The 55,286-nt window shown below is 65.2% G+C and carries 64 protein-coding genes and 3 pseudogenes (1 of these 67 running past the window's edge); 55 read left to right on the top strand and 12 right to left on the bottom strand.

The genetic code is table 11. The features are described from left to right. The 26 genes from PV761_RS03345 to PV761_RS03220 form a co-directional block, all read left to right on the top strand. Window positions 1–62: the end of a hypothetical protein gene (locus tag PV761_RS03345; RefSeq protein ID WP_347894364.1), read on the top strand. It extends 181 nt beyond the left edge of the window; 62 of the gene's 243 nt are visible here — the last part of the coding sequence; its start codon lies beyond the left edge, outside the window; it ends in the stop codon at window positions 60–62. Further along, window positions 59–352, top strand: coding sequence for a DUF4031 domain-containing protein (locus PV761_RS03340; RefSeq protein ID WP_347894362.1), 294 nt, complete (start codon window positions 59–61; stop codon window positions 350–352). The genes PV761_RS03345 and PV761_RS03340 overlap by 4 nt, the downstream gene beginning before the upstream one ends. Next, on the top strand, window positions 349–564 hold the full coding sequence (locus PV761_RS03335; RefSeq protein WP_347894360.1) for a hypothetical protein: 216 nt from the start codon (window positions 349–351) through the stop codon (window positions 562–564). The genes PV761_RS03340 and PV761_RS03335 overlap by 4 nt, the downstream gene beginning before the upstream one ends. Window positions 565–716: 152 nt before the next feature. After that, window positions 717–920, top strand: a complete 204-nt coding sequence (locus PV761_RS03330) for a hypothetical protein (protein WP_347894358.1) — start codon at window positions 717–719, stop codon at window positions 918–920. Window positions 921–1,083: 163 nt separating this feature from the next. Continuing rightward, window positions 1,084–1,302 carry a hypothetical protein gene (locus tag PV761_RS03325; RefSeq protein WP_347894356.1) on the top strand — a complete coding sequence of 73 codons (219 nt, stop codon included), beginning with the start codon at window positions 1,084–1,086 and terminating at the stop codon, window positions 1,300–1,302. Window positions 1,303–1,316: 14 nt separating this feature from the next. Further along, entirely contained in the window at window positions 1,317–1,505 is a 189-nt protein-coding gene (locus PV761_RS03320) for a hypothetical protein (RefSeq protein WP_347894354.1), read from the top strand. Between the two features lie 136 nt (window positions 1,506–1,641). Then, complete coding sequence (locus tag PV761_RS03315) at window positions 1,642–1,842, top strand: hypothetical protein (protein ID WP_347894352.1); 201 nt, start codon at window positions 1,642–1,644, stop codon at window positions 1,840–1,842. A 142-nt stretch (window positions 1,843–1,984) separates the two neighbouring features. Next, window positions 1,985–2,434 (top strand): hypothetical protein, encoded by a 450-nt coding sequence (locus tag PV761_RS03310; RefSeq protein ID WP_347894350.1) that lies wholly within the window; start codon window positions 1,985–1,987, stop codon window positions 2,432–2,434. 72 nt (window positions 2,435–2,506) lie between these two features. Beyond that, on the top strand, window positions 2,507–3,406 hold the full coding sequence (locus PV761_RS03305) for a hypothetical protein (RefSeq protein ID WP_347894348.1): 900 nt from the start codon (window positions 2,507–2,509) through the stop codon (window positions 3,404–3,406). A 96-nt stretch (window positions 3,407–3,502) separates the two neighbouring features. Beyond that, the gene (locus tag PV761_RS03300; RefSeq protein ID WP_347894346.1) at window positions 3,503–3,709 is read left to right on the top strand and encodes a hypothetical protein; all 207 of its coding nucleotides are present in this window, start codon (window positions 3,503–3,505) and stop codon (window positions 3,707–3,709) included. Window positions 3,710–4,525: 816 nt separating this feature from the next. Further along, the gene (terL, locus tag PV761_RS03295) at window positions 4,526–6,058 is read left to right on the top strand and encodes a phage terminase large subunit (RefSeq protein WP_347894344.1); all 1,533 of its coding nucleotides are present in this window, start codon (window positions 4,526–4,528) and stop codon (window positions 6,056–6,058) included. Window positions 6,059–6,067: 9 nt separating this feature from the next. Further along, on the top strand, window positions 6,068–7,597 hold the full coding sequence (locus PV761_RS03290; RefSeq protein ID WP_347894342.1) for a hypothetical protein: 1,530 nt from the start codon (window positions 6,068–6,070) through the stop codon (window positions 7,595–7,597). After that, window positions 7,594–7,887 (top strand): DUF6527 family protein, encoded by a 294-nt coding sequence (locus PV761_RS03285; RefSeq protein WP_347894340.1) that lies wholly within the window; start codon window positions 7,594–7,596, stop codon window positions 7,885–7,887. The genes PV761_RS03290 and PV761_RS03285 overlap by 4 nt, the downstream gene beginning before the upstream one ends. 9 nt (window positions 7,888–7,896) lie before the next feature. After that, window positions 7,897–8,940 (top strand): phage minor head protein, encoded by a 1,044-nt coding sequence (locus tag PV761_RS03280; RefSeq protein ID WP_347894338.1) that lies wholly within the window; start codon window positions 7,897–7,899, stop codon window positions 8,938–8,940. A gap of 187 nt (window positions 8,941–9,127) precedes the next feature. Further along, a complete protein-coding gene (locus PV761_RS03275; RefSeq protein WP_347894336.1) occupies window positions 9,128–10,663 on the top strand; it encodes a hypothetical protein in 1,536 nt (511 codons plus the stop codon). A 14-nt stretch (window positions 10,664–10,677) separates the two neighbouring features. Next, window positions 10,678–11,028, top strand: a complete 351-nt coding sequence (locus tag PV761_RS03270) for a DUF2190 family protein (protein ID WP_347894334.1) — start codon at window positions 10,678–10,680, stop codon at window positions 11,026–11,028. A gap of 11 nt (window positions 11,029–11,039) precedes the next feature. Further along, on the top strand, window positions 11,040–12,107 hold the full coding sequence (locus tag PV761_RS03265) for a hypothetical protein (RefSeq protein ID WP_347894332.1): 1,068 nt from the start codon (window positions 11,040–11,042) through the stop codon (window positions 12,105–12,107). Window positions 12,108–12,193: 86 nt separating this feature from the next. Beyond that, entirely contained in the window at window positions 12,194–12,610 is a 417-nt protein-coding gene (locus tag PV761_RS03260) for a hypothetical protein (protein ID WP_347894330.1), read from the top strand. Then, complete coding sequence (locus tag PV761_RS03255) at window positions 12,607–13,068, top strand: DUF6093 family protein (protein ID WP_347894328.1); 462 nt, start codon at window positions 12,607–12,609, stop codon at window positions 13,066–13,068. Before PV761_RS03260 ends, PV761_RS03255 begins: the two co-directional genes overlap by 4 nt. A gap of 7 nt (window positions 13,069–13,075) precedes the next feature. Next, window positions 13,076–13,471: a hypothetical protein gene (locus PV761_RS03250; protein ID WP_347894326.1), complete on the top strand. Its 396-nt coding sequence runs from the start codon at window positions 13,076–13,078 to the stop codon at window positions 13,469–13,471. After that, a complete protein-coding gene (locus tag PV761_RS03245; protein WP_347894324.1) occupies window positions 13,458–13,895 on the top strand; it encodes a hypothetical protein in 438 nt (145 codons plus the stop codon). The genes PV761_RS03250 and PV761_RS03245 overlap by 14 nt, the downstream gene beginning before the upstream one ends. Window positions 13,896–13,906: 11 nt before the next feature. Further along, window positions 13,907–14,140: a hypothetical protein gene (locus PV761_RS03240; RefSeq protein WP_347894322.1), complete on the top strand. Its 234-nt coding sequence runs from the start codon at window positions 13,907–13,909 to the stop codon at window positions 14,138–14,140. 3 nt (window positions 14,141–14,143) lie between these two features. Next, a complete protein-coding gene (locus tag PV761_RS03235; RefSeq protein ID WP_347894320.1) occupies window positions 14,144–14,662 on the top strand; it encodes a hypothetical protein in 519 nt (172 codons plus the stop codon). Window positions 14,663–14,759: 97 nt separating this feature from the next. Continuing rightward, the gene (locus tag PV761_RS03230) at window positions 14,760–15,026 is read left to right on the top strand and encodes a hypothetical protein (protein ID WP_347894318.1); all 267 of its coding nucleotides are present in this window, start codon (window positions 14,760–14,762) and stop codon (window positions 15,024–15,026) included. Window positions 15,027–15,036: 10 nt separating this feature from the next. Beyond that, window positions 15,037–15,690 carry a hypothetical protein gene (locus PV761_RS03225; RefSeq protein WP_347894316.1) on the top strand — a complete coding sequence of 218 codons (654 nt, stop codon included), beginning with the start codon at window positions 15,037–15,039 and terminating at the stop codon, window positions 15,688–15,690. Between the two features lie 41 nt (window positions 15,691–15,731). Beyond that, the gene (locus PV761_RS03220) at window positions 15,732–16,001 is read left to right on the top strand and encodes a hypothetical protein (protein WP_347894314.1); all 270 of its coding nucleotides are present in this window, start codon (window positions 15,732–15,734) and stop codon (window positions 15,999–16,001) included. On the opposite strand, the gene PV761_RS03215 is transcribed toward PV761_RS03220, so the two are convergent. Then, the gene (locus tag PV761_RS03215; RefSeq protein WP_347894312.1) at window positions 15,998–16,189 is read right to left on the bottom strand and encodes a hypothetical protein; all 192 of its coding nucleotides are present in this window, start codon (window positions 16,187–16,189) and stop codon (window positions 15,998–16,000) included. The genes PV761_RS03220 and PV761_RS03215 overlap by 4 nt on opposite strands. Window positions 16,190–16,229: 40 nt before the next feature. Here PV761_RS03215 and PV761_RS03210 point away from each other — a divergent pair, with 40 nt between their 5' ends. The 12 genes from PV761_RS03210 to PV761_RS03155 are packed head-to-tail and all read left to right on the top strand — an operon-like array spanning window position 16,230 to window position 26,832. Next, a complete protein-coding gene (locus PV761_RS03210; protein ID WP_347894310.1) occupies window positions 16,230–19,286 on the top strand; it encodes a phage tail tape measure protein in 3,057 nt (1,018 codons plus the stop codon). 6 nt (window positions 19,287–19,292) lie between these two features. After that, the gene (locus PV761_RS03205; RefSeq protein WP_347894308.1) at window positions 19,293–20,132 is read left to right on the top strand and encodes a hypothetical protein; all 840 of its coding nucleotides are present in this window, start codon (window positions 19,293–19,295) and stop codon (window positions 20,130–20,132) included. Window positions 20,133–20,143: 11 nt separating this feature from the next. Further along, a complete protein-coding gene (locus PV761_RS03200) occupies window positions 20,144–21,442 on the top strand; it encodes a hypothetical protein (RefSeq protein WP_347894306.1) in 1,299 nt (432 codons plus the stop codon). A gap of 9 nt (window positions 21,443–21,451) precedes the next feature. Continuing rightward, a complete protein-coding gene (locus PV761_RS03195) occupies window positions 21,452–22,411 on the top strand; it encodes a hypothetical protein (RefSeq protein ID WP_347894304.1) in 960 nt (319 codons plus the stop codon). After that, a complete protein-coding gene (locus PV761_RS03190; RefSeq protein WP_347894302.1) occupies window positions 22,411–22,929 on the top strand; it encodes a hypothetical protein in 519 nt (172 codons plus the stop codon). The genes PV761_RS03195 and PV761_RS03190 overlap by 1 nt, the downstream gene beginning before the upstream one ends. Window positions 22,930–22,941: 12 nt before the next feature. Further along, window positions 22,942–23,214 carry a hypothetical protein gene (locus PV761_RS03185; protein WP_347894300.1) on the top strand — a complete coding sequence of 91 codons (273 nt, stop codon included), beginning with the start codon at window positions 22,942–22,944 and terminating at the stop codon, window positions 23,212–23,214. Continuing rightward, window positions 23,211–23,426 carry a hypothetical protein gene (locus PV761_RS03180; protein WP_347894298.1) on the top strand — a complete coding sequence of 72 codons (216 nt, stop codon included), beginning with the start codon at window positions 23,211–23,213 and terminating at the stop codon, window positions 23,424–23,426. The genes PV761_RS03185 and PV761_RS03180 overlap by 4 nt, the downstream gene beginning before the upstream one ends. Then, window positions 23,423–23,728: a hypothetical protein gene (locus PV761_RS03175; RefSeq protein ID WP_347894296.1), complete on the top strand. Its 306-nt coding sequence runs from the start codon at window positions 23,423–23,425 to the stop codon at window positions 23,726–23,728. The genes PV761_RS03180 and PV761_RS03175 overlap by 4 nt, the downstream gene beginning before the upstream one ends. A 1-nt stretch (window position 23,729) precedes the next feature. Next, window positions 23,730–24,671, top strand: coding sequence for a M23 family metallopeptidase (locus tag PV761_RS03170; RefSeq protein WP_347894294.1), 942 nt, complete (start codon window positions 23,730–23,732; stop codon window positions 24,669–24,671). Continuing rightward, window positions 24,671–24,940, top strand: coding sequence for a hypothetical protein (locus PV761_RS03165; protein WP_347894292.1), 270 nt, complete (start codon window positions 24,671–24,673; stop codon window positions 24,938–24,940). Before PV761_RS03170 ends, PV761_RS03165 begins: the two co-directional genes overlap by 1 nt. Before the next feature lie 24 nt (window positions 24,941–24,964). After that, window positions 24,965–25,171: a hypothetical protein gene (locus tag PV761_RS03160; RefSeq protein WP_347894290.1), complete on the top strand. Its 207-nt coding sequence runs from the start codon at window positions 24,965–24,967 to the stop codon at window positions 25,169–25,171. Continuing rightward, on the top strand, window positions 25,171–26,832 hold the full coding sequence (locus PV761_RS03155) for a hypothetical protein (RefSeq protein ID WP_347894288.1): 1,662 nt from the start codon (window positions 25,171–25,173) through the stop codon (window positions 26,830–26,832). Before PV761_RS03160 ends, PV761_RS03155 begins: the two co-directional genes overlap by 1 nt. Here PV761_RS03155 and PV761_RS03150 read toward each other — a convergent pair. After that, a complete protein-coding gene (locus PV761_RS03150) occupies window positions 26,829–27,575 on the bottom strand; it encodes an SGNH/GDSL hydrolase family protein (RefSeq protein ID WP_347894286.1) in 747 nt (248 codons plus the stop codon). The genes PV761_RS03155 and PV761_RS03150 overlap by 4 nt on opposite strands. A 196-nt stretch (window positions 27,576–27,771) precedes the next feature. Here PV761_RS03150 and PV761_RS03145 point away from each other — a divergent pair, with 196 nt between their 5' ends. Beyond that, entirely contained in the window at window positions 27,772–28,692 is a 921-nt protein-coding gene (locus tag PV761_RS03145) for a tyrosine-type recombinase/integrase (protein WP_347894284.1), read from the top strand. A 656-nt stretch (window positions 28,693–29,348) separates the two neighbouring features. Here PV761_RS03145 and PV761_RS03140 read toward each other — a convergent pair. The 3 genes and pseudogenes from PV761_RS03140 to PV761_RS03130 form a co-directional block, all read right to left on the bottom strand. After that, a pseudogene (locus tag PV761_RS03140) lies at window positions 29,349–29,788 on the bottom strand (hypothetical protein); the annotation flags it as partial. Between the two features lie 141 nt (window positions 29,789–29,929). Further along, complete coding sequence (locus PV761_RS03135) at window positions 29,930–30,547, bottom strand: DUF998 domain-containing protein (RefSeq protein WP_347894282.1); 618 nt, start codon at window positions 30,545–30,547, stop codon at window positions 29,930–29,932. A gap of 976 nt (window positions 30,548–31,523) precedes the next feature. Then, window positions 31,524–32,544, bottom strand: a pseudogene (locus PV761_RS03130) (transposase); the annotation flags it as partial. On the opposite strand from PV761_RS03130, the pseudogene PV761_RS03125 reads away from it, so the two are divergent. The 3 genes and pseudogenes from PV761_RS03125 to PV761_RS03115 all read left to right on the top strand — a co-directional run. Further along, window positions 32,542–32,646: pseudogene (locus PV761_RS03125) on the top strand (IS3 family transposase); the annotation flags it as partial. The pseudogenes PV761_RS03130 and PV761_RS03125 overlap by 3 nt on opposite strands. Window positions 32,647–33,092: 446 nt before the next feature. After that, complete coding sequence (locus tag PV761_RS03120; RefSeq protein WP_347894279.1) at window positions 33,093–33,596, top strand: transposase; 504 nt, start codon at window positions 33,093–33,095, stop codon at window positions 33,594–33,596. Between the two features lie 533 nt (window positions 33,597–34,129). Beyond that, complete coding sequence (locus tag PV761_RS03115; protein ID WP_347894277.1) at window positions 34,130–35,272, top strand: geranylgeranyl reductase family protein; 1,143 nt, start codon at window positions 34,130–34,132, stop codon at window positions 35,270–35,272. Between the two features lie 37 nt (window positions 35,273–35,309). Here the strand turns inward: PV761_RS03115 and PV761_RS03110 are convergent, their stop codons facing one another. Further along, window positions 35,310–35,816, bottom strand: a complete 507-nt coding sequence (locus PV761_RS03110; RefSeq protein ID WP_347894275.1) for a hypothetical protein — start codon at window positions 35,814–35,816, stop codon at window positions 35,310–35,312. 112 nt (window positions 35,817–35,928) lie between these two features. Here PV761_RS03110 and PV761_RS03105 point away from each other — a divergent pair, with 112 nt between their 5' ends. Both PV761_RS03105 and PV761_RS03100 read left to right on the top strand, forming a co-directional pair. After that, window positions 35,929–36,402, top strand: a complete 474-nt coding sequence (locus tag PV761_RS03105; RefSeq protein WP_347894273.1) for a hypothetical protein — start codon at window positions 35,929–35,931, stop codon at window positions 36,400–36,402. Beyond that, window positions 36,399–36,590: a hypothetical protein gene (locus tag PV761_RS03100; RefSeq protein WP_347894271.1), complete on the top strand. Its 192-nt coding sequence runs from the start codon at window positions 36,399–36,401 to the stop codon at window positions 36,588–36,590. Before PV761_RS03105 ends, PV761_RS03100 begins: the two co-directional genes overlap by 4 nt. Window positions 36,591–36,664: 74 nt before the next feature. Here the strand turns inward: PV761_RS03100 and PV761_RS03095 are convergent, their stop codons facing one another. Then, window positions 36,665–36,847, bottom strand: coding sequence for a hypothetical protein (locus tag PV761_RS03095; protein WP_028269234.1), 183 nt, complete (start codon window positions 36,845–36,847; stop codon window positions 36,665–36,667). Between the two features lie 169 nt (window positions 36,848–37,016). Between PV761_RS03095 and PV761_RS03090 the strand changes: the two genes are divergently transcribed. The 4 genes from PV761_RS03090 (at window position 37,017) to PV761_RS03075 (ending at window position 41,029) form a co-directional block, all read left to right on the top strand. Next, window positions 37,017–38,318: a class I SAM-dependent methyltransferase gene (locus PV761_RS03090; protein ID WP_347894268.1), complete on the top strand. Its 1,302-nt coding sequence runs from the start codon at window positions 37,017–37,019 to the stop codon at window positions 38,316–38,318. A gap of 43 nt (window positions 38,319–38,361) precedes the next feature. After that, window positions 38,362–39,561 carry an L-2-hydroxyglutarate oxidase gene (lhgO, locus tag PV761_RS03085; protein WP_347894266.1) on the top strand — a complete coding sequence of 400 codons (1,200 nt, stop codon included), beginning with the start codon at window positions 38,362–38,364 and terminating at the stop codon, window positions 39,559–39,561. A 142-nt stretch (window positions 39,562–39,703) separates the two neighbouring features. Further along, window positions 39,704–40,075, top strand: coding sequence for an STAS/SEC14 domain-containing protein (locus PV761_RS03080; RefSeq protein WP_347894264.1), 372 nt, complete (start codon window positions 39,704–39,706; stop codon window positions 40,073–40,075). A gap of 57 nt (window positions 40,076–40,132) precedes the next feature. Next, window positions 40,133–41,029, top strand: coding sequence for an HNH endonuclease (locus PV761_RS03075; RefSeq protein WP_347894262.1), 897 nt, complete (start codon window positions 40,133–40,135; stop codon window positions 41,027–41,029). A gap of 35 nt (window positions 41,030–41,064) precedes the next feature. On the opposite strand, the gene malQ is transcribed toward PV761_RS03075, so the two are convergent. After that, on the bottom strand, window positions 41,065–43,218 hold the full coding sequence (gene malQ / locus PV761_RS03070) for a 4-alpha-glucanotransferase (protein WP_347894260.1): 2,154 nt from the start codon (window positions 43,216–43,218) through the stop codon (window positions 41,065–41,067). Between the two features lie 78 nt (window positions 43,219–43,296). Next, entirely contained in the window at window positions 43,297–43,815 is a 519-nt protein-coding gene (locus tag PV761_RS03065; protein ID WP_347894258.1) for a hemerythrin domain-containing protein, read from the bottom strand. Between the two features lie 175 nt (window positions 43,816–43,990). Between PV761_RS03065 and PV761_RS03060 the strand changes: the two genes are divergently transcribed. From PV761_RS03060 to PV761_RS03040, 5 genes are read left to right on the top strand one after another with little or no spacing between them, the layout of a single operon-like run. Further along, window positions 43,991–44,356 (top strand): TraR/DksA family transcriptional regulator, encoded by a 366-nt coding sequence (locus PV761_RS03060; protein WP_347894256.1) that lies wholly within the window; start codon window positions 43,991–43,993, stop codon window positions 44,354–44,356. Continuing rightward, the gene (locus tag PV761_RS03055; RefSeq protein ID WP_028269241.1) at window positions 44,353–45,102 is read left to right on the top strand and encodes a M50 family metallopeptidase; all 750 of its coding nucleotides are present in this window, start codon (window positions 44,353–44,355) and stop codon (window positions 45,100–45,102) included. Before PV761_RS03060 ends, PV761_RS03055 begins: the two co-directional genes overlap by 4 nt. Before the next feature lie 9 nt (window positions 45,103–45,111). Further along, a complete protein-coding gene (locus tag PV761_RS03050) occupies window positions 45,112–46,194 on the top strand; it encodes a glutathione S-transferase family protein (protein ID WP_347894254.1) in 1,083 nt (360 codons plus the stop codon). Window positions 46,195–46,230: 36 nt separating this feature from the next. Beyond that, entirely contained in the window at window positions 46,231–47,370 is a 1,140-nt protein-coding gene (locus PV761_RS03045; RefSeq protein ID WP_347894252.1) for a serine hydrolase domain-containing protein, read from the top strand. Window positions 47,371–47,417: 47 nt separating this feature from the next. Further along, the gene (locus PV761_RS03040; protein ID WP_347894250.1) at window positions 47,418–48,539 is read left to right on the top strand and encodes an FUSC family protein; all 1,122 of its coding nucleotides are present in this window, start codon (window positions 47,418–47,420) and stop codon (window positions 48,537–48,539) included. 1 nt (window position 48,540) lies between these two features. Here PV761_RS03040 and PV761_RS03035 read toward each other — a convergent pair whose 3' ends face one another. Genes PV761_RS03035 through PV761_RS03025 form a run of 3 tightly spaced genes read right to left on the bottom strand, consistent with a single transcriptional unit; the run spans window position 48,541 to window position 52,170 of the window. Next, window positions 48,541–49,452: a MaoC/PaaZ C-terminal domain-containing protein gene (locus tag PV761_RS03035; RefSeq protein WP_347894248.1), complete on the bottom strand. Its 912-nt coding sequence runs from the start codon at window positions 49,450–49,452 to the stop codon at window positions 48,541–48,543. Then, on the bottom strand, window positions 49,449–50,789 hold the full coding sequence (locus PV761_RS03030; RefSeq protein WP_347894246.1) for a 3-oxoacyl-ACP reductase: 1,341 nt from the start codon (window positions 50,787–50,789) through the stop codon (window positions 49,449–49,451). The genes PV761_RS03035 and PV761_RS03030 overlap by 4 nt, the downstream gene beginning before the upstream one ends. 10 nt (window positions 50,790–50,799) lie before the next feature. Then, on the bottom strand, window positions 50,800–52,170 hold the full coding sequence (locus PV761_RS03025; RefSeq protein ID WP_347894244.1) for an acetyl-CoA C-acetyltransferase: 1,371 nt from the start codon (window positions 52,168–52,170) through the stop codon (window positions 50,800–50,802). Between the two features lie 120 nt (window positions 52,171–52,290). Here PV761_RS03025 and PV761_RS03020 point away from each other — a divergent pair, with 120 nt between their 5' ends. Together PV761_RS03020 and PV761_RS03015 are read left to right on the top strand one after the other, a co-directional pair. Beyond that, window positions 52,291–53,001: a TetR/AcrR family transcriptional regulator gene (locus PV761_RS03020; RefSeq protein WP_347894696.1), complete on the top strand. Its 711-nt coding sequence runs from the start codon at window positions 52,291–52,293 to the stop codon at window positions 52,999–53,001. Further along, window positions 52,998–55,112: an acyl-CoA dehydrogenase gene (locus PV761_RS03015; RefSeq protein WP_347894242.1), complete on the top strand. Its 2,115-nt coding sequence runs from the start codon at window positions 52,998–53,000 to the stop codon at window positions 55,110–55,112. The genes PV761_RS03020 and PV761_RS03015 overlap by 4 nt, the downstream gene beginning before the upstream one ends. The last annotated feature ends 174 nt before the right edge of the window (window positions 55,113–55,286 follow it).

Raw genomic sequence — 55,286 nt, 5'->3', positions numbered from 1 at the left:
TGACCGAACTCGAAGCCGGCCTCGCCCGCATGGAAGCAGCAGCCGGGCAGGTGACGGCATGAGCGTTTACGTGGACGACGCGTTCATTCCCGCCAAGGTCCGCTCAGGGCGCCTCACACACGACTCGCGCTGGTGCCACATGACCGCCGACAGCACTGAGGAGCTTGTTGCCCTCGCAGTGCAGATCGGATTGCAGGCCAAGTACATCCAGTACCCGGGCACGTGGAAGGAACACTTCGACGTCACGGAGCCGAAGCGTCGTCAAGCCGTAGCCCTCGGCGCTATCGAAGTTGGGTGGAAGGAACGTGTCATGGAAATGGGCAAGCGACGGATGAAGGAGCTGGGAGCGTGAGCCCGGCCGCGAAGCTCCTGGCCGAGGCCGCCCAGTTGGAGCAGGAAACCGTCCTCGTGCAGGGCGTCACAGCCCAGCAGCAACTCCGCGGACTCATGTTCGACCCGATGGAGCCACTCCCCGACCTCCACATCACCGCTCCCCCGGCCTCGTGGGAGCCAGCCGCCCGGCATTACCGGGACCTGTCACCGGAAGAGAGGGCCAGAGCGTGAGCCCGATCCGCGCCAGTGAGAAGCTGCGCTACCCAGAGGACTGGCGGGCCATCAGCCACAACATCCGGTTCGTCCGGGCAGAGGGCCAGTGTGAATGCTTGGGCGAGTGCGGAAGGGGCACACATACCGGCCGCTGCCCGAACCGTCACGGGATGCCTGCCTACGGGACCGGCTCCAACGTCGTCCTGACCACCGCCCACCTTGACCACACCCCGGAGAACTGCGAGGACGAAAACCTCAAGGCCATGTGCCAAGGTTGCCACCTTCACTACGACCGGGACCACCACGCCGAGACACGCGCAGCCACGAAGGCCGCCGCCGTGGTCCTCGCCGGGCAGACGGAGATCGACCTATGAGCCGGTCTTTACGTCAGGACAACCGTGAGGCGCAGGCCAGGGAACGCGAACGGCAGGCACAAGCACAGGAAGGGCACACCCCGCAGTCGTGCCCGACCCGCCTCATGGACGGCCGCAACGAAATCCGCTGCTGGCTCACCGCCGGACACGACGGAGACTGCAAATGAGCGGACGCGACCCCAAGCGGATCCCGGAAGTCTTGGCAGCCCTCGGAGAGCTCTGGATGGAATGCCCGGACCTGCGCCTCGGTCAAATCATGGGCAACGCCGCGATCACCTTCTACACCGAAGATGATCGGTCGCTCACGGAGATCCGTCAGTGGCGCGACTACTACCGCGAACGGCGTTCCATCGTCCAAGGCATCAGTAAACCCACCACCTAGGCAAAGGAGCCTCCATGGCTGTAGACGACAAGGGCCGGAACCACCCCGACGTCGGGACCGGTGCCCCGTCGTTCTGGACCCGCCGCACCAACCAGTACCCGGGATGCTGCTGCCCGCCATGGAGGTACAACCCCCGCCACCCGAAACCCACCAACCCGGACTGCCCGCAACACGGCACCGAAGAACAGGACCAAGCAGCATGAAGCCGCACGCCATGTGCCGGTGCGAACCGGACGGTAAGACCACCATCAGCTACGAGCAACGTCTCCTGCCGGACCGACGGGACGACAACAAACGCCCCTGGCACAAACACACACTCCCCCGTAGGAAAGGCAAACGATGAGCATCAGGATCCAGACCAACATCCCAGCGGGCGACATGGAAGTCACCATCCCCACGCACCTCACAATCAGCGAAAGCGGGACGAGGCAACTCCGGGACGCACTCATCGAGGGATCGAACCGGATACTCAGGGCCTACGGGCAAGAGGAGCTGCATCTCATGGACCCGGCACAAGTGGCGGAACCTCATGGAGGGTAGGCGGCAGTGCCAGGCGACGTCGAAGCAGTCGGGTGAGCGTTGCCGGCGCGCTCCGATCAAGGGTGGGATGGTGTGCAAGATCCATGGTGGCGGGTCGTCGAAGGTGCAGGCTGCTGCTGATCGGCGGTTGGCTGAGGAGGAGATGGCCCGCTCTGTGGTGACGTTGGGTCTGCCGGTGGACATCGACCCCGCCAAAGCCCTCCTCGATGAGATCGCATGGAGTCACGCCCACGTCCAGTGGTTGCGGGGCAAGGTGCAGGAGCTCAAGGCCGGCGAACTCGTCTGGGGTGTGACGCAGACGGATCAGGGTGTGGGGCCGCAGGGCATGGTGGACATGACGACGGAGAAGTCCGCCCCGAACGTCTGGTACCAGATGTATTTGACGGAGCGGGAACACCTCGTGAAAGTCTCGGCCGCTGCTCTCAGGGCGGGTATTGAGGAGCGGCGGATCAAGATCGCTGAGGACCAGGGGAATCTGGTGGCCGCGGTCCTGCAAAGGATCCTGGCTGCGTTGAACTTGTCGCCGGAGCAGTGGGCGGAAGTCCCAACGATTGTGCCCCGGGAGTTGAGGGCGCTCGCCGCGCTCGATTAGGGTCTGCTATTATGCCCCAAAGTAGGGGAAAGTGTGGGAATGTCTGTTAAAATGGGAGGTAACACTCGCCCGATGATCGGACCCACCGTGCACCCGTGTATCTCTTGCCATAACCCCATCAACGCGAACAACGTGGTGATCTGTTACGACTGCATCACCGCCCTGCAGGACGACCTGCTCCGGGTCGATCTGGTGGTGGAGGAACTGCGGGTGACGGTGGAGCGCCAGGACGTCGGCGGCGAACAGTGCGGGACCTCCGGAACCAAGCTGTACGCGCCGGCCCCGATCAACCTGTCCGCGTTGGATTGTGAGATGCGGTTGCACAAGGCGTTGATGGGCTGGTGCCTGCGGCTTGTCACGGAGCACACGGAGGTGTGGCATGCCGAGTGCAAGACCATCCACGCAGCCCACACTGACCGCACCACAGACCCGGTGTACCCGGCCCGGCCCGTCCTCCCCGGCCGCACCATCCACCACCTCACCAACTACCTGTACGCGCAGCTCGGGGAACTCCGGTCACGGGTCTGGGCCGCCGACATCAAACGCCACCTTGTGAAGCACCTCGCCCACTGTGTGGCCGCGTGCGAGCGGATGGAACCGAAGATCTTCGCCGGCGTCTGCCCCGAAGACGTGGGTGGTATCGAGTGCGGGACGTACGTGTACGAACCCCAAGGCGCCGTCGAGGCCCGGTGCAAAACCTGCGGGAACACCTGGGACATTGTGGAATGGACCGGGAGGGCGCTCCTGTCCAAGGAGTACGTGATCGGCTACCCGCCCGCCCTCTCCCGCATGCTCTCCTCCGGCGGGGCGCACGTGACCGAGCAGGACATCCGCAACTGGGCGGCCCGCGGCCAGCTCGACCGCGCCAACCCAACGGAAGACGACAAGGGCAACGAGCTCCGCCCGATGTACCGCCTCGGCGACGTCCTCGACGCATGGCAGGCCCACACCAGCCGGAAGCAGGCAGCATGAGCAACGTGATCCCCGATGCGGGCGAGGTCTACCTGACCGTCCTCAACATCATTCTGGTAATCCTCGTGGCGATACTGATTTGGAAAGCAGGAAAGAATGTCAAGTGAAGTGATCCCCGAGGCTGCGGTTGAGGCGGCGGCCAAAGCGTTTCGCGAGACGCACGATATGGGCGACGCGCTAATGAACGCCCTCGAAGCCGCCGCCCCGCACATGTTGGCCGATGCTTGGGATGAGGGTGAGCGCGCCGCGTTTGATTCGATAGACGGCGCTAATCGCACCAACCCCTACAGGCCCACCCCATGACCCGCCACCCGCGGCATGTAGCGGCTAGGATGGAGTCTAGGGATATGAGGGTCGTACGTTTTCTCCCCGCCATATTCCAGACGGGCTCCCTTGTTTTCGACGACGGTGGGAGCCTGTCGCATTTACAGATGTTGCGGAAGTGATTGACGGCTACCCGTGTGAATGCTAATCTTCGTATGGGTCGAAATTGCATCCGAAAGCCACCAGCCACGTGCGGGTGGCTTTTTCGTGCCCGCCTTCCACAGACTCCCGCACGGCCGGCATCCCCCCATGGCTGCCCGTGCGGGCCACCACCAACCACGAGGGTCCGCTACGCCCGGATGGTCAGATAGGCAACACAACCGAAAGGGGCCCCTATCTCCCGCGCAGGGTCACGCGCACCGCCGCTCACTGTGAAGTGCCGGCCCCCACACTTCCCCGGCAACGGGAAAGCAAGCGCGGCAGCTGGTGACTACCGCAACGCTGGACCCCGGCATGGATCCGATGCCGGGGCCTGGCACCAAGGAAGTCCCGCTAGATCGAAAGCGATGGCGGGCAAAACTGAATAGCCGTGCTGCCTACTCTCAGAGGCGGGCACGGAGGGCTGGACCGCACTGGCGGCGCAGGGATCGCGACCCAACCAGCCCACTGACGGCAAAAGCCACTGACCAACCATTGCGGAATGCAGTTGAGCCGGTAGCCGTCCCCTTGTAACCCAGCGACCGACACGTAGGAACTGGGCGAAACGCGGTCAAGCTAATAACGCCGGTATACACGTAGGCCGGAACGGGTGCCCTATCCGAGAAGGGGATGCAACCGCAGACTTAGGGAGCGACCATGGCCGCCTGGTGGGAACACGCTGCGCAGAAGTTCGAGAAACCAGCGCACGCATGGGAGTCCCCCGGCGACCTCGCCCAAGCCGTCGACCCCTCCACCATCCAAACCCCCGCCCTCGACCTCATCGACCAGGCACTCATGGACGTGGAGAACGGCACCTGCGACCGGCTCATCATCTCGATGCCCCCGCAGGAGGGGAAGTCCACACGGGTGACGAAGATCGGGCCGCTCTGGTTCCTCACCCGCAACCCGGAACGCCGCATCGCCGTCGTGTCGTACTCCGCCGGCCTCGCCCTCACCTTCGGCCGCGACATCCGCAAGTTCATCACCGACAACCAAGGCCAAGAAGGCACCCTCGATCTCGGCCTCCGGATCAGTGCCGACAACGGGGCCGCGTCCGAGTGGACCCTCGACGGCCACAAAGGCGGCGTCAAAGCCGTCGGCCTCACCGGCGGCCTGACCGGTAAGCCCGCGGACATCCTCTTCATCGATGACCCGGTATCGAACCGGGAACAGGCCGAATCCCCCACCTTCCGGGAACGCGCCAAGAACTTCTGGCGCTCCGTCGGCTCCACCCGCCTCGCCCCCGGAGCCCCCGTCATCCTCATCCTCACCCGCTGGCACGTCGACGACATGGCCGGGTTCCTCCTCTCCCAACCGGACAAGGACCGCTGGCGGGTCATCAACATCCCCGCCCAGGCGAACCACAACCCCGACGAAGGGGAGGCGGATCCGCTCGGCCGTGAACCCGGTGAGTGGATGCGCTCCGCCCGGACCAACGAGAAAACCGGCGAACCCCGCACCCCCGCCGAATGGGAACAGATCCGCGTCCAAGCCGGACCCCGCGACTTCTCCGCCCTCTACCAAGGATCACCGAACCCGGAGACGGGCAACGTGTTCCCGAAGGAATGGGCACGCTACACCGAACCGATGTGGCTCGATCAGGGCAACGGCGTCATGCACGTGCCCGGCATCGGCCGCGACGACCACGAGCTGGTGCAGTCCTGGGACCTCACGTTCAAGGACAAACCCACGTCCGACTTCGTGGTCGGGCAAGTCTGGCTCAGAGTCGGGGTGGACGCGTACCTGCTGGACATGGTCCGGAGGCGCATGAACTTCAACGCCTCCGAGGAAGCCATCGTGGCGATGTCCGCGAAGTGGCCCCAAGCCGTGACGAAGTTCATCGAAGACAAAGCCAACGGGCCAGCCGTGATCAACTCGCTTCAAAAGCGCCTCTTCGGGCTCATCCCGATCGAGCCAGAGGGCAGCAAGTTTGCGCGGGCGTCAGCGATCTCCCCACTGGCCCACTCACGCAACATCATCCTGCCCACCGCCGAGCTGCTGCCCAACGTCGAAGAGCTAGTCGAAGAGGCCAAGGCCTTCCCGAACGGCGCACACGACGACACCATCGACTCCATGTCGCAGGGCATCAACCGCATCCTGCTGATGCCACTGCTCAACCAGGGCAACGTCATCGAACCCGACGTCTACGACGACTACAACGCGCAGGGCTGGTCAATCAGCCCGGTCTAGGAGGACAGTATGGGCTGGTTCGGCCAACTGCTCGGCCTACAGGAGGCAGCCGTCGCTGCCGAGGGGAAGATCGCCGAAGGCACTGTGGCAACCCTCCAGTACCGGCTCGAGGAGTCCCTCGCCCAGCTGGAACTCGCCCGGGACAACGCCGGCTGGATGGCGCTCAGCCACCAGTACCAGGAGGAGTTCACCCGCGAAGGCCTCAAGAAGGCCGCCGAGATGGGCCGCCTGTTCGGGATCGCTAACCCCATCATCAAGCGCGGCCGGACAGTCCGCCACGCCTACGTGTGGGGCCAAGGCGTGACCATCGCCGCGACCGACCAGGACGTCAACGACGTCGTGCAGGCCTACATCGATGACGAGGGGAACCGGGAAGCGTTCTTCGGCGCCCAGGCACGGCAGCAGTACGAGGGCGCCCTGTTCGATGAGGGCAACTTCTTCCTCGTGCACTTCACTAACCCCCTCACTGGACGGGTGAAGGTCCGGACCATCCCGTTCGACGAGGTCCAGGACGTCATCACTGCCCCCGGCGACAAGGCCACACCGTGGTTCTACCTGCGCCAGTGGGTGGAGCGGGGAGCCGACGGCAAAGACGTCACGATGGAGGCTTACTACCCTGCGCTGAAATACCAGCCGCGCATGCGTACCCTCCGCATCGACAAGGTTCCCGTCATTTGGGATGCCCCTGTCCGCCACGTGAAGGTCAACGCTGGTTCGAACTGGAAGTTCGGCATCGGCGACTCCTACGCGGCCATCCCGTGGGCGCTGTCCCACAAGGGGTTCCTTGAGGACTGGGCGCTGCTGATGAAGGCGCTGGCGAAGATCGCTTACGTGTCGTCCTCGAAGAATGCTGGTGCGTCCCAAGCGAAGCGTGCAGCGCTTCATGGCATGGGCGGCGTCCCGGCCGGTTCCACTGTGTCCATGTCGGATGATCAGAAGATCGAGGCGATGCCGAAGTCGGGCGCCACGCTGGATTCTGAGTCGTCCCGGCCGCTGGCTACCATGGCGGCGACCGCGATGGACATCCCGGTCACCATCGCTTTGGCTGATCCGGGCCAGACCGGTGCGCGGGCCACGGCGGAAACGCTGGACTTCCCCACTCGGCTCACGTTCCAGGCGCGGCAGCAGCTCCACGCTGAGGTCATCCAGGACTCAGTCGGGTACGCCATCGAACAGGCCGTCATCGCACCGCAGGGCCCGCTCCGCAGGCTCGGCACAGCTGTCCGCGACGACGACCGCCTCAAGGTCGAATTCAACGACCCCGCCGCCTCAACCGTGGAAGTGACATTCCCGGGTCTGGACGAGGTCGATGTGAAGGTCCTTATGGACGCGATCATCGCCGCCGAGGGCATGCCTGACACTCCGAAGCTGCCCCTCATCCGGCTCGCTTTGCAGGTCCTCAAAATCCCCGACGTCGACGAGTGGATCGACAAAATCACCGACGACGACGGCAACCTCCTCGACACGGAAACCACGGCCGGGGATCTTGCGGCCAACGCATTCCGCAATGGGCAGGACCCGGCTGAGGCGCTCAAGTGACGAAGTTCTGGTGCCCTGGATGTGAAGACATCCACATCGTCTCCGACGCGTGGCAGGTGACTGGTGCCGGTGCATCACTGACCATATCGCCGTCCGTCCTCGTCTACGAGCGGAGGAAGCTCATCAACGAGGATCTCGAGTGGGACGCGCTCTTCGCTCCGGAGAACGTCACCATGGCCCCGCGCTGCCATTCGTTCGTCAAAGACGGTCACATCGAGTTCCTCAGCGACTGCACCCACGACAAAGCAGGTCAGACAGTTCCGCTCCCGGATCTGCCTGACGGGTTCTAGGAGGTTCGGATGGCGGTCACGGCTGAGACTCTCCGCATCGTTGACCGCATCCGCCGCGACCTCACCGTCATGACCGACGCCCAAACCCTCGCCCTCACCCGGGCATGGGTTGAAGCGTGGGACGTGCTGCAGCCCGACTTTCAGGCAGCCCTGGGCGAGTTGATGGCCGGGGCGGTTGACGGGAAGATCAGCCGTTACGTGGTGGCCAAGAACATCCGGCTGCGGGACGCGCTCAAGACCGCCCGGACCATGCTCGACGAGCTTGCGCGCACGACTGATGGCGTGATCGTGAACGACGTCGGCCAGGCTGTCCTTGACGCGCTCGACGGGCACGCTGCCCTAATCGGGTCGCAGCTGCCGCCGAACACGGCCGGCGCGGGCGTCAGCTTCACCCGGATGTCCCCGGACGCACTGGCCGCCATCGTCGAGCGCACCACCGATCAGATCCACTCCAGCACGAGGCCCATCCCGGCAGACGTCGAGCGCATCATGAAGCGGGAACTGATCCGCGGGATCGCAGTCGGCGACAACCCCCGAGCCACCGCACGGCGGATCATGAAGCAGACCCAAAGCCGGTTCAACGGCGGCCTCACCCGGGCACTCACCATCGCCCGCACCGAAACCCTCGACGCGCACAGGGCAGCGACGCAGGCGTCGGAGAAAGCCAACAAGGCGATCCTCGAGGAGTGGGAGTGGCATGCGGCGCTGAACGCCCGCACGTGCCCGTCCTGCTGGTCGAAGCACGGCACCCGCCACCCGCTCGACGAGTCCGGCCCGGATGATCACCAGAACGGCCGTTGCGCCCGCGTCACGATCACCAAGTCATGGAAGGACCTCGGGTTCGACATCGAGGAACCACCATCCCTGACGAAGGACGCCGAGACGGTGTTCAACGAACTGACGCCGGCCACTCAGCGGGACATCATGGGGGCCCAACGACTCGAGCTGCTGCAGTCCGGGAAGATCTCGTGGGCTGACCTCTCCACGAAGCGGGAGACGGTCGGCTGGCGCGACTCCTACGGCGTGACACCGGTCAAGGACTTGGCCGCTTAGGTCCCATCCGACAGGGACGGCTCGTACTGCACGGTCCCGCACCACTTACACCGGGCCTCCAGCGACGCCCCGGTGGCACGCAGATGAATCACCGACGCTTTCCACTCATGCCCAGGGCACTCCCCAGGCACGCCCGCACTCTCGTTCCGGTCATCAAGGCCCACACACCCATTCTAGGAGGCTGTCAATGCCGCAGATCATCAATGAGGTCTCCGCTGTTGGGGCTCTCACCGGCTCCCGGCAGGAGATCACCATCATCACCCCAGGATGGGGGACGAGTGGCTACTACTCCCCCGCCGTGCTGGAGAAGGCCGCGAAAGACCGGGCGTTCCCGGCCAAGACCCAACTCCACATCGACCACGACGGGGAGATGGCCCGGTTCGAGCAGCCCGCAGGGTCCGTCCTGCGCCTCGCCGCCGGCCTGACCGAGGACGCCAGGTGGGAGCCCGACTGGATCGACCCGGATAACCCCGGCGAAGAACCGGGCCGGCTGGTCGCGGAAGCAGATGTCATGCCCAACTGGCGTGACTTCCTCGCCGCCGCAAAGGAATACATAGGGACTTCCATTGCCGCGTCCGCCACCTTCACCAAGGGCGAGGTGGGTGGACGCAAAGGCAACATCATCGAGGCCATCCACCCCCACCCCCTGAACCGTGTGGACTACGTGACCAAAGCAGGCCGGGGCGGCCGCATCTCGGCAGTCCTGGAATCGGCCCTGACCCGGCGCCTCACCGAAGCCACAGCGAACGAAACCCGCGAGCTCATCCGGGAGGCCCTCAGGGCAGCATACGGCTACGACGGAACGTGGGTGTGGCTACGCGACCACGACGACACCACCGCCTGGTTCGAAGTCGAGGACGCCGACTCTCTACACATCTACGAGCAGACCTACCAACTGACCAACGACGCCGTCACCCTCACCGGGGAACGCGTCGAAGTCCGGGCCACCACCCAGTACATCCCTGTCACCCAGGCCAGTGAGGCGGCAACCGGGAACGTGTTTGAGTCCATCGACCTTCCCCAGGTCGGGGACCGTGTGGTGATCGACCCGGACCGGCTGCACGACCCGGCCCACAACACGGGCACCATCGCGGAGATCGGCACCACCGCGTACGGGCTCGTCATGGACGGGATGCCGGAGATGGGGGTGCACCGCTGGTACACGGCGGACGAGTTCGACTACGTAGACGACCCCGCCATGGGCGTGGGCTCTGAGGCGAAGAAGCGGCGCAAAAAGAAGAAACCGGGGATGCCTGGCATGCCCGGGATGAAACGTGAAGCCGCCAATGATTCCCCGCCGGACCCGGCTGGGGTTACCGAGAATGAAAAGGAGCCTCTGATGGGCACCATTCAGATTGAGGAAGCGGACCACCGCAACCTCATCGAAAAGTCCGGCCGGGCCACCGCGCTGGAAGCCGAAAACGCTGACCTGAAAGCCAGGCTGGCGGAGTCGGTCAAGAAGGACAACGACGCGGCGGCCGCAGCCGTCGTCGCCGAAGCGTTCCAGGGCATCACCGCCCCCGCCACCGTGAAGCTGCTCGCCGGCACCTACACGCTCACTACGGAAGGCGCCGTGGACACGGCCGCCCTCCAGGCCAAGGCCGAGGAAGCCGCCGCCGAAATCGCCGCGTCGTTCGGCGCCGGCACCGTCCGAGGCGTTGGCCACACCGACGCCACCGAATCCAAGACCATCACTGACGACGACGTCGTCAACGCACTCTAAAGGAGGCCGCGACCATGGCAAAGAACCAGCGCTACACCCACGGCAAGCACATCGCCCTAACCGCCCCCGCCGGCGGCGCAGTCTCCGGCAACCCCTACAAGATCGGCCAGTACGTCGGCGTAGCCCAGACCAGCGCGGCAGCCGGTGAGAAGTTCACCCTCTGGCTGGATGGCTCATACGACCTGACTGTAACGGGCGCACTGACCGAGGCCCAGCAGGTCTACATCACGGGTGCCAACGCCCTGACGGCCACCGCCACGGGGAACTACCCGTTCGGTGTTGCCAACGCTGCCAAGGCCTCCGGCTCCGGCGTTGTCGAGGTCGCACCCCACGGCAAGATCACCAACACCGCCGTCCTGGCATAAGGAGAATGACAATGGACCTTTTCGAAAACAAGGGGTGGCGGAAAGCCCCGACCCGCGATGAGCGGGTCTTTGAGGCCGCCAAGTTCTTCGGCCAGGGCCGCACCGGCGGTCCCGTGGCTCAGGCGGAGGTCGCGGAAGCGTTCTCCACTTCGGACTTCCCGGTCCTGCTGGGCGCCGCCTTCTCCAAGAAGGCAGTCGCCGCGCAGAAGGCAGCCGTGGACGAGTTCGAGCCCGTGCTCACGAACGCCACGGCCCCGGACTTCGAGCGTCACAAGCTCGTTGACCTGTGGGGCGGCGACGAATTCGAGCGCGTCCGTGAGGGCGAAGAGTACAAGGGTGGCACTCTCAACGAGACCGGCCTCGACCACGGCACCGGCAAGTACGGCAAGTCCTATGGGCTGACGTTCGAACTGCGCCTCCGCCGCCTGTTCTCCGACCTCGCGAACTTCCCGACCCTGCTGGGCTCCGGTGCGACCAAGGCCAAGAACAGCGCTGTCGCGCAGCTCCTGGTCGAGGCCGGCGCGTGGGACACCGCGTTCTTCGGCACTGTGGCGAACGTGCCGCTGACCTCGGAGAACCTCGACGCCGCACTCAAGGACCTCGCCACCCGCGAGGACCACCGCGGCGATCTGGTCGACACATCCCAGCTCGTCCTGCTCGTCGGTCCCGGCCTGCAGTCCGAGGCGAACCGCATCCTGAACGCGGCCAAGGTCGTCATCAAGGTGACCTCCGGTTCGAAGGTCACCGAGACCGAGATGGACAACCCGTTCAAGGGTCTCGTCACGCTGCTGGTCTCCCGCCGCCTCGGCAAGGAACTGGGCGCGAACCAGGGCAAGGCATGGGCGCTGGTCCAGGGCAAGGGCTCCACCCTCCCCTCGATCATCAACACCGGCCTCGAAGGTCACGACGGGAACGTCGACATCCGCGTCAAGCGCGATCAGGGCGAGAACGTCGGCGGCGGCCAGATCGCGGTGGATGAGGGTTCGTTCAACGACGACACCATCTGGTACCGCGGCCGGAACTTCTTCGGCATCGACAAGGGCTTCACCACGGGCGTGTACGCGTCCAACGGCGGCTAACCATCGCCTGATGGTGCCGGGGTGACAAATAGGGCAAGTCAACCCCACCCCGGCACCACCCCCCAACTTCATACAGGAGGCGCACCGTGTCTGACTACGACGGCGGAACACCGGATTCCGATTTCAGCACCACGGACGGGGCCATCGACTACACCCTCCCTTTGGGCAAGGTCCGCCTCCTCATCTTGGACACAGCTGACGCCCCGGCGGACAGGCTGTTCTCCGAGGACCAGCTCGATGCATTCCTCGACCTGAACGACGGCAACGTCCGCCGCACCGCCGCCCAGGCGCTGCTCGTCATCGCACTGTCAGAGGCGCTGCTCTCCAAGAAGATCCGCACACAAGACCTGTCCACGGACGGCCCGACTGTCGCCGCGGAACTGCGGGCACAGGCCAAGGCCCTCACGGACAAGGCCGATGCCGATGACGCCGCTGCCGGATCCTACTTCGAGGTCGTCCCCTTCTGTGACCCGTTCACTGAAGGTGTGGAGTACCGGCTGTGAGCCCGCTCTTCCAGCATCGGCCACGTCCCACTCTCGGCGCCACCATGGCAGTCATCCCCGCGGGCTGGGCCGAGCACCACCGGCCAGTGGCCAACGGCACCATGACGGGGACCATCGCATGGTTCCACCGCGGCGAGCCTGAACCGTGGCCGCTCCCCGACGGCTGGACCGGGCCCACACCGTTCCACACTTCCCCGTGCCGTGTGCAGGAGCTCAACGCTTCCGGACGCGCCACAGTGGCCGAGCAGCCGGTCACGCACCGCGAATACCTCGTGACGATCCCCATCGACGGAGCACCCGAGATCCGCGCCGGCGAGCACGACGGCGACTACGGCAAAGTCATCGCGTCCTCTGACCCGCTGCTGATCGGCCGGATCCTCAACGTCACCGACGTCCACCACGGCACCGAGATGTGGGAACGCGACCTCATCTGCACGGACACGCTCACCCAGAACTGAGGCGCCCATGACCGGCATGGAGATCGATGGTTCCCAGATCTACTCCCTCGCCCGGTCCTTCACCCAGGGCTCCGTGAGTATCGGCAAAGAGGCGCAGATCGTGGTCCGGAAAACGGCCATCGACATCGAGTCGGACGCCAAGAAGATCGCCTTCGAGAAGGACGTCCACGACACCGGCGACCTGATCGACTCCATCGGCCACTCCGACCTCCGCACCGTTGGCCAGTCCGGATCTCTGGAAGCCCAGATCGAACCGACCGTGGACTACGCCTACTACAACGAGGTCGGCACCAGCACCCTGCCGCCGCGCCCGTTCATGGGCCCCGCGTTGGACCGCCATGCAGACCCCTTCGAGCAAGCACTCGCCATCTTGGCTGAGAGGAGCGCAAATGGTGGCGCCTAGCCCTTCGATCCTGTTCGCCCTGGCGAAGGCCCGCATCGAACAGATCGCCGGATTGTTGCCCGGGAACGTGTTCGACACCCAAGTCCCCACCACGCTACCCAAGGACGCCTCCGGCAACATCCGCCCGTACGTGGTGATGTTCGGAGGCGTCGGCGCCGATCTCCTGCAGGAACGCGACGCGACCGGCCTGGCCGACGTCGACCTCCTCGACTTACCGTTCCAGACCACGTGCGTCGGACCCACCCCAGGCCACGCACGGGACGTCGCCTTTTCGGTGAAACAAGCCCTCACGAACATGCCCATCGGGGCAGGGTTCGTGAAGCCAGACCCGCAAGGGTTCCGGGTGGATAACCCGCTCCCAGACAACCAGGTCACCCCGGCCCGGTTTTATATGCCACTGATGTGGCGACTCACCACCAACTAAGGAGGCCCATCGTGGCAACCCGTAATCAGGTGACTGAACCCGCCACGCCTTCAGAGGCGCCGGCCGCGGTCACCGAACCCGCCATCCCCGAAAAAGTCGAGGGCCGCAAGCATGACCCCCGCAAACTCGTCTACGTCTACGACACGGAGACCGGCGACAAACTCGACCGACCGGTCCCGGAAACGTGGCTTGACGGCCGGTTCCCGCACCTCTCCCTCACCCCGTCCAAGAAAGCAGGCAAGTAAGCCATGGGCCAGAAAATGCTCACAGACGCCAACCGGCGCCTGGTCTTCATCCCCACTCTCGCGAACTACCACGCCCCGGTGCTGGCTTCCCTGACCGGTGTCGGTGTTGTGGAACTGTCCTGCAACGTGACGGCCGCCAACTACGCGCTCGGTTCCACTGGTGACGACGCGATCAACGACCCCGCAGCGTGCGCGTCCTCGAACTCCACGGTCCCCGGCCGCACGAACTACGAGGCGTCCTTCGACATGTTCCGTTGGAAGGACGAAGTCGATGACAAAGCGTGGACCACGTTCACCGCCAAGGGCATCCACGGCTACCTCGTGGAGCGCATCGGCCAGATCGCCGACGGCGAAAAAGCCCACGAAGTTGCGTTCGCCACCGGCGACGAGGTCCGCGTGTTCGAGGTCCTGACGGGCACCCCGCAGGTCCTGTCCCCGTCCGGCGCCGGCTACGAGAAGTTCAAGGTGAACTTCTCGGTGCAGGACAACGTCGACGAACGCGCCGTCGTCGTCGCGGCCTAACAAAGCTGCCGGCCGGGAGGTTTTCCAAGGTTCCTCCCGGCTGGCGTTCCACCCCTAAACCTTGCCCACATTCACTGAAAAACCTTGGAGGTTTTCCATGTTCCGCACCGTTCCACTGCATGAGTTCGATGTCCCTGACGCCCGAGTAACAGAGTGGCTCAAAGCGAATGACGTTAATCCCGAGGACGTTCTCGCGTCCAGCCTGGCCCTGATTGTTGGGGAAGAGTTCATCGGGTTCGTCGGGTTCCACCGTGATTCCGCCGGGAAGAAAGTTCTCGAGGGATCAGACGAATCAGTAATGGTAACCATCAAGGTGCCCATTGTCGTTTCCATGAAATCCGCCCCCGAAAACCACGGACTCTAGGAGCCACGCAATGACCACCGAAGAATTCAACCTCGACAACTGGCTCGACGGCATCCAGCGCACGGAACGCTCTGTCACCCTGTACGCCCGCCCCGACCTGCTCGCTGACATCGACGAACTCGAAGCGCAGCAGCGTCAGGCCGCCACCATCCCGGAAGAGGACCGTGCCGCCGGCGAGTCCACCGGCGGGAAACTGCAGGAGAAGATCGACTCCCTCTACATCGCACTGGACGCGTCCAAGCTGGTGTTCCGGGTGTCGTTCCTCGACGACGAAGAGCAGAACGCCATCGAGTCCCAGGTCAAGACCGATCTGAAGGCGGAGGCTGACAAGGCTGCCGCCGATGCCCGCCGCGAGGCCCGTGATAAGTGCAAGCGGCTGGAGATCACCACGGCGAACGATATCAACACGATCGCCCGGCAGATGGCCAACGCTGCAGCGGACAAGGTAATCGAGCGTGAGGTGTCTGTCCGGACCATCGCCGCCGCTGTCGTGTCCCCGAAGCTGTCCGTGGAGCAGGTCCGCAAGCTCTATACCAAGGTAGGGGACGCGCAGATCTCGCTCCTGTCAATGGCCTACTCCCGTGCCTCGAACGAAGCACCCCAGGTGACTGTCCCAAAATCGTTGAAGCCCTCGCAGACCGACGAAACGGGCACATCCTCCTAGAGGCACGCACCGCCCGGGACTGGAAAGTCCCGCAGACTGTCATGCGCGGGCGCCCGGACGACGGCAAGTGGAGCTACGCGGACCGGGTTATGGCCCTAGCCCTCACCGCATACGAGGACGGGCTATGCCCCGGCTGCGGGCTCCACCACTCAGTGGCCCGCGGGGACCACAACGTCGGCCGGCACGAGGCAGACGACCAGATCATCTGCGAAGGCTGCGCCCCGTTGGAGGCGAAGCAGGCTGAGAAGAACCGGGCCACGTTCCCGGGCCAGAAGATCACCCTGCGGGAAGTCGACGGCTGGGAGGACTAGGCGCGGCGTTTCTGCAGGTAGCCGACGACCGCAACCAGCAGCCCAATAACGATCATGCCGAATGACAGGCCCGCGTTGCCCGCGCCGCCGGAAACTACGGCGAACAGGAACACCACCACACCCAGGATCGCGAGCATCGCACCGATGCCGATAAGGGTGTCGCCGGGCTGCTTCGTCTGTTTACTCATCCCTGCATCAAACCACAACTGAATCAAGATGGAGGGCACCGTGGCTGAACGCTCCGTCGTTGTCAAGATCCGGGCTGAGATTGGCGAGTTCCGGAAGCAGATGCAGGAGGCCTCAAAGGTCACTGCTGAGGTCGGAAAGACCGCGACAGAGACAGCTTCTAAGTCCACGGGCGCACTCGGCCAGATGGTCCAGTCCGCGCAACGGCACGAGGAAGCGTGGTCGAAGTCCGGCGGGGCCCTCCTCGGATTCGGTGCAGCAGTCTCGGTCGGTGTCGGGCTGGCCATCAAGTCCTATATGGACTTCGACAAAGCCATGTCCGAGGTCAAGGCCGCAACGCACGCCTCGGCCGGGGACATGGAACAGCTTCGGGCTGCCGCGATCCGTGCCGGCGCCGATACCTCCTACTCGGCACGGGAAGCCGCTGACGCCATCACCGAGTTGGCTAAAGCTGGCGTCAATACTAAGGACATCCTGTCCGGCGGCCTAGACGGCGCCCTCTCCCTGGCCGCAGCTGGCTCCCTCGAGGTCGCTGACGCGGCCGAACTGGCGGCCACAGCCATGGTCCAGTTCAAGCTCAGCGGCGACAAGATCCCGCACCTCGCGGACCTCCTCGCCGCCGGCGCAGGTAAGGCCCAGGGCTCCGTTGAGGACCTCGGGAATGCCCTCAAGCAGGGCGGTCTGATCGCCGCCTCGACGGGTCTCTCGATCGAGGAAACCACAGGCGGCCTCGCCGCTTTCGCCTCGGCTGGCCTCCTCGGTTCCGACGCGGGCACCAGCTTCAAGACCATGCTTATGGCCCTGACGCCGAACTCGGTGGCCGCTGCGTCCGAAATGGAACGCCTCGGCATCTCCGCGTACGACCAGCAGGGCAAGTTCATCGGCCTGTCCAAGTTCGCAGGTGTCCTCCAGACGTCCATGAAGGGCCTCACCGACGAACAGCGCAACGCGTCGATGAAGATCATCTTCGGGTCTGACGCCGTCCGCGCCGCGAACGTCCTCTACGAGCAGGGCGCCAAGGGCATCTCCGACTGGACCGCCAAGGTCAATGACTCGGGCTACGCAGCAGCAACCGCGGCAATCAAGCAGGACAACCTGGCCGGCGACATTGAGAAGCTCGGCGGCTCGCTGGACTCCGTTTTCCTCAAGTCTGGATCCGGGGCAAACGAGGTCCTCCGGTCCTTGGCGCAGAGCGCTGAGGCCCTGATCGACATGATGGGCGGCATCCCGGGTCCGCTGCTGCAAACCAGCCTCGGTCTGGCAGCTGTGACTGGTGGCGCTGCCCTCGTTGGCGGGGCTTTCCTGACCACCTTCCCGAAGCTGCTCGAAGCAAAGCGTTCCTTTGACGAGCTGAGGATCAGCAATGACAAGCTGCATGGCGGTCTCTCCAAGACCGCCAAGGTCGCAGGTGCGCTGGCGGGGTCCCTAGTGGCCCTGCAGGTTGCTGGTGCTGTGTCCAAGTCGTGGGCTGGCGAGTCGAAGACCGTGGAGGACTACGCCCAGGCGTTCCTCACACTGAGTACCAGCACCAAGGACCTCGACGACGTCGTGAAGAACACGGGCGGTCTCGGCGACCAGATCAACGGTGTCGGCGATGCCCTTGTCCGGGTGAACGAATTCGACTGGTACGACAACCTGAACAACTGGGCCGGCGACATGGTCGGCGGGACGTCACGGACCCAGCAGTTCCGGGACAGCGTCAAGGGGCTCGACAACACCCTCGTCTCACTGGTCCAGAACGGCGGGTCGGAGAAGGCGGGCAAGTCCTTCAAGATCCTCGCTGAGGAAGCCAACAAGTCGGCCCTAGCGCAGGGCAAGACCGCCCTGACTGTTGGGGATGTTCTCAAGCTCATGCCCCAGTACACGGAAGCCCTCAAAGCGCAGGGAACCGCCCTGGGTATCAAGCTCCGCGACGACGAACTCCACGACCTTGCGCTCGGCAAGATCCCGGCACGCATGGTTGCTGTCACGGCCACAACTGAGGGCGCGACAAAGGCCGCCGAGTACCAAGCCAAGGTCTCCGAGGAAGTCGCCAAGAAGCTCGACGAGATGGGCATCGCAGCGGACGGCACCGTGCTGTCCTTGTCCAAGCTCCTCGACGTGATGTTCGCTACCGGCCTCGCCACGATGTCGGCCCGCGACGCCGAGGCCAAGTACCAGGAAACGCTGGACGGTCTGGACAAGAAGATCAAGGAAGTGATGGCCACCCAAACCGCCGGTAACGCTGTGTGGGATGAGGCCAAGGGTTCCTTCGATGTGACCAGCGAAGCCGGCCGGGCAGCGAACGGCGTGTTTGGTGATCTGCAGCAGTCGGCAATCGGCACGATGACGGCCATGGCTAACGCGGGGGCCGCCCAGCCGGAGCTGCAGGCCAAACTAGGCGACACGTACAAGTCGCTGTACGACACGGCGCGGGCGTTCGGCGCTTCGGAAACGAAGGCTGACGACCTCGCCCGGTCTGCCCTTGGCATCCCCAAGGACGTCAACATCCAGACGGCCATCCAGAACTACGCCGACACCCTGGCGAAGGCGAACGAGATCAAGAACGCCATCGACCGGATCCCGACGTACAAGCAGAGCAGCATCCATGTCCAGTACACGGAATCCGGCACTGCTGTCAGGGACCGGGCGGGCGACGCCGGCATGTCCAACATGGTGCAGGCCCACCGCGAGGGCGGCCTGATCCAGTTCGCCAACGGCGGGCACGTTCGCGGGTTCGCCACGGCCGGTTACGTCCGCGGCCCCGGGACAGGGACCTCGGATGAGATCAACGCCCGGCTCTCCAACGGCGAGTACGTCATCCGCGCCTCGAAGGTAGCCCAGTACGGTGTCAAGACTTTTGACGCCTACAACAACGGGTACGCGGCCCCGTCCAAGTCCTTGGCCGGCGGGTACGGGCGGACTCAGTCGTTCACCGGGTTCACCCCGGAGAACGGCGCTGCCGCGGCGGCGAACGCGGGCCCGATGGAAATGTTCGGAACGCTGTCCCTCAACGCTGACGCGACGAAGGCAACGTTCCGCGGCATGGCCCGGCAAGAGGCCACTGACGTCGTCGCAAACGCTGACGGCAAATCACGATACACGCGGACAGGGAGGTAAGAGCTGATGGTTGCTGTACTAGCGGAGGCCATACTCGACGCCCCCTGCCCGCGTGTCGGGCTCACCATCACCGAACTGGGCATCGGCGAATCGGTGTACACGGTGTGGCGGTCCGCTGACGGTGAGCGTAACGCCGTCAGCGGATACCGACGCATCACCGGCAACGACGCGACGTTCATCACGGATTACCACGCCCCGGTCGGCCGGCCGGTCACCTACGAAATAGAGGTGCTGTCCGGCCCGGCCGGAGCGTCCCGCACCCAGTCGAACACCGTCACCTTGGACACCGGCGGCGAGGGGTACCTCATGGACCCGCTCGTCCCACAGACCTGTGTCCCGGTCGTCGGGAAGCGGGACAAGAACGACGACCTGTACCTCCGCGGTTCAGCTCTTGCCGCGCTCGAGTACAACGCCGAGATCTCCATTTTCAAGGTCATGGGTTCAGACAAGCCCATGGCCCTGTTCGGGCAGCGCATGGCCGAGATGAACCTCGACACCTCCATCGGAACCCGCTCAGCGGAGCAGAACACCCGGCTGAAAAAGCTGCTGAAATCCACGGGCCAACTGCTCTTCCGGCCCTCTCCGGAGTGGGGACAGCTGGACCTGCCCGGGGCGATGTTCATCGGCAACGCTCAAGCCACCCAGGTTCCCGTGAACGTCCTGATGGGCGGGGAGATCACGTGGTGGGACATGAAGTCCGACGTCGTGCAACAGCCCACGATCAAGGTCCTCACCGCCACGTTCACCTACGGCGACGTCGCGTTGCTGATGTCCACCTACCAGCAGAAGCAGGACCTCATGGCGGGCAAAACCTACCTCGAGGACCTGAAAAACCCCATCGGCTAGGAGGCCCCCGCATGCGTCCCATCGATGAGGAATCACGGATCGCGCTGGACGGTTCCCGCCCGGCCGACACACTCATCGTGTGGGCGTGGCGTGACGGGTCACTCGTGGTCCCGGAACCGCTGCAGGTCATTGACGCCGGTTGGGACGAAGACGCCGGGGACTCGGTGAAGATCGGGCAGAACATCTCCCTGACCGTCGCAGACCCGGACGGGTCCCTCGGCGCCTGGCGGCTCGACGACCCGCTCGGCGTGGCCGGCACACTCCTGCAGGTCATCTACAAGATCGGCGGGGCACGGGCCCTGAACGCCGCATGGTTCCGGATCACGGACAACACCCCGGACGAACTGGTCGACTGGCGGGTCATCAACGAATACGGCTACGAGGAACCCGACGGGGACCTCGAACCGCACACCCGCCGCGTCCCGGTCATCACCTCCGTGGTGAAGATCGACGCCGTGGACCTGACCATCGGCCCGGACCGGGACAAGCTGGAGAACCCGGAATCACCCGGGGCCGGGGCGACGATCATCTCCGAGTTCAAACGCCTCACCCACGACTACTTCCCCACAGTGGTGGACCCGGGCGTGACCGACCGGACCGTGTCCCGGCAGCTGGTGTTCGACCGGGAACGCCTCGAAGCCGGACAGGACCTCCTCGGCAGGATCTCCGCCCGGTACCGGATGGGCGGGGACGGGGAATGCCGGGTCTACCCGCTCGGCGGCGACAGCGTGTGGCGGGTCGAGCCCGGCTACGGGCTGGTGTCCGTGAAGCGCCGGCAGTCCCTTGACGGGCTGTACAACCGCTGGGTGGTTGAGGGCAAGGAATCCGAGAACGGTCAGCCGGTCCGGGCGGCCGTCTCCATCGAAACGGGCCCGCTCAGGTTCGGCGGCCCGCACGGGCGGGCGCAGTCCTTCTACTCCTCGGAAATGATCGAAACCTACTCCCAGGCTGTGGCGTATGCGACCCGGCTGCGGGATGAGTTCCTGTCATCCCTCGCCGTGGTCCTGACCGTGGAGACTGTCCCCCGCCCGGACCTGCAGGCCGGTGACCGGATCGAAGTCGGCGCCCCCGTGGTGGCCGGCTACGTCGCCTACCTCCCGGGCGAGATCACATCCATCCGGAGGAGCTTCACCACCGTCCCGGGCTCAACGGTCCTGACGGTGAGCTGCTCCTACGCCGACGTCGTCAACGCTCTCAACCGCACCGACTGGGCCCAGCACCTGACCGGCAACAAACCCGCCCTCACCTGGGACCGCATGCCCTCCACGTGGGGCTCCGCACCAGCCATCACTTGGGACAACCTGCCATAGGAGGCCGCCGTGGATGACGGATTCAAACACACAGTCGCCGCCATCCCCGCCGGATCCACCCGCCGCACCTGGGGTACCGCCTACTACGACGGCGCCAAGTGGTGGGCGAACATGAACGGCAGCCTCCTCGACGCCCGGTGGATGGACCCGATTCAGCCGATCCAGAACGGCAAGATCGTTGTGGACATCACCAAGGACGAACGCGGCCAAGCCACCGCCCTTGTTATGGGCGGGTACACGGACCAGCCGCGGCCCTCCACCGGGGTGATCCTCGCGTTCGGGATCCTTGAGATTGTCATCTCCGGGGAAGACACCCGCACCTACACCACGAAGCGGTACCTCGGCCCGATCGAGGACTACGCCCTCGGAGACAACGTCTACATCACATGGGACGCCGCCACCCCCACGATCCTGGGCAAGGTCAACGAAATCACCGTCACCCCGCCCACACCCCCGCCCCCACCGCCCGCGGAAGTCGCATCCGGTGAGGTCACGCTGATCGCCACGGCCTCCGACACGTACGGCGTCGGCGGGTGGGGCCGCTGGGCCACCTCCCAAGGCGGCGGCGAAGACGTCTACACCGGCACCATCGGCGGATACACCGTCACCGGCTCATGGTTCTACGGTGTCCCCAAGCCGGAGCTGCAGGGCAAACCGATCACCCGGTTCCGCTTCCGGCTCCCCGGCAGGCTCCCCGCAGTCGGCGCGTACAACTCGCCCGTCACCATCTACCTCTACGCCCACAACTCCGGCGCCCGGCCCGGCGGCGACGTCACCCGCGTCACCGCAGCACACCCCGTCACCATCCCGGCCGGATGGTCCGGCGGCGACATCGACCTCCCTCTGGACTTCGCCGCCGCGGTGGTGGCCGGCGGCGGGCTCTCCATCGCGGGCGGCGCCTACGCCGGGTTCAAGTCCCGGCTCAAAGACGGCGAATCCGGTAAATCCATCCTGAACTGGAGCATCTAATGCAGACCCTTTACAACGGTGTCGAAGTCTTCACCAACAGCGACGACTACAACCTCGCCGATGACGTAGCCCACGCCCTCGAAACCGCGAACCTGATCATCAGGGTTCCGTCCCTGGCCGTCCGGGATGCCCTCCCCAGCCCATACGCCGGGATGACCGTCGCACGCGAAGACCTCCCCGGCTGCCCGCTGGAAACCTACGACGGTTCCGCATGGCCAGTCAGCGACCTCGCATGGACCAACCTCGCCACGGTGCAGGGCTTCACAGCCAACATCACCAGCGGCTGGGCGGGCATCAAATACGCGGTCAAGAACGGCTGGGTCATCATCAACGGGTCGGTCTCCCGCGGTACCGCCTGGGGCGCCGACCAGACAATCGCCGTCATCCCGTCCGCACTCAAGCCAGCCTACAAAGTGCAGGGCTCCAACGGCCTGCAGGTCGAACCAACCGTCGGGAACATCACCCTCGGCGCAGGTGCGACAGCTGCATCCTTCTCAGCGACCTGGCCGCTCTTCTGATGGGCGGCGCGAATGATTGACGGGATCGGTCCGCTGCTGGGCCTCACAGACATCGGCGCTGGCGGCGCCCTCGTGGTCGTGTTCTTCATGGTCATGACCGGGAAGCTCGCCACCCCCGCGCACCAGAGGGCCCTGCAGGACCGCATCCGCTACCTCGAAGAGGTCGTCAAAGACCAGCGCGACGCAGTGAAGGGTGCCGTGCAAAACGCCCGCACCGTCGAACATGTCGGCGCCGTCGTGGAACACACGATGGGCGCCATCAGCCAGAAGGCCGGTGCCGAATGAACTGGTTCAAGAAACGCAGGCAGGCTCGACTACCCGGGCCGGTGGCGGACGAAATTCTGGCCGCACACCGGGAAGCGATCGCCGGGAAACGGGAAGCCGCCGAACGCTCCCACCACTTCAAAGAACTCGCGAACAACATGATCATCCGCCACAAACGCAACGGCTTCGGCGAGAAGCTCGAAGCCGTCTACGAAGGGAGGGGCCTGCTGTGATATCCCCGCTACTGTTCCAAGTCCTGCTGCTGCTCCTTGGCTTCACCGCTGCCGCGGTGCTGGCCGCCTACTCCCTGTTCGCCCCGTGGTGGACCTCCCGCGCCGGCCGCGCCGTGTTCGCCCTGTACTGGACGGTGGGCCTGCTCATCGCCCACTTCGCGGCAGAAGAGATCTGGGGCCAGGGCGCCCCGTGGCGCGAACTCGTTCTCATGATCCTGATGGAACTCGTGCTGCTGTGGAACGGCTACGTCATCGTTTCCAAGCAGGTCCTCGCCCGACGCAACCACGAGGAGGGGCACTGACATGAGGCCCGTAGGTTACGAGCACGCCACCACGCAGGCGTTCGGCTCCATGAAGACAGCCGGAGTCATCGGCAACATCAACGCACCCCAGAGCACAGTCGAATACTGGGTCGGCCGCTACGGCAACTACCAGGCGTTCGGCCACGCCGGCGAAGACATCGGCTGCCCCGTCGGCACACCGGTCCGTGCCATGGCTGATGGCGTGGTGCTGTGGGCCGACTGGGGCACCAACCTACCCGGCGACGATTCCGAGTGGGGATACCGGCAACGCTGGTACCTGTACAAGGGATTCCCCGGCATCGTCACTGTCATTCAGCACCCGGGCTGGATCGGCATCTACGCGCACCTCTCCAACAACGACGCAGCACCGCGGGGCGCCGTCGTGAAGTCCGGGCAGGTCATCGCACTGTCCGGAAACACGGGCGGAGTGGACCCGCACCTGCACCGCGAAGCCCTGGTGGACCTGAACTACACCACGGGCGGAGAAAAGATATATGGCCGGGTGGACCCCACCCGGTACGACGGCATCGCCGCACAAGGATCAATAGAACAGGACGACTTCCTCATGGCACTCTCCGACGAAGACCAGAAGCTGATCAAGGAAGCGGCGGCCCGGCTGCTGTACGTGTTCAGCGAGCCCCGCGACAAGGCGCTCACCACGGCCCACCTCCCCGCCATCGCGGACGCCGTGCTGGACGATTCCACCGACCTGCCCGGCGGCGGCAGCACCACACCCCGCACCAAGGTCAAGTACCAGAAGCAGGAGTTCAACGTCCTCGGCGCCAAGATCGACGCGCTGGCAGGGGTCGTCGCGACACTCGCCTCCAACCAGGGCGGCGTGACCGTCTCGCAGGAAGACATCCTCGGGCAGCTCGACAAGTCCGTCAAGGAAACCCTGGGCCGCTTCACCCCGGCATTCATTGAGCAGGAGGAGGCCAAGTAATGGGAGACCATTCAGCGGAGAGGACCAGCCAGACCCGCTACCCGTGGCGGACGACGGCCCGCACGGCGCTGGCCTTCATTGGCGGTGGCGCTGCTGCAGCTCCCGGCCTCTACAGCGCGGTGACGAACCAGTCCCCAGAGACGGCCACCGGCGCCGGCCTCACCGCCTTGCTGGTCTCCGCGGCCATCACCCGGCTCATGGCCCACCCGTTCGTGAACGAGTGGCTGACCCGGGCCGGCCTCGGCGCCGAACCGAAGAACACCCCGTAGCCCGCACTTTCTTAGGAGGCCCGTGTGGCTGTTGAAACCACGGCCCTCGGGTTCAAGAAACCTGACGGCAACGAACTCGTCAAGGGCGGCGACAACATCATCGCCCACAACGCCCAGAAATCGCAGGAGCTCATCGAGGACCTGCAAAGCCGCTTCCCGTCGCACTTCGACGGTGGCACACCAGACTCCGTGTACGCCGCGGAACAAACTATTGATGGAGGTACGGTCTGATGGCCAACAGGATCCAGCTCCGCCGCGGCACCGCCGCGCACTGGGCATCCAGCAACCCGGTCCTCGGTGACGGCGAACCCGGCATCGAGACGGACACGGGCAAGCAGAAGTTCGGCAACGGCGTCGCCGCATGGTCCGCCCTGCCCTACGCCTCGAAGGGCGACCAGGGCATCCCCGGGGTGGCGGATGACACCTCCGTGAAGGACCTCATCACCACCCCGGGCAGCCAGACGGCAACGGCACTTTCTGCCACTTATGCCCCTGCCTCCGGGTCGGCAAGCTACGCCGCGAAGACGGACGTGATCCCCCGCTGGCAGGCCACCACTGCGTACACCGCAGGGCAGGCTGTCGTATCACCGGCCGGCGACATCGTGACCGCCGTGGCCGCATTCACCTCGGGCACCTCCTATGACGCCACCAAGTGGAACTTCTCAGCAAGCTACACCACGCCGACGAACGCTGTCCTGGCGGCGGCTGACGCGGCGGTGCAGCGGCTGGTCTACAAGACGCAGGCAACGGGCGCGGTCACATGGTCCGACGCAAACGGGTGGAAAATCTTCGCGATGTCCGCTGACGGCAAGCAGCTCATCGGCATCAAGGACAACACCTCCCCGACGTGCGACCTCGGGTACAGCACAGACGATGGCGCGACGTGGACCGTAGCTGAGACGATGGCCCTCACTATCCGTGGCGTCCTGATCCTTGCCAACGGCGAAGTTATGGTCACCACCCAGAACGGCGGCAGCAGGCACTACACGTGGGTGTCCACCGGCTGGGCAGCCAACCCCGTCACCGCGACGTGGGCGAACACCCGCACGTCCAGCTTCACGACCCTGTCCTCTTATGCAGCGCAGGAGTACCAGGGCCTCGCGAGGGACAGCGCCGGTCACGTCTGGACGGCCGACTACGGCAAGAAGACAAACGCCGGCGGCACCCCTGACCCGCAGACCGCGGCCGTCCGGATCATGCGCTCCAACGACCACGGCGCCACGTGGACAGAAGCGTTCAACCTCGCAACCTGGCTCGGCACAGTCCGCGGCAAGACGGACCTGACAACTGTCGGCTACCACCTTCACGGCGTCGCATGGGACCCGTACTGGTCCCGGCTCTGGGCAACCTACGGCGACTACGTCAACAGCACCACAGGCGAAGCGGGCATCATCTACTCCGACGACTTCGGCGCCACATGGTCAATTGCGTGGACTACTGTCGGAGCCGAGAACCGCTTCCAGACGGTCGGTATCACGCCCATGGAAAACTCCATCGTCCTGCACCCGGACGGGAATCCGGCCAGCGTCTACCGAATTCCGCGCACCGGGTACCGCTCCATGGGGACGCCGGAGGCGGTCCTCAGCATCTCGGCGATCAGCTCTCAGGCCATCGGCGGGCAGGGCTTCCGGGCCAGCTACGCCGGGGCTCCGCTCATCATCGCCATCACGCAGCAGGCGGCGGGCGGAACCTTGTCACGGCTGGTCGCAACGGGTGACGGCAAGAGCTTCTACAACCTGTACCTCGACACGGCGCCGACAACGGTGACCAACTTCGGGAACCTGTTTTACGTCGTGGGGCCAACAGCTAGCGGCAAGGTGCTCGCTACGTCGATCCAGGATGGGCGTTACGGGCTCGGTATTTCTCGGCTGACAGTACCGGTCACGATCTAGGAGAAGCGGATAGCGCTCATGACCTGCTGGGCGATGACAGCGTGACCTTTGTCGCTGGGGTGGAAGTTATCCGCCTTGGTGCCATTCGGCAGCAGCCCATTCGCCCAGCGGTTCGCCTCCACGACGAACTTCCCGGACAGGACGCGGTACTTGCCACCAGCGGCAGTGCACTCTGATTCGATCACAGCATCAAAGGCCTTCGCCTTAGCGGCCGAGTTCCAGCCGCCCAGGCAGACCATTGGGGCGGTAGGGCTCTTGGCTCGGATGGATGCGAGCAGCGCCTTGTAGTCGGTCGTGAAAGTCGCCGGGTTGGACTTGATGACATCGTTGGTGCCCAGCTCCACCACCACGAGGTTGAAGTCAGCGCCCGCAGCGGCCACTTCGGGAGCCGCTTCGGCTGTCGTCTGGCCCGGCTTGCCCGCGACGGTCTGGGCCACGGCACCTGTCTTGCCGAGTTCGGCGGCCACGAGCTCACGGAAGGCCAGTGCGGGCGCCGTCGTTGCGTAGCCCGCGGTGAGGGAGTCGCCAGCGAACAACACCCGCAGCGGAGACTTCGACGGATACTCAACCTTCACGGTCGTGTCCTCGACGTGCTTCTTTTCCGCAGCAGCCTTCTCGTCAGCGACCTGCCGGCTAAACGCATCAGCCTTAGCCTGGATGTCAGGGATGGCGGGCGGCGGCGCCTGTGTGCAGCCAGTGAGTACGAGAGCAGCGGCCAGCACGAGAATTCCCCCAAGTTTCATGACCCCATGATATGCGGTCCGAAAGACCGGTTAAGTTCCCCAACGAAAAGACCCCATCATCTTCGGATGGTGGGGTCCTTTTGTCGTTTCGATGGAGTAACATGGTCAGTTCAACGACGGCGGCCCCATCAGAGCGGGAACTCTGACAGGGCCTGGTGCCGTCACCCATCCACCATCACGCGACATGGAAGACGACATGCAGAAGACTACCCTCATTGGGCTGCCCACCGCACGCATTACGACGAACGCCGAACTGGCCGCGGCCGGCTACCTCGCCCGCTACAACGGCGGCACCCGCGAGACGTACCGCGTCTCCCTGAAGATCCTGTGGGACTGGTGCGGGAACCTCGGCGTCGATGTCCTTGACGGGATGCGCCGGCCGATCCTCGAACTGTTCGCCCGCTACCTCGAGGACGAACGCGGCAACTCTCCGGCCACCGTCGCCCATCACCTCTCCATCGTGCGCGGGTTTTACTCGTTCGCGGAGATCGACGGCTACATCGACCGCTCCCCCGCCGCCCACATCCGGATGCCACGCGTCTACCAGGACGAATCCAAGACACTGGGTCTGGACCGCATGGAGCTGGGCTCCCTGATCCAGTCCGCCCGGGCATCCTCACCGTCCGACGCCGCGCTGATCACACTGATGGGCATGCTCGGGCTGCGGGTGTCCGAGGCGTGCGCGGTGAAGATCGAGGACTACCAGTACGTGGAGCGCGGCCACCGCTGCCTGCGGCTCGTCGGCAAGGGCGGTAAGCCTGCCACCATCCCGCTCCCCGTTCCGGTCCTGCGGGCGCTGGACGCCGCCGCTGGGGACCGCACGTCCGGGCCGCTGCTCCTCCGCCGCAAGTCCGGGGAACCGATGAACCGCAAGGCCGCAGCGCTGGCCGTGAGGCGACTGTGCAAAGCGTCCGGGATCACGAAGAATGTCACCCCGCACGGGCTCCGGCACAGCTTCGTAACAGCCTGCCTGGACGCCGGCGTGCCGCTGCGTGATGTGCAGATAGCCGCCCGCCACTCCGACCCGCGGATCACTGCCCGCTACGACCGGGCCCGGCATAATCTGGACCGGCACGCCGCGCATACGGTGGCTGCGTTCCTCGCCGGCGCCGCCTGATTCCTGCCGTTGACGTCGTGTTGACGCGGTCAACATCAAGGCTGCAGCGTATGGGAAGGTACGGCGTGTTTGGGCTTGATTCCATAAGGGTTTACGGTCCTTTGTTGGTGAACTTCCCATAGTGGTGGGGGTTCAAGTCCCCCTCCGCGCACAAGGGAAAACCCCCGGAATCCAAGGATTCCGGGGTTTTTTTCTGTCTCCAACCACGCGAGCCTCAGTTTCACGCGCGCGTTTGCAGAAGAGCGCCACCCGTGTTCCACCGAGTCGCTCATTTGTGCCGAGTCCAGAAATCCTCTCCCCGCCGCGCCGCGCGCCGCGCCCCGCGCTCCAGCCGGAAGCACCTGACTTCGCGCTGTCCACACATCGCGAACCACCCCTGGCCTAATCTCCTGCCACCCGTCGCCAACAAAGCTAACGGCCAACACCCCAATGGCGTTGGCGGGTATCAGCACCGGCCACGGGCGGGACCGGACTCCGGCAGTTGAGGAAGAAGAACGAGCTTCACTGTGACGAGAACGATAAAGGACCGCCCCCAGGCTTCGCTATTACGCCCAGGACCAGGGCGCTGCAAAAGCCCGAGGATCAAGGCAGCGATCTCCCCGCCGTCGACAGGAGCGGCCGGGTGCCAGACACGAAGAGTCGGAACCGCGGAATATTCAAGTCGGTCGGTACCAGTGGGAGTTAGGCTGCTTGTTTTTCGGTGTCTTCCTTAGGTTGTTGGTCCATGTGGGTCCGGGCAGGGCCAGTATTTTGGGGTCGGTGGTTTTGGTGAAGCGGTTGGGATGTTTCACCCGTGCCGTGGCGAGGGCTTCGGAGCGTTGCTTGGCGAGTCCGGCGGCGAGCCTGTAATCAATGTTGGCGGGCGTGTGGAAGCCGAACCCGGAATGCTGATGTTGGTGATTGTTCCAGCCCGTATTTCATGGTCTTGAAGAGGCCTTCTGAGTACGATTCCCTTCATCATCTACTCCGCCAGAACCGCGGATTCGCCGGCGTGCACGTGCGCGCCGACGATGAAGCTGGAGTGGATGTCGACCGTCCTGTAGCAGTCGTAGTATTTGGCCGTCACGGGCCCGGCGAGCTTTGTAATGTCCCACGTGTTATGCCGATGTTGGTCTGTGATCCCAGGTTCCAGGCGGGGGAAGGGGTGAAAAGGTCGGCATCATCATGCTGTGGTGATTGGCTTGTCTTCTTGACCGTTGAGGATTCAGTTCTCGCCAGCCGGGCGGTGATGTTGGTCCTATCCGGAGGCTCGCCGTGGCTCCGGGGCGTGGCGGGCGCTCTCCGGAGGCCGGGAGTCCCGCGCCAGGAGGACGGCGGTCGCGAACTCCCATCCGGTAAACGCCAGCAGGGCGGAGCGTTCAGGCAGGCCAGGTGGCCAGTCAAGATTGATCGCCAGCAGGAGCCACGCGAGCGTGATACCCGCCGTGACGGTGACCACCAGGGAGACGCGGAAGTAGCTGCGCCAGGCGGCGTCGGCGCGAAACGCCACGGCGAGGAGAATCAGTGCCACGAACTCCACAGCGAACGATCCCGACGCAGCCAACCCGTGCACCAGACCGGTGAACGTCGGCGGGCCCTCGGCCGGGTCAGTGGGAAAGATTGCCGCCACGAAGAGGCCCAGGGCGGCGGCTACGAACAGCATTACGCCGGCACGGGCGGCGTGTACGGCACGAACAGGCGCCAGCGCGGAGCCTAGCCCCACGGCGATCGCCAGGTTGCCGATACCGTGGACCATGGTCCCTGCGATGAACAGAGAACCCCACGGCCCGTTGGCGTAGTCGCTGACGTAGGTATAGACCACGCTCAGATTGCCACGGAGCACGTGCAGGGCGACCTGGGTGATCCAGAAGACCACGACGCCGGCGACGCCTGAGATCCCTGCGCGTCTGATCCACCGTCTTCGGTCGACCGGACGAGCCTGAGTCTGGGCCACTTCAGCCCCAGCCCGGTCGCAGTGGCTTACGGCTGCGATTCCCGTTCGAGCGTCCGGCGATCACCCGGCTCACCTTTGTGTCGCCTGCCTCGACGGCCAAGGTGGATCCGGCGATGTAGAGCGGCCAGATGCGAGCCGGTCTTTCTGCGACGAGCGTTACGGCTTCTTCGTGGAGGCGCCTAAGGCAGCCAACCCACGCACTAAGCGTCAGCGCATGGTACTCGTGCCACATCTGGGCGTTCCGTGCATCGAAGCCCGCGTGTTGGGGACATGACATCGCGCAGGAGCAAAGCCATGGACGATCCCAGAATCTGCTCACGGAAGTCGTTCGAGCCGTCGCAGTGGCGCGAGAGCGTCTGCCGCGTAATCGGCCCCTCACCCGGACCTCTTCCGGCGGCGGGATTGGGCGCCCTTCACCGCCGGCCTCGAGCAAGATCCTCAGCGGCGTGACCAACCGATGTGCCGCGAGTCCCTCAGACTCTGGCCACTCCTGCAACTGGGGGGCCCTGTAGATGTGGTCGACCACGTCGATGTCACCTGCGATGTAAGCCCGGGCGAATCTGAACTGCCCCGGTGCCGTGAGCATCCGCCGCACTGACGCGGCGCATCGGGCCACCACTGTGACCTCCGGTGGCCTGGGTCCCGACCCCGGACCGTGGTAGGCCTCCACGGCCTGAGATGTCCCGGCCACACCAGCCAAGAAGCCCGCCACTCCGGTTGCAGGTGCCGAATTAACCCGGCGGTGCGTAGGTGCCACGTCCCAGCCCTTCTGTTGAGTCGCGCCGATCCCTCGCGTGGTGTCGTTCAGTGCACCGAGTGCGCGATGCGCCCAGTCTAAGCCTTGATCCACCGGCGCGGCTGGTGGTGCGTGGACGGCAAAGGGGCCTGCCGCAAGGAGTCCGGCGGCCCGGGTGAGGTTGTACGCGATGACCGCGCAGACCAGCCAGGCAGAATACGCGGCGAATACACCTGAGGACATGTGGGCCAGCGCGCTGTCCTTCAAATCGGCGTTGACCTGCTCGATAACCGCGTGTTGGCGGTGGATCTTGTCGGCCGTGACGGCGTCCAGGAGTTCGGCGTCAACGGTGGTGAAAAACGCGTGATGCCGGTGGGCGTCGAACAGGGTTGTCTGTCCCTGGCCGTCCTTCGGGTTCAGTTCAGGGATCCTGCGCACGATGAGCCTGCCGGTGATCTCGTCGGGCTTTTTGCGGGAGGTGAACGCGGTGAACTCGATTTCGGCGACCTCGGCCCCGGGAGACCCAAGAGTTCGTGGTCTCGTCGAAGACCGCGTCGGTGTAGTCGATTGTTTTCCATGCAGTCTCCGGGATCCGGGTGATGGCGCGTTTGACGGCCGGGTCCATGCGCACGGTCACGGAGACCTCCGCCCGGCCGGCCAGCGGAGGCAACCGTGGCATGGCCGTAAAAGGCCGAGTCGGCGCGGCAGAGCACCCGTCCGGCAGCGTCGATGCGCTTGAGCGTGGACAGGGCTTCGGCGACCTGGCATTTTGGCACCACGGGATGAATTCGTTGCGCCTTGCGCAGCCGCTGGGCCAGGTCACCGGGGCCGTGTCCTTCGTGGAAACGGTGGCCAGCGGGGCGTTCATGCCGCGAACCCCGGAAAACCCGTACCCGGAGCCCTGCTTGGCGTAGCCGTGGACTTCAATGATCGTGTCATCGACATCCACGAACACGAATCCATCCGGACCCGGGAACCCGAGCAGCGGAGACCGTGACGCCAGATCGGTCAGGAAGCGCGACGCGAGGGCGTCGAGATGCCGGACAGGCCCGAAGGAGCCCCCCCACCGGCAAGCTCGTGTAGCCGCGCACATCCTGTGCCAGCGTGTCATCACCGGCAGCAGCCCGGCGGCCGACACAAGGTCGGGTTCATCGAAGGAAACCGTCACCCGGTCCCATTCCAGCCCCGGGTCAGTGACGATAACCCCTACACGGAGTCGCTTTTCAAGGCCATGAAATACCGGCCTGAATTCCCAGAGCGCTTCGCTTCCCTGAGCGAAGCCCGTGCATTTACTCCCGCCTCGGCTTCCCCACCCCGTCCGATGTGCACTACGGCCTCGCCGGGAAACGCTCACAGACCTTGGTCGCGGTCAGGGCCAAACATCCCAGTGCTTCGGCACCACTACCGACCCCAAGATTCTGGCTCTACCCGGGCCGGCATGGATCAACCAACCCAACGAAACCACCGAAAAGGAAGCAGCCTAACGGCTGCGTAACTCACCTTGGTACCGCTTGACTTGCAAAATTCCGGCCGCGGCTAGCGAACCGGAGTGATCAGCCACACCGCTTCGCGGGCATTCTCAAATGATTCTTCGATACGTGCTTGGTGCGCAAGTTCTATGAGTTAGTCGGCCACCTACCGGCGGCGCCATAGATGGAGGACAATTCTATGGTCGCTCGGTGACCCCGCGTTTACTTGGTACGGTTGGACTTGACCGGCGGGTTCGAGTTGATGCTGGTCAACGCCCGCGACGCCAACGGGCTTCTGGGTCGCGAGACAGACGTCAGTGATTCGGAGTGGCTTTGTCAACTCACCGAACGCGGGTTGCTGCTGGCCGCGCTGGTGCCGCCCGAGCCGATCCGCAGGTTGCGTGATCTCACCCGGCATCGGACAACAAAGATCCGGGAGCGCAACCGGGAAGCGCAACGGCTGGAGAAGGTCCTCGAAGACGCCTGCGTTAAGCTTTCCGCAGTGACCACCGACATTCTCGGGGTGTCCGGTCGCGGGATGTTGCAGGCCCTCCTCTACGGTGAACGGGATCCGCAGGTCCTCGCTGATCTGGCCAAACAGAAGCTGCGCCTCAAACACGATGCGCTGGTCGTGGCGCTGACCGGCCGCTTCAACGACCACCATGCCTTCCACTGCGCAATCATCCTGCGCAGGATCGATGAACTGAGCGCCGTCACTAAGGAGATGACGGCACGGATCGATATCGAACTCGCCCCCGTTCGCTGACACGGTCGAGCACCTTGTGACCATTCCGGGTATCGACCGCAAAAGGCGCAGCGGTGATCATCGCCGAGACCGGCTGTGACGTGACCCGGTTCCGGACCGCTGCGCACCTGGCCTCGTGGGCCGGAGTATGCCCCGGTGGCCGTGAATCCGGCGGGATCAAAAAATCGGGAGTCCGCCGAAACGGCAACAAAGCACTCGGAGCTGCCCTGGGCAACGCGGCTATGGGCGCAGCCCGGACCAAAAAACACCTACCTCCGCGAACGCTATTATCGGCTCGCCGCCAGACGAGGCAAACAACGAGCCATCGTCGCGATCGAGGATTTGGAGCCCATCACATTCGTCACCTCTGATCGAGCCGTGCTGCGTCTCCTCGGACAGGTGTAATCTCATGAGACCAAGGGAGTTTCGGCAGCCGAGGCCGGAGGGATACGCCGGAACAGGGTGCTTTCCTGAGGGTCCCACCGAGGTCTGGAGGGCTATGCGGACGTGGGGCTCCCCATGGAACGGGCCGAATTTGGCAAGGAGTGACAACGGTGGGTGTATGCGAACGCGGCTGTTCTCGGGAGGTTTTCGATCTCATTGTCGTCGGTGCCGGGCCGGCAGGCTGTTCGGCAGCCCTGGGAGCACTGCGTGCACGGTCCGATGCGAAGGTGCTGATCATCGACCGGGATCCGCCCGGACGGGATAAAGTCTGTGGAGATGGAATCGGCCCGGACGCAGTCGCCGAACTGGCCGCGCTCGGACTGACCGGCATCCTGCGCCCGGAAGAGATGGTCTCCAGGATCAGGATCGCTGCGCATGGCGCCGAGATCTCGGCGGTTGTCCCGCGCCCCGCTTACATCGTCGCCCGGGCGGAGTTCGACCTCCGCCTGCTCCGAGCCGCCGTTGCGGCGGCTGCAGTCTTCCGCGAGCACAGCGTTCGCGTGATCGGTCAGGGGGCCGACCGTATCCTCGTGGACGGGATGTACAGTGCGCCGGTGATGATCGGTGCTGACGGAGCCAACTCCGTCACGCGCCGTGCCGCGGGGCAGCCGCCCAACCGGAGCCGGGACCTCGCAGTCGCCGTGCGGGGCTATGTGCCCGCCCCCGAGGGACTCGACGAACTGTACATCCGCTGGGACCATGTCGCTGGCCACGGGCTGAGCTATGCATGGGCTTTCCCGACCGCCCACGGCCGAGCCAACATCGGCTACGGGACCACGACTCCGGCGCCCGGCAGGGCGTGGCTCGCGGCTCGTGCGGTCGACCTGCTGCCCGAGTTTTCCGTCTCTACGGCCCAGATGGCGGGCCATCTGCTTCCGCTTTCGACCCATAGGCCCCTGCCAGCCGTCGGCCGCGTCCTCTTGGCCGGCGACGCTGCGAGCTGCATCAACCCCTTGACCGGCGAAGGCATTTTCTACGCTATCGCTTCGGGAGGCATGGCCGGAAGGGCCGCGGTCGGCCCGGAACCCGGGCCGACCTACGTTCGAGCGCTGCGGGCACGATTCGGTCGACAGGACCGCCAGCTGAGGGCGCTGTCAAGGACGCTGAGCCACCCGAACGTCGTCGCTGCAGGTGTGCGTGCCTGCGCACGCGACGAACGGGTCTTTCGTTCCCTCATGGGCGTCGGGTTAGGAGACGGGGTCCTGGAATTGATCGACTTTGCTCGCTTCATCCGGGCCGCACTGAGGCGCTGAAGCCAGTCGCCACCCCGAAGCGCCCGTTGGGCCGGGGCTAGGGTGTGCCGTAGGCCCCGCGTGGGCCGTAGAGGTAGGCGAGATCGTTGAGTGTCTGCAGGGTCAGCTCCCGCGCCTGCGCAACTGATCCTTCGCAGGCCAGTACCTTCAGGTACTCAAGCTCCAGGCGGCCGCGGACGCCGTCGGCCTTTGACTGAATGTCTGTGACCGCCAGGAGCGCAAAGGCGACATGTCGCCGCTCCCTCCACAGGCCGGCCCGCAACGCGAGCCTGAACAGTCCGTCCAGCTCCAGACCGGCGGGGGCTTTGGCCTTACCCACGTAGACTTCGGCCGCGGGTCCGGACTTTGAAGCCGTCCATCGGAAACCGACCGGCACGCTGCGGCCTTTCCTGGACAGATAGGTGGCGGACACGGCCAGCAGCTGCCGCCCGTTGTCCAAGGCTTTGTGGTTCAACGTGATGTCGCTCAGGTTCTCCTGCCGGCAGGCGGCTATAAACTCCTGCACGGCCTTATCCCACAGCCGGTCCGTAACACCGTTCTCCATGTCATCCACCCCCAAAAGAACGATACCGGCCAATGGCGCGACGGGTCAGGAGACTCGCGGCGGCAGCTTCCTTAATGCCGGCCCCCAGGCGTCCAAGGCCTAGGCTGGACATGTGACGTTGTCCCCCGCCCCCCTTGAAGCTACACTTTCAGCCCCTGCCGAGTGGTGGCAGATCGTGGCCGCACTGGGACCGCTGGCGGTCCTGGCCGGTGCCGTCCTTGCCGCCTTCATCGGCTGGCGGACCCTGCGCCAAAAAGCTGTGGCGGACGCGCAGGCACTGAGGCAAAGAACACGGGCTGACGACCGGGCCGAGTGGTGGAAACGGACGCAGTGGGCACTGGACAAGGCCCTCGACGGGGACGAGGATGCCAAGGCCCTTGGCCTGGCCTCGCTTGCTGTACTCGCGCGGAGCGACCTCGCGCGGGAAGAAGAACTTGAGCTGCTGGATATTGCCTGGCAGTCGGTGACCGAGGCCAACGGCGACGACGGCACCTGGGACGAGGATGCCGACGCCGTGGACTCCGCGGAACCAATCGGCGACAATGGAACAACGAGCACGGACCGAACGGAGGAGGGAGCGCCATGAGTACCAGCACACCGGAACAAAAGAAATCGCGGACACCCCGTCACGTCTCCGCTGCCCGTGATAAGCAGCTGACTCCTTCGGAGCACAGGGTCCAGGTGGCCGCGGCAAGGCTGCGGGTTGCACTCGACGAACGTTTGGGCCGGTCCACCCCGGCCGAGACCAAGGCGCTCTCCAAGGAAGACCTTTAGGCCGCAACCCACGAAACCAGTGCCCACGGAGAAGGCCCCGCAACGCGGGGCCTTCTTTCTTTGCCCAGGTTCCGTTAGACCTTTTCGGGTGTGCGGTCCACCACCGGCTCTGAACCTGTGAACTTCCGTTCCCGGCGGGGGAAGGCCCAGAACTTGAAGTCCTTCGCCTCCACCCTGGGCTCGGGCTGCTTCTCAGGTTCCCGCGAGTCCTCTTTCCGAATGTCCCTCCGGAAGTCCTTGTTATACGGGTAGCACATCCCTGACCTCCTCATAGTGAATGCCCTTTAATCCTCCTCCCAATTTGCGCGCAGGTCGACAGTTTTTGGACCCAAGCTCATGGGTGTCGTTCGGCCCATGACACCGGCGTGGGTTGCACCATAGATTGAACAACCACAGCAGTTTCAGTTCGGATGAGAGGCAATGCACATGGCGAAGACAACGGGTGTAGCATCACGGCTGGCCGAAGCACTGGCCGTAGTGCTCGGCACAGAAGGGATCCCGCTGAGGCTGCGCGCCTGGGACGGCTCGGAGGCAGGTCCGAAGGACGCCCCGGTCCTCGAATTCCGCTCCAAGAGGGCACTGCGACGCATCCTTTGGTCGCCGGGGCAGCTGGGCCTCAGCCGGGCATATGTGGCGGGGGACGTTGACGCGCCGGGCGACGTTTTCGCCAGCTTCGCGGCGCTGAGCTCGGCCGGTAAGTTCGCCGTGCCCGGGCCGTTTCCTCCGCTGACGGCAAAGGAAATATGGACACTCGCCAAGACTGCAGTCAGGGTCGGCGCAATTGGTCCGAATCCTGCCCCGCCACCGGAGGAATCCAAGATCCACCGACACGGCAGGCGCCACTCCCAGAGCCGCGACGCCGCAGCGATCTCGCATCACTACGATGTGGGCAACGACTTCTATGCCCTCGTCCTGGGTCCCTCAATGGTTTACTCCTGTGCTGTCTGGAATGACACAGCGGACGAACCTGACCGCCCGAACAGCCTGGAAGCCGCCCAGGAAGCCAAGATCGACCTGGTCTGCCGGAAGCTGGGACTGCATCCCGGCATGCGCGTACTGGACGTCGGCTGCGGCTGGGGCAGTTTCGCCCTCCACGCAGCCCAGCGCTACGGCGTCGATGTCGTAGGGGTTACCCTCTCGAACGAACAGGCGGGGCTGGCCCGCAAACGCGTGGCCGACGCCGGCTTGACTGACCGCGTGGAGATTCGGGTCCAGGATTACCGCGACGTGGACGACGGCCCGTTCGATGCGATCAGCTCGATTGGCATGTCCGAGCACGTGGGCCGCGAACAGATTTCCCACTATGTATCCCAACTCCACGGGCTGCTGCGTCCCGGCGGTCGGCTACTGAACCACGCCATCTCCTGGAATGCGGGTCCGACGGGCCCGGACCCGGACTCCTTTATATCCCGCTACGTCTTTCCCGACGGCGAAATGCTTAGCCTCGCGGAAATGATCGGTGCTCTGGAGTCCGGCGGGCTCGAGGTGCTCGACGTCGAAGCGCTTCGCCGGCACTATGCCGTGACCCTCCGGGCGTGGGTGCGAAACCTGGAGCAGCACTGGGATGAGGCCGTCAGCGCCACCAGTCCCGGACGGGCACGGATCTGGAGGCTCTACATGGCCGCCAGTGCCCTGGGTTTCGAGGACGGCCTGACCGGCGTGAACCAGGTGCTCGTACAATGCCCCGGCGGAACCGAACCGCCGCTGCGGCGGCACGAATGGATTTGACCGAGCGGGATTCAGCCAGGAAACGGGCCGGAAGACGGGATCAATGACTGAACGCGTAGGCATCATTGGCGGAGGCATCGTCGGCATCGCGATCGCACGCGCCCTGAACAGCCGCGGACTCGCGGACGTCACTGTCCTGGAAAAGGAACAGCGGGTCGCCGCGCACCAGACAGGCCACAATTCCGGAGTAGTGCACGCGGGCCTCTACTACGCGCCGGGCTCCCTGAAGGCCCGGCTGTGCCAACGCGGCCGGGTCCTCACACGTGACTTCTGCCGTGATAGGAATCTCCCCTACCGGGAACTCGGCAAACTGGTCGTTGCCCTCACGGAAGACGAACTTCCGGCCCTGGCAAACATTGAACGCCGCTCCGTGGCCAACCGCGTGCCCGGGCTGAGGCGTCTCAATGCCGCCGCGATGCGCGAGGTCGAACCCCACGTCGCGGGGGTTGCGGCACTGCATTCGCCGCACACCGCCGTCGTGGACTTTGTGGCCATCACAGAGGCCATGGCCGATGACATCCGGGCCGCGGGCGGACGGATCATGTTCGGGCATGAAGCTGTCGCCATCACCCCGGGGCGCGGCGAGGTCCGCGTCGCAACAACCCACGGCGACTTTGTGTTCGATCGCCTCATCGTCTGCGCCGGCCTGCAGTCCGACGTCGTCGCCGGACTCGCCGGGGCCTCTCCGGCTCCCAGGATCCTGCCCTTCCGCGGAGAGTACTGGGGATTGTCGGCGGCGAAGCAACACTTCGTCAGGGGGATGATCTACCCGGTCCCGGACCCCCGCTTTCCTTTCCTGGGCGTCCACTTCACCCGCGGCGTCTACGACACCATCCACGTGGGACCCAACGCCGTCCCCGCCCTGGCCCGCGAGGGCTACGGCTGGAACAAGGTGTCCTTCAGGGACACCGCGGCGTCGCTCATGTGGCCGGGCGCCCTGGCGCTGGCAAGGCAACACTGGCGAATGGGGGCCAAGGAGATCGCCGCTTCATTGCTCAAGCCGCTCTACTTCCAGCAGGCCCGCAGGTTTATCCCTGAACTTCAGATGGATGACCTCACGGCGAAGACCGCCGCCGGCGTGCGCGCCCAGGCATGGTCACTGGACGGCAGCCTCCTCGACGACTTTGCCATCCAGAAAGTGGGACTGGTGACGCTCCTTCGGAACGCCCCCTCCCCCGCCGCGACCTCCGCGATGGCGATTGCAGACTACGTACTGGAGCACCACCACCTCCCCCGCACATGATGCGCGGCGGCCACCTGCGTGGTTGATGGACAACGGTGGCCTGCCCCGTTAGATTGACGCCGGGGCAGGTTTCCCGGCCCTGAAACGCCGGGGGAAATGCAACCGTCCGGCTGCACTCGGGACTGCCCCTTTGGGGGAGTCAATGACACACAACATCGGGGCCAACGTCAGCGTGGGCCGGGTAAGCCAAGGCATATCGCGGATCAGGCTCCGGCCCAGCGCCCGGATTACCGAGGAAGACGGGAGGCGCACCCGCGAGGAACTGCTGGCGCTGACCGGGGGCATCCGGGGCGGCGTGCTGCTGGAGATCACAGGTGTGGGCTCGGTCAGCAGGGAAGCGATCAGCGTGTACAGCTCGGCGGTAACCGTCAGTGCCTTCGCCATCCTAGGCAGTACTCCCGTGGACCGCGTCATTGCCCACGGACTGCTGGGTCTCCCGCTGCCGGCCTGTCCCAGCGAATATTTCACGGACGAAGAAGAGGCACTGACCTGGCTTCGCACCGTCAGCGGGTGACTTGCCGCTTCGGAGGTCCAGCGGGTCCCATCAGCGGTGGCCTGAAAGAATAGGTGCATGACAGCCATCTTCCTGGTGTGGAACCAGGACCGCGAGGACGACTGGAACTACACGTCCCTCGTCGAGCAGGTGCAGGAAACCGGGCAGTCCCACAAAGAGTGGCGCGTTGCCGGCGCGGCAGGTATCGCCGCCGGATCAGACGCTTGGCTGCTGTTGCGGGGAAAATACTGGCGGGGCCTGCTCGGGCACGGTGTGGTGATCTCAGCAGAGCCCTGCGCCGGGCCGCGCTCCGAAGTTGCCGGCGCGCCGTCGTCCCGGCTTATTGTCGCGTTCGACTCCCTTCTTCCGCTCGGCGACCAGTTGGGGCCGGAGCTCCTCAGCGTCAACCTTCCCGCAGTGTTGTGGGACGACCTCCGCAACGGCCAGGCCATGGACCCGGCCGCAGAGGCCCGGATCCGCGACCTCTGGCGCCTGGAAGGCCCGGCGCCGATTCCGGAGACGACCTTTCCGCTGCCGGGGAGCTACCCTTCATGGGCCGTCAGTACAGTTGTGGTGAACCGGTACGAACGGGATCCGGAGGCCCGGCGGGCCTGCATCGCCCACTACGGGACCAGCTGCGCGGCCTGCGGCTTTTCCTTTGAAATCGTGTACGGCGAAGCCGGCAGGGACTTCATCGACGTCCACCACACCGTCCCGGTTTCGATGCTGGACAGCAACTACCTGCTGGATCCCGTCACAGACCTGGTGCCGCTCTGCGCCAACTGCCATGCCATGGCGCACATCGGGGTGTCCACACCCAGGGCGCTTTCGGAATTGCGCCAGATGCTGGCCAGCGCCGGCTTCATGCGCGGACAGACCCTGCGCCCCGCGGAGGTTGAGTCGCAGAATGAGGCACTACGGATCCTGGGACCGGCAAGGGGTGACCCCGGCCATCCGCCGGCCCCGGAACGCTAGGTAAGCCCTGGAACGCTAAGTAATACCTGGCGGGCTTAGCCGGACGGCCTCAGCGCGTTCCGGACCACTCCAACCAAAGAATTGAAGCGGCTGTTTTCCGGAAGGTCGTCGATGAGTACCGGACCGTCCGGCCCCGCAAGCGGGATGCGCCAATTGGGGTGTTCCGCGTCCGTTCCCGGCTGATTCTGCGTACGGGTCTCCCCGACGGCATCCACGAGGGCTACACCCAGCAAGGCGGACGGTGTCAGGGCCGTGAAGGCATACAGCGCCTCGACGGTGCGCTGGACGTCGCCCGGCGGATCAGGAAGCAGCCCCCGTTCGCGGACCATGGCGAGCACGGACTCCTGTTCGGCCGCTGCCTCAGCCCGTTCCTCTTCGATGGGGCGCAGCAGCAGGCCCAGTGATTCGCGGAGCGTGACGTGCTCCCCTGCAAGGTAGCCCGCCGTCGGCGGCAGATCGTGGGTGTTGACGCTGGTCAGGCACTGCTGGCGGTATTCCTCCGGGGACAGCGGACCCGAATCATTGTGTTCGAACCACAGGATGGATGTGCCCAGGATCCCCCGCTCCGTCAGGTAATCCCGCACCCACGGCTCGAACACGCCAAGGTCCTCCCCGACGACGGTCGCACCAGCCCGCTGGGCCTCAAGGGCCAGGATGCCGATGAGGGCTTCATGGTCGTAGTACACATACGTGCCCTCGGCCGGACCGGCCCCTTCCGGGATCCACCAGAGACGGAAGAGTCCAAGGATGTGGTCCACGCGGATGCCGCCTGCATGGCGGAGTACTGTCCGCAGCATGTCGCGGTACGGCTTGTACCCCGCCGCCGCCAGCCGTCCGGGGTGCCACGGCGGCTGCGTCCAGTTCTGACCCTGCTGGTTGAAGACGTCCGGCGGGGCGCCGACCGTCACACCCTGGGCGAGTACGCCGCGAAGCATCCACGCGTCTGCTCCGGTTGTCTTGACGCCCACGGCCAGGTCATGGACGACGCCGATGGCCATCCCGCATTGTTTCGCCGTCCGCTGGGCGGTGGCCAACTGCTCGTCGCAGATCCACTGTAACCAGCGGTAAAACTCGAGCCGGTCCGCCTGCTCACGCCGCACGGCGTCGCAGTACGGGGTGTCCGGTGACAGCGCCTCGCCGGACCACTCAGGCGCCGTCGGCGGAAGCCGTTCCGCGAGGGTGCACCACAGGGCGAAGTCATCCAGGCCTTTGCCTTCCGCTGCACAGAAGTTTTCAAACAGGCGGACACGGCCGGGGCTGCGGCGGACCTTGAAAATGAGTTCAAGGGCCTCGAGTTTGGCCTTATAGCTGGCGTTTCTTTCCAGCAGGCCGTCCGCCGTATTGGCGGTGTGGAGCAACGCCGCGTTCTCCTCGATACCTGCCCGGGATGCACTGTCCAGGTATCCGTACTCGGGCACATCCTCCACGCGGATGTAGAGCGGGTTGAAGAAACGGCGGGTGGTGGGCAGATACGGCGAATCCTCGATGGGCGGGCGTGGTTCCCCGGCATGCATCGGATTCACCAGGACAAAACCCGCGCCGTCCTTTCCTGCAATCGCGGCCAGGTCCACAAGGTCGGAAAAATCGCCGATGCCCCATGAGCGGGAAGACCGGACTGAATACAGCTGTGCTGTCAGCCCCCACTGCCGTTCGGACGCCAGGCGCCGGGTGGTGTCCAGACGCTCGGGCGTAATGACCAGGGCGCACTCAGCGAGGTCCCCGCCGGCGTCTGCATGAAGGGTGTGCCAGCCCAGGGGCAGATCACCGGGAATGGCAAAGGACGCCTGCCCGGTGAGCGTGCCGTCCACGTCCCGGGGCTCCTCCCAGTTCTCGCGCTGCTCGGCGTCCACGCGGCGCCCGTCCTCGGTTACCGCCCATACACTGACCGGTGTTCCGTGCGGGACATGGACGGCGACGTGGATTTCGCGGCCTTCCCTCGAAACGACCGACGGCGGGAGGAAACGCCGCCACGGCGCCTGTTCTGCACCGCGCAGGGCGTTTTGGAGGTCATCAACTGTCCCGCTTCGGTCCCCCAGCGCGGCCAGCACGCCGTGCAGCGTGCGGGCAGCGACGGGATGTTCTTGGCCATCCCAGCCGCGGAAGGAAGTGCTCACGCCGCGGGCAGCCGCCAGTTGACGCAGCAGTTCATCGGCCATCCGTGTGGTTTCTTGTCCCGTTCCATCCGCCATGGCCCTTACTCTATTGGGTCGCCGGGCTTCGGCAAGGACACCGCCGCCACGTATTTTCGTGCTGCTGCGTCCGCGGTCCTAGTGATGCGCACTCCCCGGGTGGTGCGCGTGTTCCTCCCCCACGAGCTCGTGCAGCCCGGAGACAGCTTCGGCCAGGGACAGATCGGATGATGACACCACGAATGGCATCAGGAGCCTGTTCTCTTTATCCAGGTGCAGGGCAAAGATGCGTTGAATGGCGCCCGCTGCTACGGCAGCGGCCACGCCCCGGGCGCCGCGGAACTCTTCCACGAGAGCCACGATCGCCTGGTGTTCTGCCAGCATGCCTTCAACCAGCAGCCTCGCTTCGGCCGTTTTCCGGGGCCCGCCATAGAGGGGACCTTCTTCGGCAAGGGCATGGGGCACCAGCTCGTTTTCGCACCACTCCAGCAATACCTCGTGCGCATCATGCTCGCCCCCGGCGTCGCGGTTCTCCACCGAGTTCGTCAAAGCGGTAACAAGGGCTGTGAGGCGTTTCAGCATGCTCGTGTGGTGCCTTTCCACAGCCTCCAGGGCTTCGTTCTCCGCAGCCTGGTCCTTCTCTGACGGATGGTTCATGGTCCCTCCCGGTCTCGTGCGCGCCTGCCGTCCGGCGGGCGGCCCCTCACCGGGCGGTTACTGACTATTCGCAATTTCACTCTACGTACGCACGGTCCGGCGGTGAGGGGTCTTATGGCCCGAAAAACCTGCGCCCTTTAGGCTCCGCCCCCGCGCCGGGCTAGCCTTGAATACTATGGTCGACGTCGAGAGGTTCCGGATCCTGCTTGAATCCGAGCGCGCCCGGAAAACGACATTGCTGCCGGCGCTTCGTGCCGACATCACCGCCGCGAACGCCGCGCGCCAGAACTCGAACGTCGATGACGAGCATGATCCGGAAGGCGCCACCATTGCCTTTGAACTCTCGCAGGCTGCAGCGCTGATGAAGCAAAGCAGCGCCACGCTTGCGCAGGTTGAGGCTGCCCTAGCCCGGATAGCAAAAGGCAGCTACGGCCAGTGTGAAATCTGCGGCGTGGCAATTGCCGAAGGCCGGCTCGAAGCCCGCCCCTGGACGCCCTATTGCATCGATCACGCCGGCGGCACGTCAGGTCCGAAGCGATGACGGATGTAGCCGGCCCTTTATGGGAGCGGATCGTTGCGGGCTTCTCCCAGTTGCCCGCGCCGCAGGTGACGGCGACAGAACTATTGATTGTGGTGGTGCTTGCCACGGTGTTGTCGCTCCCCCGGGCTTCCTGGCGGTACTTCGGGCTGCTGGCCACCGTCACCCATGAACTCGGGCATGCGTTTGCTGCCCTCATGTCCGGGCAGCGCCTGGGCGGCATCAGGCTGAGCCTGGACCACTCCGGGACCACCACCACCTACAGCAGGGGCCGTTTCCCCGCGGTCTGGTCCACCTTCTGGGGCTACCCCGTGCCCGGGGTGGTGGGGGCGGCCATGGTGTGGTCAGGTTTCAACGGCTGGGGACCGGCGGCGATGTCCGTCGGCACATTGATCCTGGTGGGTTCGTTCCTGTTCATCCGCAACGCCATGGGACTGCTCATCACATCCGCAGCAGTCGCGGGCAGCGCACTCCTGGTGCTCTTCGTCCCGCCGCAGTTCACCGGCCATGTGGTGATTGCGCTGGGCCTCGCCCTGCTGGTGGCCGCCGTCCGCGACCTGGCCAAACTGTCAAACGTGCACCTGCGGCGGCGGGACAGGCTGCCCACATCCGACGCGCATCTGCTCTACCGGGCCACGTCCGTCCCCGCGGCCGTCTGGATCCTGCTCTTCGCCGCAGTGGTTGCCGGTTCGTGGTGGGTGGCGTGGCAGCCCATGGCCCGGGTGTTTGCGGCACTACTGAGCCAATAGGGTGGACGTATGACTTCAGTTTCCCGCACCGCGGCCGATCACTCTTCCGACCCCGGCTTCAGCACCAAGGGCGCATACGTCACCGGCGGTGAAGAATTCACCCGGGACACCAACTACATCGAGGACCGGATCACCAGGGATGGCGCGCCGGGCCGGAACGGGGAGCCGGGCTGGCCGGTGGAAGCCGGACGGTACCGCCTGATCGCGGCCCGTGCCTGCCCGTGGGCGAACCGGACAGTCATCGTCCGCAGGCTGCTCGGGCTGGAGGATGCAATCTCCCTGGGACAGCCCGGGCCTACGCATGACGCGCGGTCATGGACCTTTGACCTGGACCCGGGCGGCGTTGATCCAGTCCTCGGGATTGAGCGGATCCAGGATGCCTATTTCAAGAGGTTCCCGGAGTACCCCCGTGGAATTACGGTGCCGGCCATCGTCGACGTACGCTCAGGCGGCGTGGTCACCAACAACTTCCCGCAGATAACGCTGGACTTCTCCACCGAGTGGACGGCGTTCCACCGGCCCGGAGCCCCGGAGCTCTACCCCGCCCACCTCAGGACCGAGATCGACGAGGTCAACAAGCGGGTGTTTACTGAGGTGAACAACGGCGTCTACCGCTGCGGTTTTGCGGGCTCGCAGGACGCCTACGACGCCGCGTACACGCGCCTGTGGACCGCCTTGGACTGGCTGGAGGAACGCCTTGCCGGCCAGCGGTACCTGGTGGGCGACACCATCACCGAAGCGGACGTGCGGCTGTTCACCACACTGGTCCGTTTCGACGCCGTCTACCACGGCCACTTCAAGTGCAACCGGCAGAAACTCAGCGAGATGCCGGCTCTTTGGGCCTACTCACGGGATCTGTTCCAGACACCAGGATTCGGCGACACAATCGATTTCGTGCAGATCAAGCAGCACTATTACATCGTCCACGAGGACATCAACCCCACCGGAATCGTCCCGCAGGGGCCGGACCTGGCAGGATGGCTGACAGCCCACGGCCGCGAGGCCCTTGGCGGCCGCCCGTTCGGTGCCGGCACGGCTCCCGGTCCCGTCCGCCGCGGCGAGGAAGTTGCCGCGGGACACGGTGCACGCTGACCGGGAGTGATCCTGGCGCGCCGCTAGGGTTGTCCCATGCAACTTTCGTCAGGCTTTGCCGCGCCCGAATACCAAGCCGTCCGGGACCTGTTTGATTCGTTCCTCCGCGATGACCCGCAGTACAGCGCGCAGCTTGCCGCCTACCGTTCAGGCACGAAAGTGCTCGACCTCAGCGGCGGGCCCCGCCTGGCAGCGGACTCGATCACGGGCACCTACTCCTGCTCGAAGGGTGCGGGTGCGTTCGTCATCGCCCTCCTGGTCCAGGACGGACTGCTGGACCTTGACCGCACGGTGGCGCACTACTGGCCCGAATTCGCCGCCCATGGAAAGGACACCATCACGGTCCGCGAGGCGCTCTCCCACAGGGCCGGGCTGCTTGGGGTGGAAGGAGGATTTGCGCTCAGTGAATTCACGACGGCGGATGCGGCCGGAAAGCTGGCGGCATCGCCGCCGCTGTGGCGGCCGGGCTCCACGTTCGGATACCACGCCCTGACCATAGGCATCATCATGGAGGAACTCTGCCGCCGCGTCGCCGGCAGTACCCTCCAGGAGCTGTACGCTTCACGCATCCGGCTGCCGTTCGGCGTCGACTTTTTCCTTGGGCTCCCGGCGGAGCAGGAGCCCCGTTACCGGGACGTGCTGTACACCGTCGATCCCGGCCAGCCGTGGCTGGATCCCATGGGAATTGAAGGCCTCAACGGGAATGCGGCGGTGAGCATGGTGATGGAACTGCCCAACCAGAGAGTCATTCGCGAACATGGCATGAGCAGTGCCGGAGGGGTGGGATCGGCTGAGGGCCTGGCGCGGCTATACGCCGCCGCCACCACAGGCCTCGAGGGCCGTCCGGCCTTCCTGTCACCGGAAACCATCAGGACCATGTCCGAGGAACAGGTCTGGGGGCTGGACCGTGCGTCCGGGCTCGACAATGCCTTTGCTGTTGTCTTTATGAAGCCGCACCCCAGCCGCAACTTCGGCAGCCACCGCGCGTTCGGCCACGAAGGTGCCAGTGCCGCGCTGGGCTTTGCGGATCCCGCCTACGACCTCGCCTTCGGCTACGTGCCTGGAACCCAGGAGGAAGGCAGGACCCCGGGCCGCGCACACCGGCTGGCCCACGCGGCCCGTCAGGCGGCCGCCTCCACTGATCGGGCCACGGCCCCAGTGCCTACCCGTGAGTAGGTTTATCCACTTGTAGCAGTCTCCGGACACCTTTATGGTGGGGCCAGATGGCTACTTCAAAACAGCAGGACGAGGCCACCCCTTCGCGGGTCGGCAATATACGGCAATCCCTGACGGACAGCGTTGCCGTTGCCTTGTCAGGTCCGCGGCTTCAGCTGGCCGCCAAGGCAGGCCTTGCAGCCGGCCTCGCCTTCCTCATTGCTCCGCTGATGCCCGGCGCCGCGGCCCAGTACCCGTATTACGCCCCGCTCGGCGCGCTGGTCGCCATGTACGAGAACGTGTCGGGTTCCATGAAGCAGGGCGTCCAGACGCTGGTGGGGCTCGCGATGGGCATCGGCCTGGCCTTCGTGCTGGTCAGCGTCAGCGATCCCTCGCCAATCACCGTGGCCATCTTTATGGGGCTCGGGGTCCTGTTGGCCGGGCTGCCCCGTCTTGGGGCCGGCCGGGACTGGATTCCGACGGCGGCCCTGCTCGTCCTGTTGGTGGGCGGAAACAACCCGGACGACTTCTCCTTCGGCTACCTGGTTCAGATGGGAGTCGGAGTCGCCGTGGGTATCGCGGTCAACATGCTGGTTTTCCCGCCGCTGCACTTCAAAGCCGCAGCCCTCAGCCTCGCCGAACTCCGCTGGGCGCTCGCAAAGCAGCTGTCGGACATGGGCGAAGCGCTGAGGGAAAAATGGCCGCCCGAACACTCCGACTGGGCAGTGCGTTCGGAGGAGCTCGCCCAATCCGCCCGGGCCGTCAGGGCCGCCGTCCAGAAGGCCGATGCAAGCCGGCAGGTCAATCCACGGCGCCGGCTCCACCCGCACGATCTGGACCGTGACTACAAAAACGTCCGGGGCCTTGAGAGCGTGACCTTCCACATTCAGGACATGACCGAAGTGCTGTCTGATGTCATCTGGGACAAGGACGTGCCCTTCGTCATCCCGCTGCCCTACAGCGAGCCGCTGGCTGATGCACTGGCCGCGGTCAGCGAGGTCCTGCGGTCCATGGAAGACGAGCATCCGGAAAAGCAAAACGAGCTGATTGAGGCAGCCAAAACGGCCGTGGACGCACTGGCAGAGCGGATGGCATCCGATGACGTCAACCCGGATGCCCCCAGCGCCGCCGAATCAATCGTGTTGAATCTGCACCGGATCCTCAGGGTGGTCGCGGCCGGGCAGTCCTGAGCTATAGCGCACTTACGCTGCCCGTGAAATGCCTGCGGCCGGACCGCGGATTCCATGCGGCGTAGCTGGAGCGCACCCAGGCCCCCGAAGGGGAATTGACCGAACTGATGTCCAGTGCGACGCGTGCCGGCAGGAACACCGGCGCTTCAAACGAAACATCCCAGCGGAAGGACTCCCCCTTCACGGCGCCCACGTCGGCAAGTGCCCGCGAGGCCAGGTACATGCCGTGCGCTATGGAACGCCGTAGACCCAGGGCCTTGGCCGAGAGCACGCTCAGGTGGATGGGGTTGAAGTCGCCGGACACGGCCGCGTAGGCCCTTCCCGTGTCAACCCCCAACTGCCACAGCGCCGTGGGATCCGGCGCTGAGAACGTCGCAGGTGCAGCCGGTGCTGAGGGCTTGTCGATGCCGGGGAGGAAGACGCCCTTGGCCAGGTATGTGGAAGTTCCCTTCCAAAGGATCGTGGATTCACCGGCTCGCCGGACCACCGCGACGATATCAACCTCCGTGCCGGCACGGTGGCCGCCCAGGTTCTCGGCCCAAGACGTGATGTCCAGGGCTTCAGTGAACAGGATGGCTCCGTGCTGCTCCACTCTGTTGGCCAAGTGCACCATTCCCAGCAGCGGCAGCGGAAAATCGTCGCGGTTCATGACGCTCATGGATACCGGAAACGCCAGGGCGTGAATGAATCCGGCAGGCAGAATGTCGCTTGCCGTCTCGCCCACCAGATGCTGGTAGGCGGTGAGGTTTCCTACCTCGGCCGTCACCCCCCTCACTTCATGCCCGCAGGGTGGAAGAGTGATCCCCGCGTCAGTGCCCAGCACCCGGCGCCGTGCGGCGGTGGCCGCGGCATTCACATAGAGCTTGGATAACGACGGCATGTCCCCAAGGATCACGGGCTGGGCACCGGTCATGCGCCCACCAGGTTCTGTCCGCACACCCGCAGCACGTCGCCGGTAATGCCGCCGGCGGCATCGCTCGCCAGGAAAGCGATCGCCTCTGCGACGTCTCCGGGCCGGCCACCCTGCTGGAGGGAGTTCAGGCGCCGGGCAACTTCGCGGGTGGCAAACGGAATCCGGGCAGTCATTTCGGTTTCGATGAAGCCCGGAGCAACGGCATTGATGGATCCGTGGCGTTTCGCCAGGAGGGGTGCCGTGGCGCGCACCATGCCCATCACGCCGCCTTTCGACGCCGCGTAATTCGTTTGACCGCGGTTGCCTGCGATACCGCTGGTGGAGGCAACCGAAACAATCCGTGGAGAGTTGCGGAAATGCTCGGAGGCCAGCAGGGCCTCATTGATGCGCAGCTGGGCGGCAATGTTGACGGCAATGACGGAATTCCAGCGGTCCGGATCCATATTGGCCAGCAACTTGTCCCGGGTAATGCCTGCGTTGTGGACAACAATGTCCAGGCGCCCGTGCCTGCCCACGGCGTGGTCGATGATCCGCTGCCCGGCGTCCTCCCGGGTAATGTCCAGCTGCAGTGCCGTGCCGCGGACCTCGTTGGCCACTGCGGCCAAGTGGTCGCCGGCGGCAGGAATGTCAACAACCACCAGGGTGGCGCCGTCCCGGTGGAGCGTGCGTGCAATTGCCGCGCCGATGCCGCGGGCGGCACCGGTCACGACTGCGACCTTTCCGGCCAGCGGCTTGTCTGGATCGGCCGGCAGTGTCCCCTCCCCGGAGGCGATGGTCAGGAACTGGCCGTCGACGAAAGCCGACCGGCCGGAGAGGAAGAACCGCAGTGCTCCCAAGGCGCTGGGACTGGTGGTGGTTACCCCGTCCGCAAGGACAATGCCGTTTGCCGTGGCGCCGGCGCGCAACTCCTTGGCCAGGGATCGCAGTAGCCCGTCCACACCCTGGCGTGCTGCGGCAGACGCCGCACCCGGCGCACCAGTCGCAGTCCGGGACACCGTCACGACCCGGGCGCTGGGTGACAAATCCCGGATGGACGCCGCTGCGGCGAGGACCGGCCGTTCCAGATCCTCCGGGCGTGACAGTTCGTCCAGAACCAGGATGATGGCGCCCAGCTTTTCCCGGGGCACCGCATGCCGGCGGACGTCGAGGTCCCAGGACAAAAGGGCGGCCGCCAGTTCGTCGGCGCCGTCACTGGAGCCCTGAACCAGGATCGGACCGGGGACCAGGGGCTGTCCCGGCTGGTGACGCCGGAGCACTACCGGCTGCGGCAGGCCCAGCTTCCTGGCAACATCCTTGCCGATGCCATGGCTTACGAATTGTGTGTATTTGTCCGTCACGCCGGCCTCCTTAGAATCCTTCAAGAATGGCGACGACGCCCTGGCCGCCGGCAGCGCAGATGGAAATCAGGCCGCGGGCCGGACGTCCGTCCACCCGGCCCTTGTCGTGGAGCATCTTCGCCAGGGAGGCCACGATCCGGCCGCCGGTAGCAGCGAACGGGTGCCCCGCTGCCAGCGACGAACCGTTGACGTTCAGGGTGGACCGGTCGATGCTGCCCAGCGCCCCGTCCAGGCCCAGGCGAGTACGCCCGAATTCCTCGTCTTCCCAGGCGGCCAGGGTGCTGAGGACGGTACCGGCAAACGCTTCGTGGATCTCGAAGAAGTCGATGTCATCGAGCGTCAGGCCATTGCGGGCCAGCAGGCGCGGCACGGCGAATGCCGGCGCCATCAACAAGCCGTCCTTGCCGTGGACGAAGTCGACGGCGGCCGCCTCGCCGTCGACTACCGTGGCGAGTTTGGGCAGTTCGTGGGCGTCCGCCCATTCCTCCGAGGCAAGCAGCACGGTGGACGCACCGTCGGTGAGCGGCGTGGAGTTGCCCGCTGTCATGGTTGCCTCGGCTCCAAGGTTCTTGCCGAAGACGGGCTTGAGTGTCGCCAGCTTTTCCAAGGTGGTGTCAGCGCGGAGGTTCGAGTCCCGGGTCAGGCCGCGATAGGGCGTGAGCAGATCGTCGAAAAAGCCTGCATCGTAGGCGGCGGCGAGGTTGCGGTGGCTGTTGTACGCCAACTGGTCCTGGGCTTCCCGCGTGATCTTCCACTGTGCGGTGGTGAGCGCCTGGTGCTCACCCATGGAGAGTCCGGTCCGGGGCTCCCCCGTGTTGGGTGCGTCGGGTGCCAGGTCCTTGGGACGCAGGCGGCTCAGGACCTGAATCCGCTGGGGCAGAGTTTTGGCCCTGTTGAGGTCCAGCAGCACCTCGCGCAGGCCCTTGCTCACGGCAATCGGCGCATCGGACGCGGAATCGACGCCACCGGCAATCGCCGAATCAATCTGTCCAAGCTTGATCTTGTTGGCCAGGCCCAGGACCGTTTCGAGTCCTGTGGCACATGCCTGCTGGAGGTCGTAGGCGGGAGTTTCCGCGGAGAGGGCTGAGCCGAGAACTGCCTCCCGGGTGAGGTTGAAGTCGCGGGAGTGCTTAAGCACTGCGCCGGCGGCAACCTCGCCGATCCGTTCATCCTGAAGGCCGAAACGGGCAATCAGGCCGTCCAGGGCTGCCGTCAGCATGTCCTGGTTCGAAGACTTGGTGTAGGCGCCGCCGGTCCGCGCGAACGGAATCCGGTTTCCGCCGACCACCACAGCTTTGCGCAACGAGTCCCGTCCATGTGTGGCCGCTTGGCTGGTGGATGATTCCTCTGGTCCGGTGGCGGACTGTCCGGTAAAGGACATGTGCTGTCTCCTTTGGCTGAACTCTGATTACCGATACCCAGCGTACCTGATACGCTGAGTATCGTGAACATTCCCCCCGTTGATCCTCCCGAGCCCCGGGACGGCAACTCCCCCGGCGGTATTTCCGCAAGCGGCACGGCCGTCGACGGACGCGCTGCCCGCTGGCAGTCGCACCGTGAGGAGCGACGGCGCGAACTGATCAAATCGGCTCGAAAGGCGGTCCATGCCCTGGGGAGCGACGCTTCCATGGAGGACGTCGCGGCCGCAGCAGGCACGTCAAAGTCCGTGTTCTACCGCTATTTCGGCGACAAAGCCGGGCTGCAGCAAGCAGTCGGCGAGGTAGTGCTCAGCCAGATGCAGCGCCGTATCCAGGAAGCCGCGCAGAGTGCGCAAACGCCGCGGGAAGGGCTTCTGGCCATGGTCTCCGCGTACCTTCAAATGGCCGAAACCAGCCCCCACGTCTACACATTCGTTACCACCTACTCTGCGGGCGAGCCGGGAACGACCACCGGAGGAATGGCCGCCGCCGGCGCCCTTGGCCACTTCTTCGAAGAAGTCCGCGACATGATCGCCCGGCCCATGCGGGAACACCTCGGCGCAGGCAAAGAAGCCGTGATCGGGTATTGGCCAACGGCGGCGATCGGTCTCGTGCGGAATGCCGGGGAGCAGTGGCTTGCCACGCCGGAATCAACGAACAAACCCGACCAGGAAACAATGGCCCGCCAGATCACGGCCTGGCTGTGCGTCGGGATAGCCCCGGAACTCGAAGTCTTGGATCCACTCAATCCGACCCCTAGTGAATTGTCAGAACCAAAGAAGGAATCGACATGACTGACGTAGTTGACCGCCCCGCCAGCCAGGCAAGCCGCCCCGCCGCCCGCGCACACCACCGCGCCGACGCTACGCCGTCCGTCGACGTCGCTGCGCTTGGTGAGCAGCTCCTGGGCAAGTGGGCCCGGATCCGCCTGCATTCGCGCGAGCTGGCAGGCCGCCCCGAACTGTACAAGACAGAGGGCCTGACCCATACGGAGCACCGGAAGCGCACATTCGGCCAGCTCAAGTACCTGGTGGACAACGGTGCCGTCCACCGCGCCTTTCCCGCGTCGCTGGGCGGTTCCGATGATCACGGCGGCAACATCGCCGGGTTCGAGGAACTTGTCACGGCCGATCCGTCGCTGCAAATCAAGGCTGGCGTCCAGTGGGGCCTGTTTGGTTCGGCTGTGATGCACCTGGGCACGGAGGAACACCATGCCAAGTGGCTGCCCGGCATCATGAATCTGGACATCCCCGGCTGCTTCGCGATGACTGAAACCGGGCACGGCTCAGATGTTGCCAGCATTGCCACCACGGCGACCTTTGATCCGGCCACGCAGGAATTCGTGGTCAACACACCGTTCCGTGCCGCGTGGAAGGACTACATCGGCAACGCCGCCATAGACGGACTTGGCGCCGTGGTGTTCGCCCAGCTGGTCACCGGCGGCGTCAACCACGGAGTCCACGCCTTCTACGTGGACCTGCGGGATCCGGAAACCAAGGAATTCCTGCCGGGCGTCGGCGGTGAGGACGACGGCGTCAAAGGCGGCCTGAACGGCATCGACAACGGCCGGCTGCATTTCAGCAACGTCCGCATCCCCCGGACCAACCTGCTCAACCGCTACGGCAACGTTGACATCGACGGCGCCTACACCTCTCCCATTGCCAGCCCCGGCCGCCGTTTCTTCACCATGCTGGGAACCCTGGTCCAGGGCCGGGTCTCGCTGGACGGTGCTGCTGTGGCTGCCAGCAAGATCGCCCTTAAGACCGCCATCCAGTACGCCACTGAACGCCGCCAGTTCAACGCTTCATCGCACACTGACGAGGAGGTGCTGCTCGACTACCAGCGCCACCAGCGGCGGCTGTTCACCCTTCTTGCCACGACTTACGCCGCAGGCTTTGCCCACGAGCAGTTGCTCCAGAAGTTCGACGACGTGTTCTCAGGCGCCCACGACACCGACGAGGACCGCCAGGACCTCGAGACCCTGGCCGCCGCGCTCAAACCGCTCAGCACCTGGCATGCCCTCGACACGCTCCAGGAATGCCGCGAGGCCTGCGGCGGCGCCGGGTTCCTGATTGAGAACCGCTTTGCATCCCTGCGCGCCGACCTGGACGTCTATGTCACTTTCGAAGGTGACAACACGGTGCTGCTCCAGCTGGTGGCCAAGCGGCTCCTGGCGGACTACGCCAAGGAATTCCGCAACGTCGACGTCGGGGTGTTGGCCCGCTACGTGGTGAGCCAGGCCGCCGGGACCGCAGTCCACCGGACGGGCCTTCGCCAGGTAGCCCAGTTCGTGGCCGACACGGGCTCCGTGCAGAAGGCTGCCATCGCGCTGCGGGACGAGGGCACCCAGCGGTTGCTGCTGACCGACCGGGTGCAGACCATGGTTGCTGAAGCGGGTGCCGCACTGAAGGGGACGAACAAACTGCCGCAGCAGAAGGCTGCCGAGGCGTTCAACCAGCGCCAGCACGAACTCATCGAAGCGGCGCAGGCACATGCGGAACTACTGCAGTGGGAGGCCTTCACCGAGGCCCTGGCGAACGTGAAGGACCCGGGCACCAAGCGGGTGCTGACCTGGCTGCGGGACCTGTTCGGACTCTCGCTCATCGAGAAGAACCTGTCCTGGTACCTCATGAACGGGCGGCTGTCGATGCAGCGTGCGCGCACGGTGGGCGACTATATCAACCGGCTTCTGGTCAAGATCCGGCCGCACGCCGTGGATTTGGTGGATGCCTTCGGGTACGGACCGGAACATCTCCGGGCGGCGATTGCGACCGGCGCTGAGAAGATCCGGCAGGACGAAGCACGGGCGTACTTCCGTTCGCAGCGCGCCGACGGCAAGGCCCCCGTTGACGAGAAAGTCCTTCTTGCGAAGAAGGCGCGTGATTCCCAGCCTCCGCGCCGCTAGGTAGAACTCACGCAGGCGGGAAACCACGACGGCGCCGCCCCCTTAAGCGGGGGCGGCGCCGTCGTCGTTGTACGCCCAGCATGGGCATTTGCTTGGAGGTGTGAGTCCTCTGAAGGAGAAGGTGGTTTAACTTCTAGCCAATGGCAACTGCGTCATCGTGAGGTGGGGTGGGAA

It is taken from the genome of Arthrobacter sp. CC3 (assembly GCF_039907775.1).
Classification (GTDB): domain Bacteria; phylum Actinomycetota; class Actinomycetes; order Actinomycetales; family Micrococcaceae; genus Arthrobacter.
This window is presented reverse-complemented; position numbering and strand designations above follow the sequence as displayed.

Bases quoted from the DNA above. Each gene is read 5' to 3' on its own strand.
- PV761_RS03340 (WP_347894362.1), top strand. From the start codon at position 59: ATGAGCGTTTACGTGGACGACGCGTTCATTCCCGCCAAGGTCCGCTCA.
- PV761_RS03330 (WP_347894358.1), top strand. From the start codon at position 717: ATGCCTGCCTACGGGACCGGCTCCAACGTCGTCCTGACCACCGCCCAC.
- PV761_RS03325 (WP_347894356.1), top strand. From the start codon at position 1,084: ATGAGCGGACGCGACCCCAAGCGGATCCCGGAAGTCTTGGCAGCCCTC.
- PV761_RS03320 (WP_347894354.1), top strand. From the start codon at position 1,317: ATGGCTGTAGACGACAAGGGCCGGAACCACCCCGACGTCGGGACCGGT.
- PV761_RS03315 (WP_347894352.1), top strand. From the start codon at position 1,642: ATGAGCATCAGGATCCAGACCAACATCCCAGCGGGCGACATGGAAGTC.
- PV761_RS03310 (WP_347894350.1), top strand. From the start codon at position 1,985: ATGGCCCGCTCTGTGGTGACGTTGGGTCTGCCGGTGGACATCGACCCC.
- PV761_RS03305 (WP_347894348.1), top strand. From the start codon at position 2,507: ATGATCGGACCCACCGTGCACCCGTGTATCTCTTGCCATAACCCCATC.
- PV761_RS03300 (WP_347894346.1), top strand. From the start codon at position 3,503: ATGTCAAGTGAAGTGATCCCCGAGGCTGCGGTTGAGGCGGCGGCCAAA.
- terL (WP_347894344.1), top strand. From the start codon at position 4,526: ATGGCCGCCTGGTGGGAACACGCTGCGCAGAAGTTCGAGAAACCAGCG.
- PV761_RS03290 (WP_347894342.1), top strand. From the start codon at position 6,068: ATGGGCTGGTTCGGCCAACTGCTCGGCCTACAGGAGGCAGCCGTCGCT.
- PV761_RS03280 (WP_347894338.1), top strand. From the start codon at position 7,897: ATGGCGGTCACGGCTGAGACTCTCCGCATCGTTGACCGCATCCGCCGC.
- PV761_RS03275 (WP_347894336.1), top strand. From the start codon at position 9,128: ATGCCGCAGATCATCAATGAGGTCTCCGCTGTTGGGGCTCTCACCGGC.
- PV761_RS03270 (WP_347894334.1), top strand. From the start codon at position 10,678: ATGGCAAAGAACCAGCGCTACACCCACGGCAAGCACATCGCCCTAACC.
- PV761_RS03265 (WP_347894332.1), top strand. From the start codon at position 11,040: ATGGACCTTTTCGAAAACAAGGGGTGGCGGAAAGCCCCGACCCGCGAT.
- PV761_RS03250 (WP_347894326.1), top strand. From the start codon at position 13,076: ATGACCGGCATGGAGATCGATGGTTCCCAGATCTACTCCCTCGCCCGG.
- PV761_RS03245 (WP_347894324.1), top strand. From the start codon at position 13,458: ATGGTGGCGCCTAGCCCTTCGATCCTGTTCGCCCTGGCGAAGGCCCGC.
- PV761_RS03235 (WP_347894320.1), top strand. From the start codon at position 14,144: ATGGGCCAGAAAATGCTCACAGACGCCAACCGGCGCCTGGTCTTCATC.
- PV761_RS03230 (WP_347894318.1), top strand. From the start codon at position 14,760: ATGTTCCGCACCGTTCCACTGCATGAGTTCGATGTCCCTGACGCCCGA.
- PV761_RS03225 (WP_347894316.1), top strand. From the start codon at position 15,037: ATGACCACCGAAGAATTCAACCTCGACAACTGGCTCGACGGCATCCAG.
- PV761_RS03220 (WP_347894314.1), top strand. From the start codon at position 15,732: ATGCGCGGGCGCCCGGACGACGGCAAGTGGAGCTACGCGGACCGGGTT.
- PV761_RS03215 (WP_347894312.1), bottom strand. From the start codon at position 16,189: ATGAGTAAACAGACGAAGCAGCCCGGCGACACCCTTATCGGCATCGGT.
- PV761_RS03205 (WP_347894308.1), top strand. From the start codon at position 19,293: ATGGTTGCTGTACTAGCGGAGGCCATACTCGACGCCCCCTGCCCGCGT.
- PV761_RS03200 (WP_347894306.1), top strand. From the start codon at position 20,144: ATGCGTCCCATCGATGAGGAATCACGGATCGCGCTGGACGGTTCCCGC.
- PV761_RS03190 (WP_347894302.1), top strand. From the start codon at position 22,411: ATGCAGACCCTTTACAACGGTGTCGAAGTCTTCACCAACAGCGACGAC.
- PV761_RS03185 (WP_347894300.1), top strand. From the start codon at position 22,942: ATGATTGACGGGATCGGTCCGCTGCTGGGCCTCACAGACATCGGCGCT.
- PV761_RS03180 (WP_347894298.1), top strand. From the start codon at position 23,211: ATGAACTGGTTCAAGAAACGCAGGCAGGCTCGACTACCCGGGCCGGTG.
- PV761_RS03170 (WP_347894294.1), top strand. From the start codon at position 23,730: ATGAGGCCCGTAGGTTACGAGCACGCCACCACGCAGGCGTTCGGCTCC.
- PV761_RS03165 (WP_347894292.1), top strand. From the start codon at position 24,671: ATGGGAGACCATTCAGCGGAGAGGACCAGCCAGACCCGCTACCCGTGG.
- PV761_RS03155 (WP_347894288.1), top strand. From the start codon at position 25,171: ATGGCCAACAGGATCCAGCTCCGCCGCGGCACCGCCGCGCACTGGGCA.
- PV761_RS03150 (WP_347894286.1), bottom strand. From the start codon at position 27,575: ATGAAACTTGGGGGAATTCTCGTGCTGGCCGCTGCTCTCGTACTCACT.
- PV761_RS03145 (WP_347894284.1), top strand. From the start codon at position 27,772: ATGCAGAAGACTACCCTCATTGGGCTGCCCACCGCACGCATTACGACG.
- PV761_RS03120 (WP_347894279.1), top strand. From the start codon at position 33,093: ATGCTGGTCAACGCCCGCGACGCCAACGGGCTTCTGGGTCGCGAGACA.
- PV761_RS03110 (WP_347894275.1), bottom strand. From the start codon at position 35,816: ATGGAGAACGGTGTTACGGACCGGCTGTGGGATAAGGCCGTGCAGGAG.
- PV761_RS03100 (WP_347894271.1), top strand. From the start codon at position 36,399: ATGAGTACCAGCACACCGGAACAAAAGAAATCGCGGACACCCCGTCAC.
- PV761_RS03095 (WP_028269234.1), bottom strand. From the start codon at position 36,847: ATGTGCTACCCGTATAACAAGGACTTCCGGAGGGACATTCGGAAAGAG.
- PV761_RS03090 (WP_347894268.1), top strand. From the start codon at position 37,017: ATGGCGAAGACAACGGGTGTAGCATCACGGCTGGCCGAAGCACTGGCC.
- lhgO (WP_347894266.1), top strand. From the start codon at position 38,362: ATGACTGAACGCGTAGGCATCATTGGCGGAGGCATCGTCGGCATCGCG.
- PV761_RS03080 (WP_347894264.1), top strand. From the start codon at position 39,704: ATGACACACAACATCGGGGCCAACGTCAGCGTGGGCCGGGTAAGCCAA.
- PV761_RS03075 (WP_347894262.1), top strand. From the start codon at position 40,133: ATGACAGCCATCTTCCTGGTGTGGAACCAGGACCGCGAGGACGACTGG.
- malQ (WP_347894260.1), bottom strand. From the start codon at position 43,218: ATGGCGGATGGAACGGGACAAGAAACCACACGGATGGCCGATGAACTG.
- PV761_RS03065 (WP_347894258.1), bottom strand. From the start codon at position 43,815: ATGAACCATCCGTCAGAGAAGGACCAGGCTGCGGAGAACGAAGCCCTG.
- PV761_RS03060 (WP_347894256.1), top strand. From the start codon at position 43,991: ATGGTCGACGTCGAGAGGTTCCGGATCCTGCTTGAATCCGAGCGCGCC.
- PV761_RS03055 (WP_028269241.1), top strand. From the start codon at position 44,353: ATGACGGATGTAGCCGGCCCTTTATGGGAGCGGATCGTTGCGGGCTTC.
- PV761_RS03050 (WP_347894254.1), top strand. From the start codon at position 45,112: ATGACTTCAGTTTCCCGCACCGCGGCCGATCACTCTTCCGACCCCGGC.
- PV761_RS03045 (WP_347894252.1), top strand. From the start codon at position 46,231: ATGCAACTTTCGTCAGGCTTTGCCGCGCCCGAATACCAAGCCGTCCGG.
- PV761_RS03040 (WP_347894250.1), top strand. From the start codon at position 47,418: ATGGCTACTTCAAAACAGCAGGACGAGGCCACCCCTTCGCGGGTCGGC.
- PV761_RS03035 (WP_347894248.1), bottom strand. From the start codon at position 49,452: ATGACCGGTGCCCAGCCCGTGATCCTTGGGGACATGCCGTCGTTATCC.
- PV761_RS03025 (WP_347894244.1), bottom strand. From the start codon at position 52,170: ATGTCCTTTACCGGACAGTCCGCCACCGGACCAGAGGAATCATCCACC.
- PV761_RS03015 (WP_347894242.1), top strand. From the start codon at position 52,998: ATGACTGACGTAGTTGACCGCCCCGCCAGCCAGGCAAGCCGCCCCGCC.